60 protein-coding genes and 1 tRNA gene (1 of these 61 cut by a window edge) are annotated in these 54296 nt (G+C 56.5%); 25 read left to right on the plus strand and 36 right to left on the minus strand.

Annotation, left to right across the window (positions count from 1 at the left end):
- Positions 1 to 9 precede the first annotated feature (9 nt).
- The 6 genes from LU196_RS05620 (at position 10) to LU196_RS05645 (ending at position 6148) form a co-directional block, all read left to right on the plus strand.
- The gene (locus tag LU196_RS05620; RefSeq protein ID WP_232759670.1) at positions 10 to 1515 is read left to right on the plus strand and encodes a sugar ABC transporter ATP-binding protein; all 1506 of its coding nucleotides are present in this window, start codon (positions 10 to 12) and stop codon (positions 1513 to 1515) included.
- 10 nt (positions 1516 to 1525) lie between these two features.
- Positions 1526 to 2509 (plus strand): ABC transporter permease subunit, encoded by a 984-nt coding sequence (locus LU196_RS05625; protein WP_232759671.1) that lies wholly within the window; start codon positions 1526 to 1528, stop codon positions 2507 to 2509.
- Positions 2510 to 2593: 84 nt separating this feature from the next.
- On the plus strand, positions 2594 to 3532 hold the full coding sequence (locus tag LU196_RS05630; RefSeq protein ID WP_232759672.1) for an ABC transporter substrate-binding protein: 939 nt from the start codon (positions 2594 to 2596) through the stop codon (positions 3530 to 3532).
- Between the two features lie 45 nt (positions 3533 to 3577).
- Positions 3578 to 4261 (plus strand): D-lyxose/D-mannose family sugar isomerase, encoded by a 684-nt coding sequence (locus LU196_RS05635; protein WP_232759673.1) that lies wholly within the window; start codon positions 3578 to 3580, stop codon positions 4259 to 4261.
- A gap of 11 nt (positions 4262 to 4272) precedes the next feature.
- A complete protein-coding gene (locus LU196_RS05640) occupies positions 4273 to 5133 on the plus strand; it encodes a ketose 1,6-bisphosphate aldolase (protein ID WP_232759674.1) in 861 nt (286 codons plus the stop codon).
- A 1-nt stretch (position 5134) separates the two neighbouring features.
- Complete coding sequence (locus LU196_RS05645) at positions 5135 to 6148, plus strand: carbohydrate kinase family protein (RefSeq protein WP_232759675.1); 1014 nt, start codon at positions 5135 to 5137, stop codon at positions 6146 to 6148.
- Here the strand turns inward: LU196_RS05645 and LU196_RS05650 are convergent.
- Positions 6124 to 6870, minus strand: a complete 747-nt coding sequence (locus LU196_RS05650) for a response regulator (protein ID WP_232759676.1) — start codon at positions 6868 to 6870, stop codon at positions 6124 to 6126. The two genes, LU196_RS05645 and LU196_RS05650, sit on opposite strands and share 25 nt — an antisense overlap.
- Positions 6871 to 7333: 463 nt before the next feature.
- Here LU196_RS05650 and LU196_RS05655 point away from each other — a divergent pair, with 463 nt between their 5' ends.
- Positions 7334 to 8632 (plus strand): NCS2 family permease, encoded by a 1299-nt coding sequence (locus tag LU196_RS05655; RefSeq protein ID WP_232759677.1) that lies wholly within the window; start codon positions 7334 to 7336, stop codon positions 8630 to 8632.
- 106 nt (positions 8633 to 8738) lie between these two features.
- On the opposite strand, the gene LU196_RS05660 is transcribed toward LU196_RS05655, so the two are convergent.
- Positions 8739 to 10193, minus strand: a complete 1455-nt coding sequence (locus LU196_RS05660) for an AMP nucleosidase (RefSeq protein WP_232759678.1) — start codon at positions 10191 to 10193, stop codon at positions 8739 to 8741.
- Between the two features lie 286 nt (positions 10194 to 10479).
- Between LU196_RS05660 and LU196_RS05665 the strand changes: the two genes are divergently transcribed.
- Positions 10480 to 11892, plus strand: coding sequence for an EmmdR/YeeO family multidrug/toxin efflux MATE transporter (locus LU196_RS05665; protein ID WP_232759679.1), 1413 nt, complete (start codon positions 10480 to 10482; stop codon positions 11890 to 11892).
- Between the two features lie 105 nt (positions 11893 to 11997).
- The gene (locus LU196_RS05670) at positions 11998 to 12144 is read left to right on the plus strand and encodes a hypothetical protein (protein WP_232759680.1); all 147 of its coding nucleotides are present in this window, start codon (positions 11998 to 12000) and stop codon (positions 12142 to 12144) included.
- A 103-nt stretch (positions 12145 to 12247) separates the two neighbouring features.
- On the opposite strand, the gene LU196_RS05675 is transcribed toward LU196_RS05670, so the two are convergent.
- From LU196_RS05675 to LU196_RS05705, 7 genes are all read right to left on the minus strand, one after another.
- Positions 12248 to 14362, minus strand: coding sequence for a PQQ-binding-like beta-propeller repeat protein (locus tag LU196_RS05675; protein WP_232759681.1), 2115 nt, complete (start codon positions 14360 to 14362; stop codon positions 12248 to 12250).
- A gap of 42 nt (positions 14363 to 14404) precedes the next feature.
- Positions 14405 to 15277 carry a dienelactone hydrolase family protein gene (locus LU196_RS05680; protein ID WP_232759682.1) on the minus strand — a complete coding sequence of 291 codons (873 nt, stop codon included), beginning with the start codon at positions 15275 to 15277 and terminating at the stop codon, positions 14405 to 14407.
- A 23-nt stretch (positions 15278 to 15300) separates the two neighbouring features.
- Positions 15301 to 15879 (minus strand): 2OG-Fe(II) oxygenase, encoded by a 579-nt coding sequence (locus tag LU196_RS05685; protein WP_232759683.1) that lies wholly within the window; start codon positions 15877 to 15879, stop codon positions 15301 to 15303.
- 99 nt (positions 15880 to 15978) lie between these two features.
- Positions 15979 to 16380, minus strand: a complete 402-nt coding sequence (locus LU196_RS05690; protein ID WP_232759684.1) for a hypothetical protein — start codon at positions 16378 to 16380, stop codon at positions 15979 to 15981.
- A gap of 250 nt (positions 16381 to 16630) precedes the next feature.
- Positions 16631 to 17473, minus strand: coding sequence for a hypothetical protein (locus LU196_RS05695; RefSeq protein ID WP_232759685.1), 843 nt, complete (start codon positions 17471 to 17473; stop codon positions 16631 to 16633).
- Positions 17474 to 17501: 28 nt separating this feature from the next.
- Entirely contained in the window at positions 17502 to 19697 is a 2196-nt protein-coding gene (locus tag LU196_RS05700; RefSeq protein WP_232759686.1) for a peptidase domain-containing ABC transporter, read from the minus strand.
- Positions 19694 to 20971, minus strand: coding sequence for an HlyD family efflux transporter periplasmic adaptor subunit (locus LU196_RS05705; protein ID WP_232759687.1), 1278 nt, complete (start codon positions 20969 to 20971; stop codon positions 19694 to 19696). The genes LU196_RS05700 and LU196_RS05705 overlap by 4 nt, the downstream gene beginning before the upstream one ends.
- A 472-nt stretch (positions 20972 to 21443) precedes the next feature.
- Between LU196_RS05705 and LU196_RS05710 the strand changes: the two genes are divergently transcribed.
- Positions 21444 to 22433, plus strand: coding sequence for a hypothetical protein (locus LU196_RS05710; RefSeq protein WP_232759688.1), 990 nt, complete (start codon positions 21444 to 21446; stop codon positions 22431 to 22433).
- 249 nt (positions 22434 to 22682) lie between these two features.
- Here LU196_RS05710 and LU196_RS05715 read toward each other — a convergent pair.
- From LU196_RS05715 to LU196_RS05725, 3 genes are all read right to left on the minus strand, one after another.
- A tRNA-Asn gene (locus LU196_RS05715) sits at positions 22683 to 22758 on the minus strand.
- Between the two features lie 103 nt (positions 22759 to 22861).
- Positions 22862 to 23638: a DgsA anti-repressor MtfA gene (mtfA, locus tag LU196_RS05720; RefSeq protein WP_232759689.1), complete on the minus strand. Its 777-nt coding sequence runs from the start codon at positions 23636 to 23638 to the stop codon at positions 22862 to 22864.
- 162 nt (positions 23639 to 23800) lie between these two features.
- A complete protein-coding gene (locus LU196_RS05725; protein WP_232759690.1) occupies positions 23801 to 24481 on the minus strand; it encodes a hypothetical protein in 681 nt (226 codons plus the stop codon).
- A 584-nt stretch (positions 24482 to 25065) separates the two neighbouring features.
- Here LU196_RS05725 and LU196_RS05730 point away from each other — a divergent pair.
- The 8 genes from LU196_RS05730 to dgcQ all read left to right on the plus strand — a co-directional run bounded on the left by LU196_RS05730 (position 25066) and on the right by dgcQ (position 30544).
- Positions 25066 to 25770, plus strand: a complete 705-nt coding sequence (locus LU196_RS05730; RefSeq protein WP_232759691.1) for a phosphohydrolase — start codon at positions 25066 to 25068, stop codon at positions 25768 to 25770.
- A 71-nt stretch (positions 25771 to 25841) separates the two neighbouring features.
- Complete coding sequence (locus LU196_RS05735; protein WP_232759692.1) at positions 25842 to 26093, plus strand: DUF6364 family protein; 252 nt, start codon at positions 25842 to 25844, stop codon at positions 26091 to 26093.
- A 333-nt stretch (positions 26094 to 26426) separates the two neighbouring features.
- Positions 26427 to 26903 (plus strand): very short patch repair endonuclease, encoded by a 477-nt coding sequence (locus LU196_RS05740; RefSeq protein ID WP_232759693.1) that lies wholly within the window; start codon positions 26427 to 26429, stop codon positions 26901 to 26903.
- 71 nt (positions 26904 to 26974) lie between these two features.
- A complete protein-coding gene (locus LU196_RS05745) occupies positions 26975 to 27250 on the plus strand; it encodes a hypothetical protein (RefSeq protein WP_232759694.1) in 276 nt (91 codons plus the stop codon).
- A gap of 11 nt (positions 27251 to 27261) precedes the next feature.
- Positions 27262 to 28164: a DUF808 domain-containing protein gene (locus LU196_RS05750; RefSeq protein WP_232759695.1), complete on the plus strand. Its 903-nt coding sequence runs from the start codon at positions 27262 to 27264 to the stop codon at positions 28162 to 28164.
- A gap of 47 nt (positions 28165 to 28211) precedes the next feature.
- Positions 28212 to 28343 (plus strand): hypothetical protein, encoded by a 132-nt coding sequence (locus LU196_RS20345; RefSeq protein ID WP_255697823.1) that lies wholly within the window; start codon positions 28212 to 28214, stop codon positions 28341 to 28343.
- A gap of 176 nt (positions 28344 to 28519) precedes the next feature.
- Entirely contained in the window at positions 28520 to 28699 is a 180-nt protein-coding gene (locus LU196_RS05755; protein ID WP_232759696.1) for a YodC family protein, read from the plus strand.
- A 192-nt stretch (positions 28700 to 28891) separates the two neighbouring features.
- On the plus strand, positions 28892 to 30544 hold the full coding sequence (gene dgcQ / locus LU196_RS05760) for a cellulose biosynthesis regulator diguanylate cyclase DgcQ (RefSeq protein WP_232759697.1): 1653 nt from the start codon (positions 28892 to 28894) through the stop codon (positions 30542 to 30544).
- Here dgcQ and LU196_RS05765 read toward each other — a convergent pair.
- The 3 genes from LU196_RS05765 to LU196_RS05775 form a co-directional block, all read right to left on the minus strand.
- A complete protein-coding gene (locus tag LU196_RS05765) occupies positions 30541 to 31761 on the minus strand; it encodes a glycosyl transferase (RefSeq protein ID WP_232759698.1) in 1221 nt (406 codons plus the stop codon). The two genes, dgcQ and LU196_RS05765, sit on opposite strands and share 4 nt — an antisense overlap.
- Positions 31762 to 31788: 27 nt before the next feature.
- A complete protein-coding gene (locus LU196_RS05770; protein ID WP_232759699.1) occupies positions 31789 to 32577 on the minus strand; it encodes a mannosyl-3-phosphoglycerate phosphatase-related protein in 789 nt (262 codons plus the stop codon).
- A gap of 353 nt (positions 32578 to 32930) precedes the next feature.
- Entirely contained in the window at positions 32931 to 33158 is a 228-nt protein-coding gene (locus LU196_RS05775; protein WP_232759700.1) for a DUF2525 domain-containing protein, read from the minus strand.
- Positions 33159 to 33456: 298 nt separating this feature from the next.
- Here LU196_RS05775 and LU196_RS05780 point away from each other — a divergent pair, with 298 nt between their 5' ends.
- Both LU196_RS05780 and dsrB read left to right on the plus strand, forming a co-directional pair.
- Positions 33457 to 33615, plus strand: a complete 159-nt coding sequence (locus LU196_RS05780) for a YqaE/Pmp3 family membrane protein (RefSeq protein ID WP_232759701.1) — start codon at positions 33457 to 33459, stop codon at positions 33613 to 33615.
- A 67-nt stretch (positions 33616 to 33682) separates the two neighbouring features.
- A complete protein-coding gene (gene dsrB, locus LU196_RS05785; RefSeq protein WP_232759702.1) occupies positions 33683 to 33877 on the plus strand; it encodes a protein DsrB in 195 nt (64 codons plus the stop codon).
- 58 nt (positions 33878 to 33935) lie between these two features.
- Here dsrB and LU196_RS05790 read toward each other — a convergent pair whose 3' ends face one another.
- The 15 genes from LU196_RS05790 to fliF form a co-directional block, all read right to left on the minus strand.
- The gene (locus LU196_RS05790; RefSeq protein WP_232759703.1) at positions 33936 to 35636 is read right to left on the minus strand and encodes a methyl-accepting chemotaxis protein; all 1701 of its coding nucleotides are present in this window, start codon (positions 35634 to 35636) and stop codon (positions 33936 to 33938) included.
- Between the two features lie 185 nt (positions 35637 to 35821).
- The gene (gene rcsA, locus LU196_RS05795; protein ID WP_232759704.1) at positions 35822 to 36457 is read right to left on the minus strand and encodes a transcriptional regulator RcsA; all 636 of its coding nucleotides are present in this window, start codon (positions 36455 to 36457) and stop codon (positions 35822 to 35824) included.
- A gap of 632 nt (positions 36458 to 37089) precedes the next feature.
- Complete coding sequence (fliR, locus tag LU196_RS05800; protein WP_232759705.1) at positions 37090 to 37878, minus strand: flagellar biosynthetic protein FliR; 789 nt, start codon at positions 37876 to 37878, stop codon at positions 37090 to 37092.
- Positions 37878 to 38147 (minus strand): flagellar biosynthesis protein FliQ, encoded by a 270-nt coding sequence (gene fliQ / locus LU196_RS05805; RefSeq protein ID WP_232759706.1) that lies wholly within the window; start codon positions 38145 to 38147, stop codon positions 37878 to 37880. The genes fliR and fliQ overlap by 1 nt, the downstream gene beginning before the upstream one ends.
- A 33-nt stretch (positions 38148 to 38180) precedes the next feature.
- Positions 38181 to 38912, minus strand: coding sequence for a flagellar type III secretion system pore protein FliP (gene fliP, locus LU196_RS05810; protein WP_232759766.1), 732 nt, complete (start codon positions 38910 to 38912; stop codon positions 38181 to 38183).
- Positions 38912 to 39307, minus strand: coding sequence for a flagellar biosynthetic protein FliO (fliO, locus tag LU196_RS05815; RefSeq protein WP_232759707.1), 396 nt, complete (start codon positions 39305 to 39307; stop codon positions 38912 to 38914). Before fliO ends, fliP begins: the two co-directional genes overlap by 1 nt.
- Positions 39308 to 39309: 2 nt before the next feature.
- Complete coding sequence (gene fliN, locus LU196_RS05820; protein ID WP_232759708.1) at positions 39310 to 39717, minus strand: flagellar motor switch protein FliN; 408 nt, start codon at positions 39715 to 39717, stop codon at positions 39310 to 39312.
- Positions 39710 to 40717 carry a flagellar motor switch protein FliM gene (gene fliM, locus LU196_RS05825; protein WP_232759709.1) on the minus strand — a complete coding sequence of 336 codons (1008 nt, stop codon included), beginning with the start codon at positions 40715 to 40717 and terminating at the stop codon, positions 39710 to 39712. The genes fliN and fliM overlap by 8 nt, the downstream gene beginning before the upstream one ends.
- A 4-nt stretch (positions 40718 to 40721) precedes the next feature.
- On the minus strand, positions 40722 to 41207 hold the full coding sequence (gene fliL / locus LU196_RS05830) for a flagellar basal body-associated protein FliL (RefSeq protein WP_232759710.1): 486 nt from the start codon (positions 41205 to 41207) through the stop codon (positions 40722 to 40724).
- 129 nt (positions 41208 to 41336) lie between these two features.
- The gene (locus LU196_RS05835; RefSeq protein ID WP_232759711.1) at positions 41337 to 42641 is read right to left on the minus strand and encodes a flagellar hook-length control protein FliK; all 1305 of its coding nucleotides are present in this window, start codon (positions 42639 to 42641) and stop codon (positions 41337 to 41339) included.
- Positions 42638 to 43081, minus strand: coding sequence for a flagellar export protein FliJ (fliJ, locus tag LU196_RS05840; RefSeq protein WP_232759712.1), 444 nt, complete (start codon positions 43079 to 43081; stop codon positions 42638 to 42640). Before fliJ ends, LU196_RS05835 begins: the two co-directional genes overlap by 4 nt.
- 25 nt (positions 43082 to 43106) lie before the next feature.
- Positions 43107 to 44468 carry a flagellar protein export ATPase FliI gene (fliI, locus tag LU196_RS05845; protein WP_232759713.1) on the minus strand — a complete coding sequence of 454 codons (1362 nt, stop codon included), beginning with the start codon at positions 44466 to 44468 and terminating at the stop codon, positions 43107 to 43109.
- Entirely contained in the window at positions 44468 to 45175 is a 708-nt protein-coding gene (gene fliH, locus LU196_RS05850) for a flagellar assembly protein FliH (RefSeq protein ID WP_232759714.1), read from the minus strand. The genes fliI and fliH overlap by 1 nt, the downstream gene beginning before the upstream one ends.
- The gene (gene fliG / locus LU196_RS05855; RefSeq protein ID WP_232759715.1) at positions 45168 to 46160 is read right to left on the minus strand and encodes a flagellar motor switch protein FliG; all 993 of its coding nucleotides are present in this window, start codon (positions 46158 to 46160) and stop codon (positions 45168 to 45170) included. Before fliG ends, fliH begins: the two co-directional genes overlap by 8 nt.
- Positions 46157 to 47869, minus strand: coding sequence for a flagellar basal-body MS-ring/collar protein FliF (gene fliF / locus LU196_RS05860; RefSeq protein ID WP_232759716.1), 1713 nt, complete (start codon positions 47867 to 47869; stop codon positions 46157 to 46159). Before fliF ends, fliG begins: the two co-directional genes overlap by 4 nt.
- A gap of 356 nt (positions 47870 to 48225) precedes the next feature.
- Between fliF and fliE the strand changes: the two genes are divergently transcribed.
- Positions 48226 to 48537: a flagellar hook-basal body complex protein FliE gene (fliE, locus tag LU196_RS05865; RefSeq protein WP_232759717.1), complete on the plus strand. Its 312-nt coding sequence runs from the start codon at positions 48226 to 48228 to the stop codon at positions 48535 to 48537.
- A gap of 597 nt (positions 48538 to 49134) precedes the next feature.
- Positions 49135 to 49272, plus strand: coding sequence for a hypothetical protein (locus tag LU196_RS05870; RefSeq protein ID WP_232759718.1), 138 nt, complete (start codon positions 49135 to 49137; stop codon positions 49270 to 49272).
- Positions 49273 to 49542: 270 nt separating this feature from the next.
- Here the strand turns inward: LU196_RS05870 and LU196_RS05875 are convergent, their stop codons facing one another.
- From LU196_RS05875 to LU196_RS05890, 4 genes are all read right to left on the minus strand, one after another.
- A complete protein-coding gene (locus LU196_RS05875) occupies positions 49543 to 49719 on the minus strand; it encodes a hypothetical protein (RefSeq protein WP_232759719.1) in 177 nt (58 codons plus the stop codon).
- A 291-nt stretch (positions 49720 to 50010) separates the two neighbouring features.
- Positions 50011 to 50184, minus strand: coding sequence for a hypothetical protein (locus LU196_RS05880; protein WP_232759720.1), 174 nt, complete (start codon positions 50182 to 50184; stop codon positions 50011 to 50013).
- Between the two features lie 93 nt (positions 50185 to 50277).
- Complete coding sequence (locus LU196_RS05885) at positions 50278 to 50457, minus strand: hypothetical protein (RefSeq protein ID WP_232759721.1); 180 nt, start codon at positions 50455 to 50457, stop codon at positions 50278 to 50280.
- A gap of 158 nt (positions 50458 to 50615) precedes the next feature.
- Positions 50616 to 50822 carry a hypothetical protein gene (locus tag LU196_RS05890; RefSeq protein ID WP_232759722.1) on the minus strand — a complete coding sequence of 69 codons (207 nt, stop codon included), beginning with the start codon at positions 50820 to 50822 and terminating at the stop codon, positions 50616 to 50618.
- A gap of 501 nt (positions 50823 to 51323) precedes the next feature.
- Here LU196_RS05890 and LU196_RS05895 point away from each other — a divergent pair.
- Positions 51324 to 51587 (plus strand): biofilm development regulator YmgB/AriR family protein, encoded by a 264-nt coding sequence (locus tag LU196_RS05895; RefSeq protein ID WP_232759723.1) that lies wholly within the window; start codon positions 51324 to 51326, stop codon positions 51585 to 51587.
- Positions 51588 to 51810: 223 nt separating this feature from the next.
- Positions 51811 to 52005: a hypothetical protein gene (locus LU196_RS05900; protein WP_232759724.1), complete on the plus strand. Its 195-nt coding sequence runs from the start codon at positions 51811 to 51813 to the stop codon at positions 52003 to 52005.
- A 15-nt stretch (positions 52006 to 52020) separates the two neighbouring features.
- Here LU196_RS05900 and LU196_RS05905 read toward each other — a convergent pair whose 3' ends face one another.
- Positions 52021 to 53232, minus strand: a complete 1212-nt coding sequence (locus LU196_RS05905) for a diguanylate phosphodiesterase (protein WP_232759725.1) — start codon at positions 53230 to 53232, stop codon at positions 52021 to 52023.
- 245 nt (positions 53233 to 53477) lie between these two features.
- Between LU196_RS05905 and LU196_RS05910 the strand changes: the two genes are divergently transcribed.
- The gene (locus LU196_RS05910; RefSeq protein WP_232759726.1) at positions 53478 to 53732 is read left to right on the plus strand and encodes a hypothetical protein; all 255 of its coding nucleotides are present in this window, start codon (positions 53478 to 53480) and stop codon (positions 53730 to 53732) included.
- 11 nt (positions 53733 to 53743) lie between these two features.
- Here LU196_RS05910 and LU196_RS05915 read toward each other — a convergent pair whose 3' ends face one another.
- Positions 53744 to 54296, minus strand: the 3' portion of a protein-coding gene (locus tag LU196_RS05915) for a helix-turn-helix domain-containing protein (RefSeq protein ID WP_232759727.1). The gene runs 125 nt beyond the window's last position; only the last 553 of its 678 coding nucleotides appear in the window; its start codon lies beyond the right edge, outside the window; the stop codon is at positions 53744 to 53746.

The following is a 54296-nucleotide window of genomic DNA, read 5'->3' on the forward strand; positions in this document are numbered from 1 at the left end:
AGTTTGGCGATGACGGCAACACCAATCTTAGAAATGCGCGACATCACCCGACGCTTCGGCAGCTTCTATGCGCTTAAAGGCGTGGATCTGTCGGTCTGGCCGGGCGAGGTGCACGCGCTGATGGGCGAAAACGGGGCCGGTAAAAGCACGCTGATGAAGATTCTTGCCGGTGCTTACACCGCCAGCAGCGGCGAGATTTTCATCGACGGGCAGCGTTACACCCTTAAAGGACCGAAAGAGGCGCTGGCGGCGGGGATAACGCTGATTTATCAAGAGATTAATCTGGCACCGAATCTTACGGTGGCGGAAAACATTTTCCTTGGCAGTGAGATCTCGCGCGGCGGCTTGGTGAAGCGGCGGCAAATGGTGGAGGAAGCGCAGCAGGTCATCAGCCGCCTCGGCGCGCAGTTCAGCGCGACCGATCTCGTGAGCAAACTCAGTATTGCCGAGCAGCAGCAGGTAGAAATCGCCCGCGCGCTGCACCGCAACAGCCGCATTTTAGTCATGGATGAGCCCACGGCGGCGCTCTCCAGCCGTGAAACCGAACAGCTATTTGCGCTGATCAAGCGCCTGCGCAGCGAAGGCATGGCGATTATCTATATCAGTCACCGCATGGCGGAAGTGTATGAACTCTCCGATCGGGTGAGCGTCCTGCGCGATGGCCAGTATGTAGGCAGCCTGACGCGTGAACAGCTCAACGCCAGTGAACTGGTGCGCATGATGGTGGGGCGGCCGCTGAGCGATCTGTTTAACAAAGATCGCACCCTGAGCGTTGGCGAGGTGCGCCTCGCGGTCAATCACTTGTGCGATAACCGCAAAGTGTTTCCCAGCAGCCTGACGGTGCGCGCCGGTGAAATTGTCGGACTGGCCGGACTGGTAGGTGCTGGGCGCAGCGAACTGGCGCAGCTGATCTTTGGCGTGCATCCGCCCAAAGGCGGCGACATCTGGATCGACGGCGAAAAGGTGCAGATCGGCTCGCCGCGTGAAGCGATTGCGCTGGGCATCGGCTTTCTCACGGAAAACCGCAAAGAGCAGGGGCTGTTTCTGGAGATGGCGACGCAGGAGAACATCGTGATGGCAACGGTGGAGCGTGACGCCCGCTACGGCCTGATGAACCGGCGTAAAGCCCAAACCCTGGCCCAGCAGTCCATTCAGGCGCTCAATATTCGCGTCCCCCATGCCCAAGTGCGGGCGGGCGGGCTCTCCGGCGGCAATCAGCAAAAATTGCTGATTTCGCGCTGGGTGGCGATTGCCCCGCGCATCCTGATTCTGGATGAGCCGACGCGCGGCGTGGACGTCGGCGCGAAAAGCGAGATTTACCGCATGATGAACCAGATGGCGCAGCAGGGCGTCGCGATTTTGATGATTTCCAGTGAGCTGCCTGAAGTCGTCGGCATGAGCGATCGCGTGTATGTGATGCGTGAAGGTACCGTGGCAGGCGAGCTGACCGGTGATGAAGTGACCCAGGAAAATATCATGACACTGGCCACCGGCGCGCAGCCGGTTCAGGCCTGAGGAGAGCGCAATGACCAGTGAAACCGCACGCGTGAAAAGTCCGACGCTTAAGCGTGCCCTGATGGGCGATATGCTGCAAACGGTAGGCATCCTGCCGATTTTGATTCTGATTGTGGCGGTGTTTGGCTTTGTGGCACCCAACTTCTTTACCGAAGGCAACCTGTTGAACATCACGCGCCAGGCGTCCATCAATATTGTGCTGGCGGCAGGCATGACCTTTGTGATTTTAACCGGCGGTATCGACCTTTCTGTGGGATCAATGCTGGGCACCACGGCGGTGGTCGCGATGGTGGTGTCGCTCGATCCGGCGTTTGCCGGCCTGACCATTCCGGCGGCGCTGGGCGCGGGCCTGATCATGGGCGTCTTCAACGGCATTCTGGTGGCGTGGGCGGGACTGCCGCCGTTTATTGTGACGCTGGGCACCTATACCGCGCTGCGCGGCGCGGCCTACCTGCTGGCCAACGGCACCACGGTGATCAACTCCGACATCAATTTTGAGTGGATAGGCAATGGCTATCTCGGTCCGGTACCCTGGCTTATCGTGATTGCCTTTGCGGTGATCGCCATTTGCTGGTTCATCTTACGCCGCACCACGCTGGGCCTGCACATCTATGCGGTGGGGGGCAACGTGCAGGCGGCCCGCTTGACCGGCATTAAAGTGGGCGCGGTGCTGCTGTTTGTCTACGCCATGAGCGGATTGCTGTCCGGCTTGGGGGGATTGATGAGCGCCTCGCGCCTCTATAGCGCCAACGGCAACCTCGGCGTCGGCTATGAACTGGATGCCATCGCGGCGGTGATCCTCGGTGGCACCAGCTTTGTGGGCGGTATTGGCACCATCACCGGCACCCTGGTGGGCGCGCTGATTATCGCCACGCTTAATAACGGCATGACGCTGATGGGCGTCTCTTACTTCTGGCAGTTGGTTATCAAGGGCGCGGTGATCATTATCGCCGTGCTGATCGACAAATACCGTACCCGGCACCACGTCGGCTAAGGGCAGCCGCCCACCGACGCATCCACACGGACGCTGGCTTGAGAGGCGTCCTTATAAAGCAAAAAAAGCAGGAGAACATCGACTATGCGTTTTAATCCGATTATTACCGGACTGCTGGCTGCCACGCTGCTAAGTGCGCCTCTCGTGCAGGCCAAAGAGTTAAAGTCCATCGGCGTGACCGTGGGCGACCTTGCCAACCCGTTCTTTGTGCAGATCACCAAAGGGGCGGAGATGAAAGCGCGCCAGCTGGCGGGCGATAAAGTCAATGTGACGCTGGTGTCCAGCGGCTACGACCTCGGCCAGCAGGTGGCGCAAATCGATAACTTTATTGCGGCCAAAGTGGACATGATCATCCTCAACGCCGCCGATTCAAAAGGCATTGCGCCTGCGGTGAAACGCGCGCGCGATGCCGGCATCGTGGTGGTGGCGGTGGACGTGGCAGCCGAAGGGGCCAACGCCACCATCACCTCCGATAACACCCAGGCGGGCGCCATGGCGTGTAAGTACATCGCCGATCGCCTGAAAGACAAAGGCAATGTGGTGATCATCAACGGACCGCCGGTGTCTGCCGTACAGAACCGTGTGGAAGGCTGCATGACCGAGCTGAAATCACATCCGGATCTGAAGCTGCTCTCCTCCAACCAGAACGCCAAAGGCAGTCGTGAAGGCGGCCTGGAAGTGATGACCGGCCTGCTGTCGGCGCATCCGAAGATCGATGCGGTGTTTGCCATCAACGATCCGACCGCGATCGGTGCCGATCTGGCGGCGAAGCAGGCGCAGCGTAGCGAATTCTTTATTGTCGGCGTGGATGGATCGCCAGACGGTGAAGAGGCGCTGAAACGCAAAGGCTCGCTGTTTGTGGCGACCCCGGCGCAGGATCCCCAGGTCATGGCCGCGAAAGCAGTGGAAATTGGCTATGACATTTTGCAGGGCAAGCCAGCTCCGGATAAACCGGTGCTGATTCCGGTCACGCTGATCGATCGTAATAATGTGGGTAGCTACAAAGGCTGGACCGTGAAATAAGCTGGGCGGGCGGCACCGCGCCGCCCCCATCATCAAGGGGCTGTTATGCAACGATCCGAAGTGAATGCCATTCTGCAGCGCACCCGCGAATTTTTTACCCGTCAGGATGTGCACTTGCCCGCCTGGGCGGATTACGGTGTGAGCCAGTGGCGCGCGCTGGACCTCGCCGCCGCCGACGAGCTGCTGACGCTGCATCTGGGCTGGGACGTAACCAGCTTTGGCGCCAGCAACTTCAACCACATTGGTTTAACGCTCTTCACGCTGCGCAACGGCTCGCGCGGCGGCCATCCCTGGCATAAACCCTATGCAGAAAAGATCATGCACGTGCGCGACGGTCAGCTCACGCCGATGCACTACCACCCGCAGAAAATGGAAGACATTATCAATCGCGGCGGCGGAAATCTGATTATTGAGCTTTACAACCGCGAGGGCGACGCGCTGGGCGACACGCCGGTGCAGGTCTCGCTGGACGGTTTTCGCCAGACGCACGCGGCCGGTTCGCAGCTGCGGCTGGCGCCGGGCGAGAGCGTCACGCTGCCTGCGGGGATCTGGCACAGCTTCTGGGGCGAAGAGGGCTTTGGCGATGTGCTGGTGGGCGAGGTCTCACTGCCCAACGACGACGAGCACGACAATGTGTTTCTCACCCCGTTACCGCGTTTCAACCAGATTGAAGAAGATGAGCAGCCGCGCTGGCTGCTGTGTAACGACTACCCCCACTGGCTGGCCTGAAGGAGTTTACCGTGGCACTGATTTCACTTGCTCAGGGTTTGCAACATGCGCAACAGCACGGCTACGCGCTCGGTGCATTCAACGTACTGGACACCCACTTTCTGCGCGCCTTGTTCAGTGCCGCAGAGCAGCAGCGATCGCCGTTCATTATCAATATTGCGGAAGTGCATTTTAAATATGTCAGCCTGCCGCATTTGGTGGCGGCGATCCGCACCGAAGCGGCGTTGCACGACCTCCCGGTGGTGCTGAATCTCGACCACGGCCTGCACTTTGAAGCGGTGATGCAGGCCATTCGCCTCGGCTTTACCTCGGTAATGTTCGATGGCTCTGCGTTAAGCTACGAAGAGAACGTGCGCCAGACGCGTGAGGTGGTGAAACTGTGCCACGCCGTAGGCGTCTCGGTGGAAGCTGAGCTGGGTGCCGTCGGCGGCGATGAGGGCGGCGCGCTGTTTGGTGAGGCCGACAGCAGCAAGTTCACCGATCCCGATCGCGCGGCGGCGTTTGTTGAGGCCACCGGCATCGATTGTCTGGCAGTGGCGATTGGTAACGCGCACGGCAAGTATAAAGGCGAGCCCAAACTCGACTTTGAACGGCTGGCGGCGATCCGCACGGCGGCCGGTATCCCGCTGGTGCTGCACGGCGGCTCGGGCATCAGCGACGCGGATTTCCAGCGCGCCATTGGTCTGGGTATCCATAAAATCAATTTCTATACCGGCATGTCGCAGGCGGCGCTGGATGCCGTTGAAGCGCAGATCGCGCAGCGCGAGGCGCGCTACGACGGCTTTGCGGAGCTGCTGATGTCGGTGGAGCAGGCCATTACCGGCGTGGTGGCGCAGCAAATGCAGATCTTTGGCAGTGCGGGAAAAGCCTGAGATGACGGCGCGCAGCGGCATTCTGGCCGCGGGGACGCTGCTGGTGGACTATGTGCAGCGCATTAGCCACTGGCCCGCGCAGGGCTGGCTGGCGGAAATCCAGCACAGCGACAAAGGCAGCGGGGGGGCCGCGCCAAACGTGCTGCTGACGCTGGCGCGGATGGAAACTGGGTTACCGCTGGCGTGCGCCGGCTGCGTGGGTGACGACGGCGATGGCGATTATCTGTTGCAGCTGCTGGACGCACATCAAGTGGATCGCCGCTTCGTGCAGCGCCGCGCCGACGCGATCACCGGCATGACGCAGGTGATGACCACGCCGGATGGCCAGCGCACCTTTTTCCACGCGCGCGGCGCGAATACGCAGTTAGGTGTGGCGCACTTCAGCGAGGTCAACACCGATCACCGCATTTTTCACTTGGGCTATCTGCTGCTGTTGGACAGCCTGGATCGCGCGGATGCCGAGTACGGCACGCGCAGTGCGCGCCTGCTGGCGCAGATGCAGCAGCGCGGCTATCTCACCTCGCTGGATTTGGTGTCCCGCGCCGGGGAGTATCGTGCGCAGGTGCTGCCCGCGCTGCGCTGGCTCGATTTTTTAGTGATTAACGAACTGGAAGCGCAGTCGCTAACCGGTATCACACTGCGCACCGAACACGGCGTGTCCCCGCCCGCCGCGTTTGCCGCCGCCGCCGAGGCGTTGCTGGCGCAGGGCATCCGGCAGCGGGTGGTGATCCACGCGCCGGAGGGGGCGTGGGGCAGCGAAGGCCCGCGAACAGGCCAGTGGCAACCCGCGTGGCGACTCGCCTCAGAGGACATTGTGGGCAGCGTGGGGGCGGGAGACGCGTTTTGCGCAGGCATGCTCTACGCCAGCCACGAAGGCTGGGCGCTCGCGGATTCACTCAAATTGGCGCACACCTGCGCCTGCTTTAATCTGCGCGCCGCCAATGCGTTAGACGGGGCGCGGACGCTGGCGGAGATGCAGCGTTGGATGGATCAGGCGATCTGCGACGCACGCTGATCGACGGCAGGACGCATCACGTCGGCCGAAAACACATAACCCAGGCCGCGAATGGTGCGGATCAAACTGGGCTGGTGCGGGTTAGCTTCAATTTTGCGGCGCAGGCGCATGATCAGCACGTCAATGGTGCGATCGAAGACGTCGAGGCTTTCGCTGTGCGTCAGCTCCAGCAGCTGATCGCGGGTTAACACCTTACGCGCGTGACCCACCAGCGCGCGCAGCAGCGTATATTCGCCTTGCGTCAGCGGCACGCTCTCACGCTGCGGATTGAACAACTGGCAGCGGCTGTCGTCCAGCTGCCAGCCGTTAAACATCCAGCCGCTGGCGTGTTCCACCGCCGGCTGTGCCAAACGTCCGCAGCGGCGCAGTGCGGCGCGGGCGCGCGCCACCACGACGCGCGGGTTAAACGGTTTGGCGATGTAGTCATCCGCGCCCATCTCCAGCCCGACGACCATATCGGCTTCCGATCCCATGCCGGTGAGCATAATCACCAACAGATCGGGACGCTGACGCTGCATCTGCTGCAACACCAGCAGGCCATTGGTATCCGGCAGCATCATATCCAGCATCACCAGCGAGATCTCCGGGTGTTGTGCCAGCAGCGACAGCGCTTCGCGGCCCTGATGGCAGCTATAAACCGTAAAAACGTGTTCATTCAGCACGTCGTGCAGCAGTTCACACACAGCACGATCGTCATCTACCACTAATATCGCGGGCTTCATTGGGCTGCCTCTCGGGGTCATACAGGGGTAAAAGCAGTGTAACCTGCTGATTTTGGCCTGCTGTATTCGCCGATAAAAACGTGAGCCATATCGCCTGCAAGTGTGCGAAAGCGTGCGTTACCGCAATTTTTTTAGGGGCGGTAGCGGCCAACAGGAAAACGATTGCGCGTCAGTGGTGCAATGCACCATAATCGCGCCTCGTTCTGGTTCGGAATTATCTGAGCATTGGCTGCTTTTTTGACGTAAACGTTTGCGTTTGCGGGTGGCACAGCAATTGCTCAGTGGACAGGGGAAAGCGGAAGGCAGCAAGCCTTGCGTCCGACTCGCTCGCTTTCACAACGACAATTATGCTCCGGTTTCATGAGGTTGCCGCGTAGGCAGTGCCGCTGAGGCCAGGAGAATAAAGCTTAACCACATTGGCAAGAGAGAACGCGCCTTCGGCCGTCTCCGCTTATGAGAGATGATGATGTTAGAAAAACTCTTCAAACTGAAAGCGCATAACACCACCGTGCGTACCGAGGTCATTGCCGGTATTACCACGTTCCTGGCAATGGCCTACATCCTGTTTGTTAACCCCAGTATTCTTGGGGCAACCGGCATGGATAAAGGCGCGGTGTTCGTGGCGACCTGCCTGGCGGCGGCGATTGGCTGCGTTCTGATGGGGCTGATTGCCAACTACCCGATCGCACTGGCACCTGGCATGGGGCTCAATGCGTTTTTCACCTATACCGTGGTGCTGCACATGGGCTACACCTGGCAGATTGCGCTGGGTGCGGTGTTTCTGTCGGCGGTGATCTTCTTTGCCCTGTCGATTTTTAAAATTCGCGAGTGGATTATCGCCAGTATCCCGCTGCCGCTGCGCGCGGGCATCGGGGCCGGTATTGGTCTGTTCCTTGCCATCATTGCGCTTGAAGGCGCGGGCATTGTGGTGGATAACCCGGCCACGCTGGTGGGCTTAGGCGATCTCACCAAGCCGGGGCCGCTGCTGGCGCTGCTGGGCTTTTTCATTATTGTGGTGCTGGAAGCGCGCCGCGTCACCGGGGCGGTATTGATCGGGATTTTGGTGGTGACCTTTATTTCCATGGGCATCGGCCTTACGCCGTTTGGCGGCGTGTTTTCCGCACCGCCGTCTATCGCGCCAACCTTTATGCAGCTTGATATCGCGGGCGCCTTTAACGTGGGTTTGGTGAGCGTCATCTTCGCTTTCCTGTTTGTGGACGTGTTTGATAACACCGGCACGCTGCTGGGTGTCACCAAGCGCGCTGGACTGGCGGATGAGCAGGGCAATGTACCCAAAATGGGGCGCGCCCTGATTGCGGACAGCGCCGCGGCGCTGTTCGGCTCGCTGCTGGGCACCTCAACCACCACCAGCTACGTGGAGTCGGCGGCGGGCGTGAGCGCAGGCGGACGCACCGGATTGACTGCGATGGTGGTGGCGGTGCTGTTCCTGCTGAGCCTGTTTTTCTCGCCGCTGGCGGGTAGCGTGCCGGTCTTCGCCACTGCGCCTGCGCTGCTGTTTGTGGCGGTGCTGATGACTTCAGGCTTGGCGGATATCGACTGGAAAGATATCACCACGGCGGCGCCCGTGACCGTGACGGCGCTGACCATGCCGCTGACGTACTCCATCGCTAACGGGATTGCGTTTGGTTTTATTACCTGGACGGTGGTGAAGCTGCTGAGCGGGCGCACGCGCGAAATCAACGCGGCACTGATCATTCTGTCGATTCTGTTTGTGATTAAGCTGGGCTGGCTGAGCGCCTAAGTGGAATAACGGAAGCCCGTTCGGGCTTCCGTTCTGGTTTTTCTCGCTTTCTTTCCTATGACGGCGCGCGGTTTGCCCTCGCTTCCGCACACGTGATGTAATGCAACTAGCGGAACGGCGGTTCGTTGAACGTGCGCAGCTTACGCGAGTGCAGTTTGTCGCCTTCCGCCCGCAACAGCTCCACCGCGCAGATACCGATTTGCAGGTGCTCCGAAATCGCGCCTTCATAAAAGCGATTGGCCTGGCCGGGGAGTTTGATCTCGCCGTGCAGCGGTTTGTCTGACACGCACAGCAGCGTGCCGTACGGGACGCGGAAGCGATAGCCCTGTGCCGCAATCGTGGCGCTCTCCATATCCACGGCCACCGCGCGGCTGAGGTTGAAACGCAGTGCCGAAGCGGAATAACGCAGCTCCCAGTTGCGATCGTCGGTGGTGACCACCGTACCGGTGCGCAACCGCTGCTTCACTTCTTCGCCCGGCATATTGCTCACCGCCTTGGTGGCGTCGTACAGCGCGCGCTGCACTTCCGCGATGCTCGGAATCGGAATATCGGGTGGCAGCACGCTGTCGAGCACATGGTCATCGCGTAAGTAGGCGTGGGCCAGAACGTAGTCGCCAATGCGCTGGCTTTCGCGTAAGCCGCCGCAGTGGCCGATCATGAGCCAGGCGTGCGGGCGGATCACCGCCAGGTGGTCGCAAATGGTCTTGGCGTTAGACGGGCCCACGCCAATGTTCACTAACGTGATGCCGCGATGGTTAGGCGAGGTCAAATGCCAGGCCGGCATCTGATGCTTTTTCCACGCCAGATCCGACATCATCGCTTCCGGGTCGCGGGTGTCGGCGGTGATCACCACATCTCCCGCGCAGGCCAGGCTATCGTAAGGCGTCGTGGGATCCTGCACCTGCTCAATGGCCCAGCGCACAAACTCATCAACGTAACGCGTGTAGTTGGTAAACAGCACAAACGGCTGGAAATGCTCCACCGCGGTGCCGGTGTAGTGACGCAGGCGCGCCAGCGAGAAGTCGGTGCGCAGCGCATCGAAATGGGAGAGCGGAAAAGAGGCGTTGGCGTGAAATAAGCCATCGGCGGTTTCATCGCCAATCTGCGACAGCTCGGTGGTGGGGAAGTGGCGCGCAATGCTGGCGCTCATGGAGCGGTCCAGGGACAGATCCGAACCATCGATCACGTACGGAAAGGGGATCTCCTGCTGCGACGGCCCCACCGTAATTTCCACGGCGTACTCTTTCTCCAGCATCTGCAGCTGCTCGGCCAGATAATGACGCAGCAGCGCCGGACGCGTGATGGTGGTGCTGTAGCTGCCGGTGTGGGTAAAGCGGCCCCAGGCGCGGGTACGATTCTGCTGCGGGCCTTCGCCCTGCCAGCTGATGCGCAGCTCGGGATAGACAAACAGCCCTTGCTGGCGGGCAGCTTCATCGGGCAGCGTGCCCTGTTCGGTGAAATCGCGAATGGCGTTACGCAGCGCGTTAACGGCATCGTCGTAGAGGCGCTCTAGCTGATCCAGCGCCTGCTGGCTGCTTAATCCGTTCCGTTGTGTGTGCATACGTTCTCCTGAAATAACGGGGACAGTTGTGCCTGAGCATAGCGGATAAATCCTGCAGTACGGTGAAGAATCTGTGGTGATCCGCGCACGCGCCGGGCGGCAGGGCATCGCGAGCCGCCGAGGGTGGGCGGTTGACGCTGCGGCATGAGCAAAAAAGTTTGTAATAATCGTTGAATAGCGCGGGGAAAGACTTTGCATAATGCTTAGCACGCTATCATCATTATGACTCCTCTCTCTTTTTCCCAACAAATTTGGTACTCCCTTGCAAAATCCTGGCGTAGCAGTGATGCGGGCGGTCAGAAACACGGCGTGGTATCCGAAACGTCGCGCTTATCGCACGCTTTTTTGGCGTGAAATCACGCCGCTGGCGGTGCCCATTTTCATCGAAAACCTCTGCGTGATGCTGATGGGCGTACTGAGCACCTTTTTGGTGAGCTGGCTGGGCAAAGAGGCCATGGCGGGCGTGGGTCTCGCAGACAGCTTTAACATGGTGGTGATCTCGTTTTTTGCCGCTATTGACCTCGGCACCACGGTGGTGGTGGCGTTCAGCCTGGCAAAACGCAACGGCAAGCGTGCACGCGCGGCCACGCGACAGTCGCTGGGGCTGATGACCGTGCTGGCCTTTGTGCTGGTGATTGCCATCGAGTTCTGGGGACATCGCATTATCGATGTGATTGCAGGCAGCGCGGAGCCGGAAGTCAAACAGCTGGCGCTGAGCTATCTGCAAACCTCGGCGTGGAGCTATCCGGCGGCGGCGATTGCCCTGATTGGCAGCGGCGCGCTGCGCGGTGCGGGCAATACCAAGATCCCCATGCTGATCAACGGCGGTATGAACATTCTTAATATCATCATCAGCAGCATCCTGATTTACGGGGCGATGGGCTGGGAGGGCATGGGCTTTGTCGGGGCGGGATTGGGGCTGACCATTTCACGCTACATCGGCGCGGCAGCGGCGCTGTACGTGCTCTATCGCGGTATCACCCCCGCGTTAAAAATTACCCTGGCAAGCTATTTCCGCCGCTGGGATCGCGCCATTTTACTGGAAGTGCTGGGTATCGGCGTGCCCGCCAGTATCGAGTCGGTGCTGTTTAACGGTGGCAAGCTCTTGACGCAGATCTTTGTGGCGGGCATGGGCACCAATGAAATTGCCGGCAACTTTATTGCTTTTTCCATTGCCACGCTGATCAACCTGCCGGGCAATGCGCTGGGCTCCGCCTCGACGATTATCACCGGTAAACGGTTGGGGAGAAATCAGGTGATGCAGGCCGAGCGCCAGATCAAGCATGTGTTCTGGCTGGCGATGATCGGCCTGTGCACGCTGGCGTTGATTACCGTGCCGCTCGCCGGCACCCTGGCGCAATTTTACACCCGCGATCCGCAGGTTATTGCGGTGACAAAACACCTGATCTGGTTGAACGCGGCGTTCATGCCGATTTGGACCGCGTCGTGGGTGCTGCCTGCGGGCCTGAAAGGCGCGCGCGATGCGCGCTACACCATGTACGTGTCGATGTTCAGCATGTGGGGCGCGCGCGTGGTGGCCGGGTATGTCTTGGGGATTGTGCTCGGCATGGGCGTGGTGGGCGTGTGGCTCGGCATGTTCCTCGACTGGAGCGTGCGGGGTGCGTGCTTCTGGTGGCGTTTAACCAGTGGAAAATGGCTGAATAATTATCGACGTATGCTGGAGAAAAGCAGGGCGTAGCGGCGGTTATGCGCATTGCGCATATTGATGCAACAACAGATCGTTTGGGCCCGAGTACGGCGTGAGGTTTACTGTCAGGGTAAATCTCACGTGGAGAGCCTGATAATGAAAACGCGCTGGCAGCACTGGTTCCGTCGCCTGTTTAGCCACGGGCCAGAGGAAAAGGGCTATCAGATGGATTTACTGATCCCGGTGAGCCAACTTTATGGTATTGAATTTCATCCGTCGCTGTCCCGCTATCATGAGCGATGAACGTCTGCACTTACTGATGCGCTACAGCTACTGGAATGAGCTGTGCGCGCGCGGCCGCACCCGCCACGCGGCGGGTGCATTGTTTTGACTCTGCTTGACGGCGCTACTCCGCAAAGGACAGTTGAAACACGAGATGAACGGACGGCGCACCGCTGCCGCTGTGCGCCACCGTAATGGACCGGTTATCAACCCACCACAGATCCCCCGCTTCGGGCGCTACCGCCTCATCCCCGCAGATCATTCTTGCGTCAGCCGCGCTGGCAAGAATCAAGTGATAGCTGTCCTGATACGCCGCAGACGGGGCATGTTGCGTGTGCGCGGGAGAAGGGAAAATGACCAAGGCGGCCGCGCTGAGGCGCTTGCCCTCTTGTTGGGCAAACGCCGTGAGCCAGCGCATACAGTGCGGGTACTGCGCGGCAAAGTGCGCTAACGACGGCTGATGTATTGGCGTGCTCGCGGCCTCGGCCAGCAGCGCGCTGACCTCAACATCGCGGCGGATCTGCTCAAAACTCAGCCAGCGTTGCGTCTCTTTTATTGCCTCAACGGACGAAAGCGCAGGAACGGGGGCGTCGGTACGGGGCGCAGCCTGCTCGCCTTCCCGCAGCCGATCGAACGCATAAAGATGATTCATATAGGTTGAGACATAAAGACCGCGACCATCGTCAGACAGGGCAACGGCATTGGTGACGGCATCCGGCAATTGCAGAATGCCTTTGATCTCCAGCGTGTCGACGTCAATCTCAATCACCCGACCGCCGTTGGTGGCAACCACCACGCGATCCTCTACCGCGCAGGGCGATGCGTAAACGCGCGCGCCCAGGTTGATTCGCTTGAGCAGTGTCATACGATCGACATCGATGATGTAGAGATGCCTGTCGCCGGAGCCGCAAAAGAGTTTGTTGCCGACAAACAGCGGCGTGGTGTAACAAATTTCACCGGTGGGCCATTCACCGCGCTTTTCGCCGGTGGCGACATCCAGCAGATAAATGGACTTATCAAACGACGCAAAGGCGGTCAGGCGGCGGGTGCTGTCGATGGCCGGCGCATATTTCACCGAGCGACGGGTCGGGAAGCGCCAGGCGATCTCGCCGGTTTGAGCCCGCAGAGCCAGCATTTCATGGTCGGCGCTGCCCCAAATGACCAAATCACCCTCGGGCCAGTAAGCGGCGGATCCGTGCTGCAAGCCGCGCACCTGGTGTTCCCACACTTTCTCGCCGTGATCCAGATTGTAAGCGGCCAGGCTGCCCTGCGCCCAAGGTCGCGCATACTCAATACCCACGCACACCAGATTATGTTGCGGCACAATCAGCGGCGACGATCCGACCCATTCGCCGTCGGGATGCGCCCAAATTTCCTGCCCGGTATCGGCATCCAGGCAGTAAAGCGTACCGTTATAGGCACCAAAATAGATCCGTCCCTGATGATAAGCGGGGCTGGACCAGATGCCCTTGCGCGATCCTGCCGCGCCCGTGGCCTCGAACTCCCAGAGCACGCCGCCGGTCTCCGTGGAGAAGGCCTGCATCTTGGCGGCATCGCAGCCGCGATACAGGCGATCGCCCACCAGCAGCGGTGCTGATTTGGGCACCACATGATAAGCAATGCCGCCCGGCGTCGCGGTGCGCCACCGTTCGCGCCAGGCTTGGGTAGGCGCAGGCGATCGCGTGTCCGCAGGCAGATCGAAATCGGCGAGGGTGAACAGCGTGTTAACGGTGATGCCGCGCCTTTCGCGCCAGTGCATCCCGCGCTCCGACTGAAAATCAATCACCACAAACAGCTCTCGCACCTCGTGGCCCGCCATGGAGAGCACGGCGCAGGCTTTCTCAGCGCTGGTGCCGGAATTCAGCGTGTCATCCACCAGCAACACCGGCAGATCCCGGAGCTCGCCTTCCACCGCGCGCGCCAGGCCGGAGGTTTTACGCGCCTTGCGGATAATCACGCCGTTAACGGCACCGCGCTGCGGCGGCGCGCTTAACATGAGTGCAGTCAGCAGCGGAATCGCGCCGGTTTCCATGCCCGCGAGTTGAAAAGGGGGGTGGTCAGCGTAGCGCTGCCAGAAGGCGGTGGCGATCGCCGTTAACGCGTGCGCATCCATAAACACGCGGCGCAGATCGAATAGCCAGTTGTAACGGCCACCCCGTTTGTTGATCAAGGGCGCGCCCTCATCGCCAAAATGAAGTCCGTTACGGGCGATGAGCTGCTGCATGTCGCTCAGGGTCATGGTGGGTTGTCCTGTCAGCTAGTGAGCATGGGCATGAGGAAATCAGGGCGCGACATGAAGGAATTGCGCCACCGGCGGGCCCCAGATTGCCGTCCCGCCTTTGCCGAAGAAAAGGTGATGGCCGTCGCGGCTAAACGCCGCAGGCGCGAGCCACTCCGCGCGGCCACCGGCTTGGGTAAACGCGCGATACATGGCCTGGGCGAGCGGCGGATCGAAATAGCTGTCGTTTTGCGCGTAGATCCATAGCGCGGGCGTACGGGCGCTGTGGCCATAGCGCGCGGCGGCCGCCACTAACCGTTCCGGGTGGCAGTTATTGCCTGGCTGGCTGTGGTAATGGCCGCCCCGACCGCCGGCCATATTGATAAACGCGGCGACGTGAGGGTGCGGCAGGCTGTCATAGGCAATCGCGCCCCAGCCGCCCGCCGATTGCCCGACGATAACCATGCCGTTGGGATTCAACGCGGGGTTGGCGGCCAGAAAATCCACGATGACGTTGATCTGCCGGGCCGTTTCTAGTCCGGCTTGGTAAAAGTCCGCCGTGCTGCATTGCGTATAGCCTTCGCTCCACGAACCGCCCGTGGCGCCGTAGCCCAGACGGATCACCAAGGCTACCGCATAGTGTCGGTCCAGGAACCAGCGTACGGCTTCGCTGTGGCAGCCAGCCAGCGTCAGGCCAGGGCGATCGGCGTCCGAGGGCGGTGAGCCATGATTGATCACCACGACTCTGGGCTGTGCCGGCGAGGCCGGAAAGCAGAGATGCCCCTGCAGCTGTGCACTGCCGCCTGCCGGATCGGCAATGGGAATATGCAGTGGCGCGTCGCGGATGTCCGGTTCCGCAGCAAAGCGCACTGCGGCGGTGGAAACGGTCGCGTCGAGCAGAAGCAGGGCGAGCAGAAAAAGGCGCAATAAAGGCATGGGTGGCACCTCGCTTTCAACGGTCAAGGCTGCTGGCGCAATGGGCGCAGGTGAAAACATAAGGTCATGCACAGCGTTGGGCAAAGGCGTCCCGGCGGGCGCGAGGCGCGCAAAAGGGCGCCGTCAAACATCAGCAGACGGCCGGGACGCGGGCGCACCGAGACGCACTCCCGCGCCGGATCGTAGAACACCATTTCACCTGCCCAATCATCCCGCCACTCCGGGTTGAGATAGATCACCACTATCTTTTCACGATCGGACGGCTTCGCGTAGCGGTGCGGCAAGCCTTCCATGCCATAGGTGTGGCCATTAATATACGCACGCACCAGCCCGTACCCCGGTGCCAGCTCCTCTTTGATCGTGGCGTAGAGATCGGCGATCGGTTGCAGCCCCGGCGCGGCATACAGCACCTCGTCATAGGTGGCTTTGTCTTTGGCATGCGCGCGACCGGACAGATGGATATGCCACGCCGGATACGTCTCACCCAGCAGTCCCGGATAGAGGCCATACTGCCATCCCTGCTGATTCACCACGTGCGCATAGAGCGGTGCGACGTCAACAAACTGATTGATGATTTTTATTGATGCATTGTCACAAGACATGCTCCCCTCCTTTGGGTTAAGGCGATGCCGCACCGAATAACAGAGCGGCATGGCGATAATCGGGCGCGAATACATGCGCAGCGTTAACGCGCCGCAGGGCTATTTATGAGGGCTTGCGGCCTGTTTTTTATAATCCAGCGAAAAGAACAGCAGTCCGGCGATATACAGCGCATCAATGGGAATGCGTAAATAACGCGGATCGAGGCCGGGATGGCGTCGGGCATAAAAGGTGAATGCGATGGTCGCGATAAATAAAACCAGCAAGCCGACTTTCATTATTGTGCGCCAATGGGGACGGGTGAGCCGCTCGGTAAAATAGCGTTGCCCTGCCAGAAAAAGCAGACCGAAAAACAGCATTAAATCGTACGAGGTGCCAAAATCCACCGGCGGTAAGAGGTGCAAATAAGAGAGACCGTCGGCCAACAGACGAATAAACAGCAACGCAAAAATACACAGTACAAGCAGGCTGACTTTTTTCTTCTGCGGGAGCTTGAGATGCATCATAACCTCCAAAGCGAAATAATCCGGTTGCGAAGGCGTTAATGTCGGCGGAAAAATCACCCACGCGCTTAACGCGGCTGTCACAGAGGAAGGTTGATTGACGCGTGCGCGCGTCAATCAACCTTTTGGTACGCACATTGACCCCCGATCGATGCGGAGCCTGCGGTATTAGCGCAAGGCCTGTTCGCTTTCGATCAGCGTTGCCTTAACGGACACGTCAGCAACGTGGGCAACGGCGACCGTGAGCAGGTCACGACTGCGGCACTGCGTTTGAGAACGTTTTTTCTATGCTTTGGACAATGTCCTCAAGCGCGGCGCGGGCGTTGGCGGTCGTGGCCTCATTAATCGCTTTTTCCGCATTATCGAGCGCCTGCGCGCCAAGCATCATGCCCGATGGAATGTTGCCCTCATCGAAGGCCGCAGCGGCCAAGCCCATGCCCGCAGCCGCCATCACACCGTGAATGCCGGCATTTTCAAGATCCTGGAAGCCCTGTGATAAATCCGGGGAGGCACTGGCGCCCTGTTGCGCCTGATCGGCCACCGATTGGGCATTGCTTGAGATAGTGGCTTCGGCTGACTGATAATCACCCGCATGGACATCACTGGCGACCTGACTGGCTACCGCGCCATCGGGATCGGAGGCGGCAACATCATTGCCGGTTTCGTTATCGCCAATACCATCAAAGTTGCCTGAGTCACCATATTCACCGGTATCGACATCGCCGCCCAGACCGCCATCGCTGCCGACATCATTGCCATCACTGCTTTCATCGGTATCGCCTTCGTCGTCGCCACTATCACCGCCGTCGCCGCCATCACCGTCACCGTCACCGCCGTCGCCACCGTCACTACCGTCTCCGTCGCCACCGTCACCGCCATCACCGTCGCTTTCCGACAGCACGTGCACGCTGGACTGGGCCGTCGCCGTCTTCGCGGATTGATGCAGCGCGGCGTGATGGGTGCGGGCTTTGGCTTCGTGCACTTTTTTGTGGGCGTGCGCATGGTGAATGGACGTCTCCACCGGCTCGGCGCCAAGGGATTTTCTTGCGCCTCCCGCTACCAGATCTATCTCAACGATATCTAACGTTCGCATAGCTTATTCCTTACTGTTTAGAGAACGATTAAGCGGGGACACCGCAGGCTTCGCCTGTTCCCGCATCTTCTGGCCCATTTTGCGGCACTGCCGTTACGCGCGGCTGGGCCATGCCGCGGGTAAGTTCAATCACGCGGTCGGCCTGCGCAATGGTTTCAGGACGATGTGCGATCAGAATGCGGGTAATATTGAGCGCGGCAATGGCGCGGTTTACCTGCTTTTCCAAATTAACGTCGAGATGGCTGGTGGCCTCATCCATCACTAAAATCTGCGGGCGCTTATACAGGGCGCGGGCGAGAAACAGGCGCTGACGCTGGCCCCCTGACAGCACCGAGCCCATATCGCCCACCAGACTGTGGTAGCCCATTGGCATGGCGATAATGTCGTTGTGCACGCCAGCAAGGCGCGCCGCATCTTCAATGGCCTGCGGCGTGGCCCGATCGTCGAAAAAGGTGATGTTGTCGGCGATGGATCCGCTGAAAAGGTGATCGTCTTGCATCACGCTGGCGGTCATGGCGCGGTATTTCGCTTTGCCCAAGCGGCGGAGATCCATCTCGCCCACGCGTACGATGCCTTGCTGCGGGTCAAGCAGCCCGAGCAGCAGACGCACTAACGTGCTTTTTCCGCACCCGGACGCGCCGACAATGGCTACGCACTCGCCGGGCTGAATGACAAATGAGCAGTTTTTCAGCACCCACGGTTCTCCTTCGCCATAGCGGAACGCCACGTTCTCAAACGCGATGCCCGGCGCGGGATCGGGCCCAACGTGACCGGCGTGGGTATGCGATTCCGGCGGGGTCAACACGATATCCGCCAGGCGCTCGGTTTGCAGCCGCAGCATACGCAGCTCAATGCCGTAATCGATAAGACTGGCGACGCGGCTGCTGAACTGGTCGCTGTAGGCCACAAAGGCCGTCAGCATGCCCACCGTCATCTGTCCCTTTAACCCCAGCCAGGCGCCCAACCAGAGCACGCCGATGCGCTGGGCGCCCGACGTGAGGTTTTGCAGAGCAGTAAACAGCATATCGAGCCGCTGTACCGCCACCGAGGTATTCAACGCGTTCGCCGTGACGTTTAAATAGCGCGACGTTTGTCCGGACTCTTGGTTGTAGAGACGTATGGTTTGGATGCCTCTCACCAGTTCGAGAAAGCGACTGTGCTGCTGGGCGCGCGTGGTGATCTGGCTGAGGTTGGATTCACGATAAATACGAAAATAGAGATAGCGCAGCAGGCCATAAATCAGCATCGCCACCAAGGTGATGGCCGCCAGTAGCGGGTTATAGACAAACAGCGCCACGGCGGTGAGGGTCGCCATCATGCCGTCGAGGATCACCTCAACGAAACGGGTGGTGAGGGTTTGCTGAATGGTTTCGATGGCGCCAAAACGTGACACCACATCGCCGAGGTGACGCGCGTGAAAGTACGATTGCGGCAGCCGCAGCAGATGCTGAAAAACGTTGCCGGTCCAACCGAGATTAAAGTGCGTGCTGAGGCGGATCACCGACCAACTGCGCAGGGCAGAGACGGTGGTTTCGAGCAGTAACAGCAGCAAAAAGCTCAGGCCAAGGAACGTCAGCAGGTCATAGTCGCCATCGGTGAGCACCTGGTCGACAATCATCTGCATAAAGAGCGGGGCCAGCAGGGCAAACAGCTCCAGCACCAGCGCCATACTGAAAATCACTGCAAGGCCTTTGCCGAGGCCGCGTACCGCGCCCGCCAGCGCCCGCAGCGACACCGGCGGATCGGCCCGGCGGCGTCGGAAGGTTGGCCCACGTGAAAATTCAATCGCCACGCCGGTGAAGTGGCTGGCTAGCGCGTCGAGGCTGATGCGACGCATCCCCACCGCCGGATCGTGGATCACCGCCGCGCGCCGGGACACGCGCGCCAGCACCACAAAGTGGTCGAGGTCCCAGTGCAGCACGCACGGTGTCGCAAGCTGCCCCAGCTCGTCCATGTCGAGACGCACCGCGCGGCACTGTAGCCCCAGCCCGTGGGCAGCTTCAATCAGCTGTCTGGCGGTCATGCCTTTGAGCGACAGGGAGAAACGGCGCCGTAGTGCGGCAAGATCAATATGGTAGCCGTGATAGCAGGCAATCATCGCCAGGCATGCCAGGCCGCATTCAGCGGCACCCGCCTGCAAGATTTCGGGCAGGCGATGGCGTCGCCAAAAAGAGAGCGCCTCCATGCGGCTTGGCCGTTCGGCGTTGGGATCGTGTTGATTCATGATGTTTTGGCCCAGTAACCCATGCTTAGCAGCGGTTCAAAAATCCACTCAATCATGCGACGGCGCTCCAGTAACATATCGGCATCCAGCGCCATACCGGGTTTGAGGGATTCGGTGCGCGCGTCGGTATGAATGGTTTGCGCGTTTAGGGCGATTTGTACCCGGTAATAGGGATCGGGAGAGGCGGGTTGGGGCTGTGCGCCGCCCAGCAGCTGCGTCACTTCATTCGGCGACAGCGCGCTGCGGGAGACCGTGAGAACGGTGCCTTTCTGTAGGCCAAATTTCTGATAGGGAAACGCCTGATAATGCAGCACAACGCCGACGCCGGGGTGGACAAAGCCAATCGCCTGGCTGGGCACCAGCACCTGCGCCTCCAGCGTGGTGCCGTCCGGCACGATGGACAGCAGCGGCTGGCCCACCGCCACGGTGTCACCCACTTTTGCCAGCAGGGAAGAGACCATGCCAGCGGCGGGCGGATAGAGTACGCTGTCACGCGTCGCCTCATTTTGCGCCAGCGTTTGTTGAATCTGCGCCAGCTGACGCTGTAGCTCGTTGAGCTTGGCCGAGGTGGTGAGCGGCAGCTGCGCCAGCTGATCGTTTAGCGCGCTGAGCTGCTGGCGCGTGACGTAACGCTGCTGCACCAGCGATTTGTACTGACTTTGATCGCTCCAGACCTGCGACTGCTCTTGCTCGAACTGCAGGGTTGACACGTAGCCTTTAGCCAACAGCGGACGCCATTTAAGCACCAGCTCTTGCGCCATGGCGATCTGGTGGGATTCAATCTCAAGCTGCGCATTGAGCTGATCTATCTGGCCGCGCAGCATCGCTTGTTGCAACTGGTTATCTTGCGTCTGCTGCGACTCCAGGGACTGCGTATCCTTGATATCCTGCACCAGGCTGGCCGCTTCACGTTGCAGTTGCACGGTGACGCTGGCTGAGGTAGCACCTAAGGAACGGCTGGTATGCTCACCGGAAATCAGGATCAGCGGCGTGGCTTTGCGCACGTGTCCGCCTTCGCTGACAGAAACGTTTTCCACCACGCCTGCGGAGCTCGCGCTGACGGTGATCAGGCCCGCTTTGGGCACCAATATGCCAGTGACGTGCACACGTCGGGTGTAGTGGCCGGTAAACAGCCAGATCACAATGGCGACCGCGATGCTGACGGCGATAGCGGCCCAGATTTGATCGGAAATCGGTGTGGCGAGCTGCACGCTACCCAGCCATTCCCGAGAAGGTGCATCAAGTACTTGTTTACGAAAGAGTGGCTGTTCCATTTCCTCGGCCTTTATTCAAGCAATATGCGAGTCGGGCGAAATGAAGAAAAAGGAAAAAACGCACGGGCGGGGAGCCCATTTCTCCTCTGCATCCATTAACTGTGAAAACAGGTAATAAAGAAAACAGGTAGTCAATAACAAGCGTGCTTAACCATAATTTCTTTTTTAATGTCTGCGAAGAGTAAAAGGTGTTTCCGAGTGTTTGTTTTTGAATGCGTGCATGTCGAATGATTGCGTCATTCATTTATGACAATATGATTCCGTGAGACTGGAGCGAATAATGCTAGCCCCGTTATTTCATTAGACAGGGCATCTATTGCACAGGGTGAGGAAAGGGCGCGTTGGCGCGGCTGAAGGCGATTGCCGTATTTCTGTGGCGTATTACGCATCGCGAAATATTCGCTGCCTGGCGCGAGCGGAGCAGAGGTTTATCCTGTGATATGCCTCTATCCGGTAACCAAATGGAGGGAGTATGCCTAAAACAAAAGTATTGTTCGCTTATTGTCTGGAACTTGATCGCTGCTTATCCATTGATGAAGCGCGGACCGAGTATTTTTCCCGAAAGCCGGAACAAAGAAAACGATTCACTTTTTCCTGTAGCGATCGAAACTGTAATGTCACGATCAGCGGTGTTAACTATCACGTTAAAGCGGAGGATGGTGAAAAATTTAAAGCGGCCCATTTCCGCTCGCCCCAGCCTCATGCGTTCGGATGTGAATGGATTGCGTTCAACGAGGATGCGGATCAGGAGAGGCGACCCAGTGAATCCGAGGCTGATTTTACCGAAAGAAAAGCCCGGCAAAAGCTGACGGACGCGATCAACTGTTTTGACCCCACCCTTAATGATCCCCACGAAAAGCCTGCAGATGCTGAACATCTTGTTGTTCCAACGCGGGTAAAAACGCCCGTTGAAGCGGATGAAACGGGCGATGCAGCTGCAGAGCCACGCTGGAGCCGCTATACGCGAACCAATCAACTGCAGCGGCTGATCGATACGTGGCAGGAAGCGAGAAAAACGCTGCCGCAGGATGAATTTAAGGCGTTGAGATTGAAGATCATTCATCACGGTCAGGTCTACCTACATCAATATGTCAGGCACATTCAGCGAGGATTACTTCACCCTCATGCGGGCGTTATTTATGGCGGCGCGACCTTAGTGCATCGGTACGGGCGGGGTTTTCTGATGAATTTCTTTGATAAACATGAGGAAAAACCTGTTCGCTTATACGTGAGTAAAGATCTCATGGCGCAAGGCCGGTTTGGTCATTATATCGATGACATTCTGGCCACAGAAAACGTCAGGTATTTCCGTGTGTTTTTGCTAAATCCTGGGGTGCTTGAAAGAGAGACCAGCACGGGACAAGCCGTTATCAACCTTGAAATATCAACGCTGCGTCAATTGGCAATTTACTATGAGTTGGACGCCAGCCGGAAAGAGAATGAAGCCTCAACCGACGCGTGAGTGGAGGAATAGGAAGCAGGTGACGCGTGGGTAAATAAAAACACGCGGCGAAAAGCTGGAAAGTAAGCCGCTTTGGCGGAGGTGTAGAGTGACTGCTGAGTAGCCGTGATAACGCAAACAGCGCCAGGCGCACTCAGGCCTGCTTTTTACGACAAGGGCGAGACGAGACAAAAAAAGAATCAGTGAGCGTTTACGCGAATGGGTCAAATACAGGGATGTCAGGATTCACGGAAGGGGTGAACACAAGATTGGCTCCTCTGACTGGACTCGAACCAGTGACATACGGATTAACAGTCCGCCGTTCTACCGACTGAACTACAGAGGAATCGTGTGAACGAGGCGCATATTAAGGGCAGCCTATTGTGCTGTCAACACTAAAAAACACGCACTTATTCAATTGGCTAGCAATTCGTCAATGCGCGAGTGAATTAGGCTGATTCCGGCGATAACGCCGCCAAACGCGCCAGAGGGTGCTGACGGTAAAAACGTTGCAGATGGTGATACATCGCGGGAAAGCGATCGGCAATTAAATCGGGCGCGCTGAAAAAATATTCAGACAGTACGGCAAAGCATTCGGCAGGATCGCTGGCGGCATAGGGATCAATGGTGGCGGCTTGCTCACCGACCAGCGCCACCTCGGCGTCGATATCGTCCATGGCCTGCAACAGATCCTTTTCCCACTGGGCCACGTCGCGCAGGGCGAGGGCAGGAACGCCGCTGGTATAACCGCTGCCGCGCGCGTCCAGCTTATGCGCCACTTCATGGATCACCAGGTTAAAACCTGAGAGGTCAAACGAATCTTCCAGGTCAACGGCGTTCAATACCACCGGCCCTTGCGTCCAGCTTTGGCCGGCGTGCAGTGTCGCAGCGTGGTGCACCAGTCCGCTGTCGTCTTGCCAGCGATCTTCAACGTGAAAAGGTTCAGGATAAATTAACACTTCATGAAAGCCGTCCAGCCACGCCAGCCCGAGTTCGCGCACCGGCAGGCAAAACAGCAGCGCAAGGCGCGCGGTCTGTAATTCACCCATTCGCAGGCCCGCCAGCGGGGTGATTTTTTTAAGCAGCAGAAAGCGCTGCGCGAGGCGGGCAAGTGCGTGTTGTTCGTCGCGGGTGAGCAGAGAGAAAATCGGCTGCGCCAGCGCCTGTTGCCAGGGCAGCGCAATCACAGCGGCATCGTTCTGCCCGTTCCACGGCCATTTGAACATGCATGACTCACTTTGCGAAGAGAAGGGAGAGTGTGATGCGGCACGCTGCGGCATCAAGCCGCCTATTCAAACAGTTGCTTAAAGCCGTGTCTGTGATAGTTCTAGCAAAGTGGCGAACGCACCAGGTCAAACAGGCGGTCAACGAGACCGCCAATTCGCACGTTAACTGAGACGTTCAACTTGTTTGAACGCGATGACCCACACCCACGGGTTGACCTCCCAGCTGGTGGCACCGTACTGCTTCTGCCATGCTTTGCGATAGGCTTCTTTGGGGGATTCAGCATTCATGTTCATGGTGAAAAAATTATTCAGGAAGTGCGAATCGGTCTGCACGCCTTCGGCAATGATATCTTCTTCGCTGATGTCCTGAATCTTTTCTGCCCGTACTGCGGTGATCTCAAGATCGATACGACTCGCCCAGCGCGGCATATGAATCGCGGTTTGCCAACCAAACTGGTCGGCATCCTGTACGTTCTCTTCGAGCTGGCCCAATTCATTACTGTCGGCGCGGTACTGGCAGAAGCTGGGATTGCGGAACGGCAGCGGGTCGCGTTCATAGTCCGCGAGCTGTGCCTCTGGCACCAGCGGACCGCGCCAGGTTTCGCGGACCCACAAGCGGTCGCCGGGCTGGCCAAACGGGCAGTGTGAGCTGACGTCTGCCATTGACATCAATCGGCGACCATGCTGATGGTTAGCCGTAACGTCAAACGCATGAACGCCCTCGTGATGATCCTGGCCTGGACCAAATGATTGCGTTTTCATAATGCGTCGGGTTTGGGTCTGCTGACCAATCAGCAGGGCGCGTACCCGCTGTTCAGAAAAAAGAATCGGCCGTTCTTTCATTGTGTACCTCATGTTTTATCGCTGGCCCGGAGGTCTCACCGAGACATCCGCATTCTTAAATATAGAAATCAGCATAATGAGTTTGAATCAATTTGCTTAATAATTTCTCGCTGCAGTATCTGACTCTTTTCAGGGATTCCGGACATTAAAATGGCGTTGATAGCAGCAGGGCAATTCACTGCCGCGCCGGGGTCATCAAAGCCGGAAATTTTCCCTATACAGTACGTTATCACGGGCGCAATGGGAATCTTTTCAGATTTTACCCCAGGTATTTCTTAGCGAACACCGGTAGAGTGGCTTTCCTGTTCACCCGATAATTGTGCCAATAGCGAGGTGGTTTCAGGTTTGAATTGATTACTGATGTTTAAGGGATGGCGCTAAAGTAAACGTCTGTGAAGAGGGGCGAAAACCCTCAAAATATCATGGATTAGCGGTGAAACGCCGCGGCTTGGGGGGCCTTTTTGCAGGCGGTGGTGCGATGGGTGCGGAGAAAATGTCAAAAAAGTGTCATGGCCTGACCGTTATGATGCGTTTGCACGGCCCAGAACAGGCACGGCAATATAAGGCTCAACAAGGAGAGCACGATGTCACTGACCCGCTGGCAGCAACGTTATGAACACTGGCTGCAACTGAACTGGCTGCACGACGATAAAGCCCATGATATCGCGCATCTGCGCCGCGTCTGGATGACCGCGCAGCGTATTATGCAAGACAGCCAGGCCGATCCTTACGTGGTGCTCGCCGCCTGTTATTTTCACGATATTGTGAACCTGCCGAAAAATCATCCCGAACGCCATCTTGCCTCAACGTATGCAGCAGAAGAGACGCGCCGTATCCTGGAGCAGGATTTCCCCGACTTTCCCGCCGACTTAATTGATGCTGTAGCGCATGCCGTACGCGCGCATAGCTTCAGCGCGCGCATTGCTCCGCGCACGCTGGAAGCCAAAATTGTGCAGGACGCCGACCGGTTGGAATCACTCGGCGCGATTGGCCTGGCCCGGGTGTTTTACACTGCGGGTGCGCTGGGACGACCGCTGTTTGACAGTGAAGATCCGCTGGGCAGGACGCGCGAGCTGGATGAAGTCAAATGGACGCTCGATCACTTTCAAACCAAACTTTTGCGTTTGCCTGAGACCATGCAAACCGAGAGGGGACGGGCGCTGGCGGAGCATAACGCCAATTTCCTGGTGCACTACATGGCAAAATTGTGCGCAGAATTACAGGGCGATCTCACGTCATTGGAAGCCTCTGTGTTAAGCGATTTCAGTCCCCTACAGCCGGAATATTAAATTTTTATGACAGTCTGTTAACTTTCTGCCGCTTCCGTTACGTTGTTGGAAATAAAAAAGGGAGTATCAAAATGACTGAGACCGTTAACTTGACCATCAAGATCGACCCGGCGCTGAAAGAACAGATCAAACAGTTGGCTGCTGAGCATCAAATTTCCATGAGTCAGGAGATAGTGAATCGTCTGCAAGCCAGCCTGGACAGGGGTGAGCAGCCGGACGTTGATAGTCTGCACACTGAAGAAACCGTGACGGATCAGCTTACGGCATCTGAACTCAAGCAGATTCGCCTGCTGCTGAAGAAAAACCGCAAGAAAAAATCATAACGAAAAACCCATCCTATGTGATGGGTTTTTTTTGCCCTGAATGCGCCTGCCCAGCGGCCAACGCTGCCAGGCTAGCTGCGCCACGCCCTTGCCCATTCCTGTTACTGTCCATTGCCCCGACGTGACGCCGCTGAGGCGCGTTAACTTTTATTGCCGCGCCTGGCTTATCGCTCACGCATCCGGCGCGCTCATCCTCTGTTGCGGCCGTACTGCTGGAGGGAGCGACGCGCTATCGCATCGCCTGTTGTTAAGCCTGTAAGCCCTGGCCGAAGAAACTTTCGCTTTTGCCTTAAACCGCTAAAGTTGTAGAAGCCTTGTTTAACAGGAGACGCCATGGCTGACGTCCATTCCCAGGAGACTCGCAGCAAAAACATGCGCGCTATCCGTACGCAGGATACGGCGATTGAGCTGCGCGTTGCCGCCATACTCAAAGATCGCGGGTTTACCTACCGTGTGCAGGATAAAACCCTACCGGGCCGTCCGGATTTCGTGCTGCCGCAGGAAAAAGCCATTATTTTTGTTCACGGCTGCTTCTGGCATCGCCATCATTGCTATTTGTTTAAGATGCCTGCCACGCGAACAGAGTTTTGGCGCGGTAAAATCAACAGCAACGTCGAGCGCGACCGGCGTTATGTGCAGCAGCTGCAGCAGAGCCACTGGAAAGTATTGATTGTCTGGGAGTGTGCGCTGCGCGGTAAGCTGCAGCTGTCTGAGAACGCCTTGATCGAGCGTCTGGAAGAGTGGCTACTGGCCAGCGAATCCAGCGGGGAGATAGATCATCAAGGGCTGCACCCCTGGCGTGAAACCTAAGGCGAAAAAGTTGCTTTCGCGCGGCAAAATCGCTTAGATCACCCCCTTTTATCTGGGACGCGGAATTTACCATGAGCAGTATCAAACTGACGGTCAAGCGCCTGTATCAATTACACAATGAGCGCATGGTGAACACGCGGGCTACCGCGCGTATCTATCTCGGCGACCGTTTGGTTGCCACAGAAGAGATTACCGGCATGACGGAAAGTCCGGTGAGCAAGTACGTGCACGCCGGAGAACTGGCGGGACAGACACCGCGCGTTGAGTGGGATTGTATCGGCATTGCTGACATGGCCGTTACGGTGGTAGAACGCTGTCCCTGTTGTCAGGATCACCAACCGGAATAAGGAAAATCATTTTGGCAGGCACCAGCTTACTCACGCTTTTGGACGATATCGCCACGCTGCTCGACGATATCTCGGTAATGGGGAAAGTCGCGGCAAAGAAGACCGCGGGCGTATTGGGGGACGATCTCTCGCTGAATGCCCAGCAGGTCACGGGCGTGAAAGCCAACCGGGAGCTGCCGGTGGTGTGGGGCGTGGCAAAGGGGTCGTTTCTTAATAAACTGATCCTGGTCCCACTTGCGCTGGTGATCTCCGCGTTTGCGCCGTGGCTCATCACCCCGCTGCTGATGATCGGCGGGGCGTATCTTTGCTATGAAGGCGTAGAGAAAGTGCTGCACAGTTTGCAACACGACAAAGCGGAAAAAAGCCCGGAAGCGCGACAGCAGCGCCTCGACAAATTGGCACAGCAAGATCCACGCGAATACGAGAAAGATAAAGTCAAAGGCGCGGTCCGCACCGATTTTATCCTGTCAGCAGAAATCGTGGCTATCACCTTGGGGATTGTGTCAGACGCGCCGCTGTTGAATCAGGTATTGATTCTGGCGGGCATCGCCATTTTGGTGACCATCGGCGTGTATGGCATTGTGGCGATGATCGTGAAAATTGATGACGTGGGCTACTGGCTGCGCGAAAAATCCTCCACGCTGGCGCAGGCAGTGGGCGGTGCCCTGCTGGCGCTGGCGCCTTGGCTGATGAAAATACTCACCGTAGTGGGCACGCTTGCCATGTTCCTGGTGGGGGGCGGCATTGTGGTACACGGCATTGCGCCGCTGCATCACGCCATTGACGCGTACAGTGAGGGGTTCACGGGTATGGTGGCTTCGCTGCTCAGCAACGGGGCCAACTTGGTGCTGGGCTTCATCATTGGGTCGATTGTGCTGCTGGGGGTAAATCTGATTGCGAAGCTCCGCAGCTAACAGGTATAAAGCGCGGGTAAAATTAATCACAGGTCAGGAGAACGACGATGAACGACGATATGTTCGAATTTGATATCGATGCACAGCTGGAGCAGGCTGAAGCCAAAGCGGCAGAGAAAGCGAATGAAGTCCCGACGGATCTCAGCGACGAAGCGGACTGCGAAGGCTGCAAAATCTAAACTCTCCGAAGCACTGTTCAAAGCCGGTAAGAAATCTTATCGGCTTTTTTTATAAACAACATTTTTCACTCCCTATTCCGAATTCGTCACACTAATAACATTATCCTATAGGCAATTACGCCACAGAGCTGCTATACCTGAATACGTTTAATCAACGGTAAAAGGGAGAGTGCGGTATGAATTTTGCGATAAGCGACGAAGTTCAGCACAACGAGGGCGGTCCCGTTATGGTGGTGACCGGCTATGCCAGCGGAATGGTGGAGTGTCGTTGGTACGATGGCTTTAGCGTGCGTCGAGAGGCGTTCCGCAGCGATGAGCTGACGCATGCGTCAGCGGAGAGCCCGCTCGCCAACTGATGACGGAACGGGGCAGCAAGCGCGCCCCGTTTTTTATTTATGCCGCGCCGGTTTGACTGGCGCGCTGTTTTTCCTGCCCACCTCTGCCGCTTTCTTTGATGCCGTATCGGCTATCCTGACGCAGACGCTGTACGACCGCTTCCGCGCTAGATACACTGTTTCCACTGTTTTGTCATCGGAGTTCGTTGGCTGATGCCTATTTCTCCTCTGTCAGCGATTCGGGCGAATCCCTTTTTGCGCGTGCATCTCTGTTTTCTGGCGGTATTTATTTTCTCCGCCTGTATTACGGCGTATGAAGCGCGGGAACTCAAAAACAACTACGAAGCGCGGCAGGCGGCGCAGCTGGCGGAGGTGCAAAAAAATCTCGACAGTGCGTTCCAGGAAAGCCTGGATGAACTGGTGTATTACGAAAAAATGCTCACTTACGCGCTGCATCATCCGCTTGACCACAACCGCACCCGCGAGATTTTTGCCCGCTTTGATACGCTGCGCCAGCAGCCAACCTGGCAGCTGCAACTCACCACGCTGCGCAGCGTGCCGCTCAACGGCGTGAGTGATGACTGGCTTACGCGCGATCCCTTGCTGGTGCGCAGCGAGGCGCGCCTGCATCAGGAGCTCAGCGCCGCGCTGGAATTTAGCTATATCCTGCAATTTTCCGATCCTAATCAGGCGTTTCACTCGCGCTTTTGGTACCTGTCCCGCGCGGGTTTTTACATCAGTTCACGTCCGCCGGACTCGCCGCAGACCCTGGAAAAAAGCTATGCCACCATGGTTCAGCGTGACTATTTTCGTACCCAAGCGCCGGATAATCCGCACCATGCGCGGCAGCGCTGGACCACGGCCTATCAAGGCGAATTTAATGAAGGGCTGATGATCACCGTCAGCACACCTATCGTGAGCGATGACTATTGGTTTGGCGTGCTGTCTATGGATTTTACCCAGCAGCGTATCCGCCAGCTGTTGGCCAACGCGCGCATGCAGTTGCTGCCGGGCAGATTAGTGATGGTGGATCGATCCCTGCACGAAATTGCACGGCTGGAGAGCGAAGATGCGCACGCGCTTAGCCCACAACAGCGGACGTGGCTCCTGCAGCAGGTCGCGCGTCAGCCGTCCGGAATAATGCATCTTGGCAGCCAGTTTATCAGTTGGAAAAAACTGGCCCACGTCGATGCCTATCTCATCAACGTGCAGAGCCTGAAGCAGGCGTTATCAGAGGAGTCCGGGCGCGTGCTGCTGTTCCTGTTCGCCATGTGGCTACTGTTTACGCTGCTGCTGTGGGTGGCCCATCGGGTGATTATTCGGGCGGTCGCACGTATGGATGCGCTCTCCAGCCGACTGCGCTGGCGCGCCAATTACGATGGCTTAACGCAGCTGTTAAACCGCAACGCCTTTTTTGATCGCTTTGTGATGTTGGCCAAACAGCACCAACAGCAGCAGCGGCCGCTGTCGGTGATTCAACTGGATATTGATCACTTCAAACGGGTCAACGACACCTGGGGACATCATGCGGGCGATCAGGCACTGGTGCAGGTGGCGGGGGTGCTGAAGCATACGGTTCGCGACCACGATGTTGCAGGACGTATCGGCGGCGAGGAGTTTTGCCTTGTGCTGCCGGATACCCCGCTGAAAGAGGCAGAAGCCGTGGCCGAGCGTATTCGAGCGCGGCTGGCGGCAAAAACGCTGCTGGTGAATGCCAGCACCACGTTTACCGTTACGCTGTCGGCGGGGGTCAGTAGCAGCGAAGAGCAGGGCGAATATCACCCTGAACGTTTGCAGGCGGCAGCCGATCGCCGCCTGTATCTGGCCAAAAATCGTGGCCGCAATTGCGTGTGCGCGCAGGGCTAAACGTCGCCCTGATTGTCCTCCTCTACCGCTTTATAGATGCGCTGCAAAATGTCGGGGAAGGCAGACTGAACGCGGCTCCAGCTTGGAATAAACGGTTTCTCGTTAGGGCGTTCAATAAACGCCTGGCCTGCGTCGAGAATGGCTTGGGTAAACATTTCCACGGCCGCTTCTTCAACGTGCTGATCGAATTTCAGCCCGTTCATTGCCGCTTCGTGGTTGTAGGTTTCCATGATATCCAGCGCGTTGCGGTAGTAGGTGGCTTTCAATACGCGGAATGAATCGCTGGTCAACGGTACGCCCATGGTGGCCAGCTTGCGCAAGAGTGACTGGACGATGTCGTTGCTCATGCGTTTCAGCCCGCCAGTGCCATCTTCTTCGGCCAGCGGCTGGTGTTTATGATCGTAGTTGTCAGCGATCTCCACCTGACAGGTTTGGCGCGTGGTGTAGTTGCGGTAGATCTCCGAGAGCACGCCAATTTCCAGGCCCCAGTCGCCGGGAATTTTAATGCCGTTGAGCACGTGCGTACGCATGGCAAATTCGCCCGACAGCGGGTAGCGGAAGCTGGTGAGGTAATCGAGGTATTCGGAGTGACCGTAGACTTTTTGCAGCGAGCGCAGCAGCGGCCCAACTAACAGGCGGCCTACGCGGCCATTGAGTTTGCCGTCGGCGACGCGCGCATAAAACCCTTTGCAAAATTCATATTGGAAAGCCGGGTTGGCCAGCGGGTAGAGCAGGCGCGCCAGCATGCCGCGCTCGTAGGTCACAATGTCGCAATCGTGCAGCGCCACGCACTGCGTGCGATCCGACGCCAGCGTATAGCCGGTGCAGAACCAGACATTACGGCCTTTCCCCGGCTGGCTGGGTGACAAACCCTCTTTGTCCAGTTCCGCGTCAATGGCTTTGAGGCGCGGACCGTCGTTCCACAGAATGCGGTGCCGCTGCGGCAGACGCGAGAAGAAGTCGCGCGCAAACAGAAACTGATCGCGATCGGCGCGGTCGAGCCCGATGACGATCTCATCCAGATAGGGTACCTTCGCCAGTTCGTTCACGATGTTGTCCAGCGCCGGACCTTCCAGCTCCGAGAACAGCGACGGTAAAATCAGGCCCATTTTGCGTCGGCGGGCAAAGCGTACCATCTCCTTTTCCAGCGACTCAACGCTGCGGTGGGTGAGATTATGAAAGTTGGTAATCACGCCGTTTTGGTAAAAATCACTCATCGTCTCATCCTTAATAAAAGGGGGGGATTACGCCAGGAAGTGGTCGAGCCCTTCACGCCAGCCCTCAGGGCCGGTGTGCGTCGTGCGGTAAACGCGGTCAGTGTCGCTGCGCTGCAGCGCGACCGGGGTTTTACTGAAACCTTTAATGACGACGGCATAATCGACCACTTCCAGCATGGGAATATCGTTCGGGCCATCGCCCAACCCGATAGTGGTACGCGTTAAGCCTTCGTTTTTAGCCAGATGGTGAAGCACCTGTGCCAGCGCCACGCCCTTGCCGCAGCCCGCAGGCATAACGTGCCAAAAGCGTCCACCCTGCGTGAGCGACAGTTGATGTGCGGCCAGCGCCGTGCGGAACGCCTCTAACTTGTCGGCATCATCGCGCCACAGCAGCACCTCGGAGGCTTCGCGCATGCGGCTCTTACGGGCATCAGCCAGCGTCAGGCCGGTGAAGTTAGCCACATCAGCGTCGCTGAAATCACAAAAGCTATCAAAACAGAATTGCGCTTTTAGGGGGCGCAACGTGGCGCAAAGCGCTTGGTAGGCCTCGCCCGGTTCGTCGCGGACGGTGTAATCTTCGCCTGTGGAGACGCGCGCGCCGTTTTCAGCGATAAAGGGGGCGCCAGAAATCCTCAACGCTTTCTGCAAGGGAATCATCTCGGCGGCGGTTTTACTTGAGCAGAGCACCACGGGAATGTGCTGCTGCTGCAAGCGAGTAAGCCATTCGCGGGCGGCCTCCCAGTTGTAATCATGGTGATCCAGCAGAGAGCCATCCAGATCGGTTACCACTAACAGCGATGAATCAAACGCAGGCATCGCAACACTCCTCGGGCCAGTGACGTCGGTAAAGTAGCGAGTAATCAGTATAATAGCGTTATGCCAATCGCACTTTGCTGCTCGGCGGCGGCAACGATTTCCAGGAGTAATCTTAAAAAACGCGTTTGAATCGCGTTGGGCGCAGGCAAAATCGGCCGGGGAGGAAACAAAAGGTATGGCGATCAACAGGCTATAAAAAGTACGTCTGTCAGACGCTTATTTAGCGGTGCTCTCAGGGCTTGTGTTATGCGCGCTTAAGCGTAATCTGAGCGCTGTGTTAAGAGTTCCCTGGTGTAACGAACCTACTGAATCATTTGGCCCGGCTTATGCTGGGCCTTTTTTTGAAATCGATTTCATCGGTTGGCCTCGATACTGGTGAAATCGCGAATGTCCAGTTCGAACGCCTCCGCCAGCTCGCGATAAGTCGTAAAGGAACGTTCACCGACGCTGACCCACTGCGCCTGCTCGCCCTCCATATAGGTTTGTATCTCACCCGAGGTTGTTTTACTGATTGCCTCCAGCAGCGCCTCCACGTCGAGGGTTGCTTCACGCGGCGCATCTCGCTGTTCACCCGTTGTCATTGCCCCTCTCCTCAAAAGCCAGCGACAGTATTGAGTATAGTCGCGCGTTAGGCAGGGAACAGGCAAAAAAAAGCCCGCGCTGCGCGGGCAAAATCCTTGTTACTTCTTGGTTGACTGCGCCTTTGGGGTGGGCAGTGGAAGAGAGTGTAAAACGCGGTTGCGTCAGGCGTCTCGCAGCAAAACGTTAAGAGAGTGAAAAGCTTGCCCTTGACACATCTTTACCGGGTGCACCTGCGCGGGCGAAGCGCATCGTCTATGCTTACTGCTGACCAATTAAGAACACTATCAGGGAGTTAACATGGATCTTTTTCGCATTATCATTGCTATTTTACTGCCGCCGCTGGGTGTGTTTCTGCAGGTAGGATTTGGCGGTGCGTTTTGGCTCAATATTCTGCTCACGCTGTGTGGTTATATTCCGGGCATCGTTCACGCCGTGTGGGTTATCGCCCGCCGTTGATCGCGATCGGGTTCTGCGCGTTATCTTTCGGTACACTGTATGCACGATGAAAGCGGGAGTAAAACGCATGCAGGTAAACGATCGGGTATCAGTAAAGACCGACGGTGGACCCCGTCGCGTGGGGACGGTGCTGGCGGTGGAAGCCTTTAATGAGGGCACCATGTATCTGGTGGCACTGGAGGATTATCCGCTGGGGATCTGGTTTTTCAACGAGAATGATCATACAGAAGGGGTGTTTGTCACCCCTTATCAAGGCCCCTAGCCGCGCAACACGGCGTGTTGGCTTCCGCATGGAGGGAAGTCAACACGTTGCGGCCTAATCAGAACGTTTCCCAGTTGTCACTACCGGATGCTGCCAGCGCAGGGCGGGGCGTAACAGCCGGCGTCTTCAGCGCGGGAGCGACGGCGACCGCGCGCTCGGCAGCGCGCTCATTTAAACGGAACACCGCCACCGCCTGCGTCAGTTTACCCGCTTGATCCTCCAACGACGCGGCGGCAGAGGAGGCTTCTTCCACCAGTGAGGCGTTCTGCTGCGTCACATTGTCCATTTCGGTCACGGCTAAACTCACCTGCTGGATGCCACGACTCTGCTCATCCGATGCCGCCGCAATCTCGGACATGATGTCGGTCACGCGGCGAACCGCTTCCACAATTTCGCCCATGGTGCTGCCCGCTTCACTGACCTGATGCGATCCGTTGGCGATCAGGCCGACCGATTCAGCAATCAGCGTTTCAATTTCTTTTGCCGCTTGGGCGCTGCGCTGCGCCAGATTACGCACCTCACTGGCGACCACAGCGAACCCGCGGCCTTGCTCACCGGCGCGCGCCGCTTCCACGGCGGCATTCAGCGCCAGAATGTTAGTTTGGAAAGCTATACTGTTGATCACGTTAGTGATCTCAGCGATTTTCTTCGAGCTGCCGGAAATATTATTCATGGTCTTCACCACGCCGCTCACCAAATCACCGCCGTTACGTGCTTTGCCAGAGGCATCAGCAGCCAACTGACTGGCGTGGTGCGCGTTCTCGGCATTTTGCTTCACGGTGGCAGTGAGCTGTTCCATGCTGGCCGCCGTTTGCTCAAGGGCGGAGGCTTGCTGTTCGGTGCGCGACGAGAGGTCGGTATTTCCTGCCGAGATTTCGCTGGAGCCCTGATAAATAGCCACGGCGCCTTCACGCACCGTGCCCACCGTGCGCACCAGCGAAGCCTGCATCAATTGCAGGTTGTGCAGCAGGCTACCAATTTCGCCGCGGCCACAGGCTTGCTCAGGCGCGGTTAAATCCCCTTGCGCAATACGTTCGATGCGCTCGACAGAGTGACGCAGCGGGGTGATAACAATCCGACGTAAGAAGATAAAGGTCAGCAGCACCAGCAACACGGCGCTGGCGAAGGCGACGCCCATGGCGATAAAGCCCAGGTGTGACTGACGCGCGGCCTGGGCATTAATGGCGTTGGCGCGGTCGGTGCGAATTTTGATCGCTTTTAACAAGATCTCGTTATAGGCATCGTCCAGCTTGCGCGTGACGTCCGTTTCCTGCGCGATAATGCTTTCAAAGCTGCCTTGCTTAGCCGATTCAATCATCGGCTTGAGGCCTTTCTCAACGTAGTCGTTGAAGCGGGTGGTCAGCGGGCCGTCCAGTGCAATACCCTCAGGGGTTTTGTCCGGGCGGTTCATGTAAAAGTTAAACCCTTCCCGCGCCTGGTTAATACGCTGCTGGGTTCGCGCTAAGTCGGCCCGATAGCTGTCCATTTCCCCGATACGGGCCGCCGCACCCGACTGAATAACATTCAGACGCGCTGTGCGCAGGTGGTTCGAGCTATTCGACAGCCCCATGCGAATTTGAATTTCATTCGTTGCATCGTTGAGTGATTGGTTACCCAGCACAAGAAAATAACTGGCGAGGCCAATGCACAGTGCGAAAAGCAGCAGAATGCCACCAAAAATAATGCTGAAAAGAGGCATCAGGCGAAGGTTTTGCCAGATGCTGAGCTTTTGCTGCCCATCAATAGATGCTGTTTTCATATCCTTGCTCTCGTTTTTAGGTAGGGGGTGCTGAAAACAAGCATCGGCATCGCCCGAGAAAGGATTAGGCAGGGAAGTGGGATCCAGGTCGCAAAATAGACAAAAACGCCAGACCCGGTTAGACCCCGGTCTGGCGACATTGGAACGGCGCGTGCGTAAGAAAGCGAAAATTCAGTCCGCTACGGCTAGCGTATGTTTACATAAATTCCGGAAGTGACATTATCCGTCAAGCGAACAACATGATATATCACTTGCTTATTATGCGTTTTAATTTTGCGCTTAATATTACCTTTGTGTGACGAAACGGTTTTGGCTTTAATTTGCATTTTGTCTGAAATTTGAATGGTGTCATGGCCTGACATCCACATTTTCAGCATATTAGATTCCGTCTGGCTTAATGTCAGTGGATGAATATCCATCCCGGCAGAAATACGCGGGGATGCATTAAGTTTCTTTTGCAGGTAGGTTCCCAGCAGCGAATCTAATGTCGATGTTTTTATCGATTTTGACGTAATAATCAAGTTCTTACGAACGTAGAGGTATTCCTCAAAATGGATATTCGAGATAGCCATAAAGATAAAGAATAAGGTATCAGGGTGCTGTGTGATAATGGCGCGAATACGATCGCTTGAATCAGCTTCATGAATGAAGCATTCCTCGTTAATAAAAACCACTCCTGGCTTAAGTTGTTCGCATTTTTGTTGAAGTTGGTCAATGTCAGCGACGGGAGTAATATTTTTCTTTTTGACTCCCTTAGCAGACATATAATCCGATAGTCCCAGGCGTGTGTAATTACATGAATCCAAAATAATCGTTGGCATTATAGCGACCCTCACCAATTTGTTATCCGTTTAAATCAACGATGAATACGCGTTTGCGGTACGAGAGAATTTTACAAAGACACTTTTTTTATTTTGCTCGGCAGACTGGCGTAATGCAGCCGTGCGCCAAAATGAGTCTTCCCTGAACCCCTCTGCGAAGTTTTTTTTATGTGTTGCGTCCACGTCACTTAGCCCCTGCGATAGTGGGAATCGCCTGGAATTTGCTTTAAGTATGTACATCGCTCTGTTTTTGAGAGCCCTGTCACTATCGCGCATGTCACAGACAAATCTGATAGGACAATTCTTAAAAACATTTAGAACGCGAAAGTGTGACGTTTCAGCGAGTGTTGACAATGCCGGAAAAAAGGGATTTAGACAAGAAAAATCGCGTTTAAATTTTTTTTGTTTAAAAACAGCCTTTTGAGCATTTTATCAACCAATCCCTTCTGCCATGCGGCTTAGGAATCGTCTGACTAAAATACTCCAGGCGCGGTTTAATAAGAATGATTTTTACTCTGAGTGCGCATTTATCAGAAAAACCTCAGTTGATTTCTGACAAATATGGTTTGAAAAATGCACAGAATGTTTTTGATTATTTAACTATCGTATTAGCCGTTCGACAGTATTGTTAATCATCCTGCGCGAGAAAGTTCTGACACAAACTGCGCGAGTAAATCAAAGACTTCCCCGAAGAGATGTTCACAGAAGGGGGCGAGAAGGGGCATGACCATACCCAGGCTGAGTATCCCAACCGTTAAGGTGACCGGGAAACCAATGGCAAAGATCGACAGTTGAGATGCAACACGGTTTAACAAACCCAGGGCCATGTTTAGCGTGAGCAATAGAACTATTAACGGCAGCGCTAACATCATGCCATTAAGGAAAATTAATCCGCCTGATTTAACCAACGCCATAAAGGCATTTGCGTTAAGTGGTCGATCGCTAATCGGCAGCGTATGAAAACTGTCCACCAGCAACGAGATAAGCCACAGGTGTCCGTTGAACGTCAGGAACAGCAGCATGGCCAACATGTCGAGAAAACGTGCAAGCACCGGCATGTTCAGACGGCTGGCAGGATCAAAAAAGGTGGCGAAAGAGAGGCCCATTTGCAGGCCCACCACTTCACCGGCCATGCGCACTGCGGCAATCGCTAACTGCATGGTAAAGCCAATTCCCACCCCAATCAGCAATTGCTGCAGCAAGATCCAAAAGCCCGCCGGGGTAAACAAGGTGACTTCTACCGGTGGCAGCACCGGCAAAATGACCCAGGTAATCAGCAGAGCCAGACCCACTTTCACCCGTTTAGGGATCGCCTTTTCACTTAAAAGCGGGGCGGTGGCGAACAGGGCAAGCAGGCGGACCATTGGCCAAAAAAATTGCGCGACCCAATGGATCAGCTGGCTGCTGTCGAGGTTAATCATCAGCCGATGATATAGGGCAGGTTGGTAAACAGCGTGCGCATGTAATCCAGAATCAGATTCAGCATCCACGGACCCGCAATCACACCGGTTGCAGCAACGGCCAGCACTTTCGGGATAAACGCCAGCGTCTGTTCATTGACCTGGGTGGCCGCTTGCAGAATGCTAATAATCAGACCGCTAATCAGCGCCACCAGCAGCATCGGGGCTGCCAGCATCAGGGCGATGCGCATCGCGTCCTGACCAATCACCATCACGGATTCGGGTGTCATGCTGCACTCCAGTTAAATCAAAGAGAGAGGGTTTTAGGAGTAGAAACTTTGTGCCAGGGAGCCTACCAGCAGCTGCCAGCCGTCCACCAGAACGAACAACATCAGCTTAAAGGGCAGGGCGATTGTCGCGGGCGGCACCATCATCATGCCCAGTGCCATCAGCACGCTGGCCACCACCAAGTCGATAATCAAAAACGGAATGAAAACGGTAAAGCCGATCTGAAACGCGGTTTTCAATTCGCTGGTCACGTAAGCCGGCAATAAGATACGCATCGGTACGGCTTCCGGGCCTTCAATGGGCGCGGTATTGGCCAGGCGGGCGAACAGCGCCAAATCGGCTTCGCGCGTTTGACGCAGCATAAAGGCGCGCAGCGGCTGGGCCCCTTTATCTATTGCCACCTCCATGCTGATTTTATCCTGACTGAATGGCAGGTAGGCATCGGCGTAAATTTTGTCGAAGGTGGGGGCCATAATAAAGAAGGTCAAAAACAGCGCCATGCCAACCATCACTTGGTTGGGCGGTGCTGACGGCGTACCCATGGCGTTGCGCAACAGGCCAAACACGATAATGATGCGTGTAAAGCTGGTCATCATCAGCAGCACGGCCGGAATAAACGTCAGTGAGGTGATAAAGACCAGCGTTTGTACCGGCAGAGACCAGCTTTGGCCACCGTTAGCCAAAGGTTGGCTCACTAAACCGGGTAATTGCGCGTGGGCAACCGGTGCCAGCAGCAGCAGCGGCAGAAGAGCAAGCAGTCGACGCATCATTGTGGCTTTCCGGGACGTTTAACCAGATTCTGAAAAAGTTGACGAAAGTCTTGCGCTGGCGCGGAGGGCGCGGCCTGCGCGTCGGCGGGTAAGGGTGGGAGCGAATGCAGATGCGTAATCTGCTGTGCGGTCACGCCTAACACTAAACGCGCATCTTCGGTATCCACAATCACCACGCGCTCCTGGCGCCCAACCTGTACGCTGGCGCTGATCTTCAGCGCGTGCGTACTGACGGTTTTCGGCGCATAGCCCAGCCGCTTGGCCAGCCAGCCGCAGGCCAGGATAAGTAAAACAATCACGGCCAGCACGCTGGAAACTTGTCCGACGACCGAACCGGTGGAGACCACCGGTTGGCTGTGAACGGGCTGACTGGTGTGCGCGTTTTTCAACATAATTAACGGCTCAGGCGACGCATACGTTCTGATGGCGTAATGATATCGGTGATGCGCACGCCATACTTATCGTTGACCACCACGACTTCCCCTTGGGCAATCAGGTAGCCATTAATGAGAATGTCTAACGGCTCACCGGCCAGGCCATCCAACGCCACCACGGAACCCTGCGTTAACTTCAGCAGCTCCTTGATGGTCATTTTGGTGCGGCCCAGTTCCACGGTCAGCTTGACCGGGATGTCCATAATCAGATCGATATCCTGCATCGCACCGTTACCGCCTGGCGCGTCAAAGGATTTAAACACGTTTGCTGCGGGGTCCGGCGTAGGGGTTGCCGTCTGTTCGTTCATTGCCTCAGCCCACAGGTCGTCCGCGGAGATATCATCGGACGTGTTTTTGCTGTCACTCATTGGGCTGTTCCTCGTTCAGCGAATTCAAAATCGGGTTGATCAGATGTTCAACGCGCAGTGCATATTGACCATTCAGCGTGCCGTATTGGCTCGTCAGAACCGGTACGCCATCGACGTGCGCAATAATGCGGTCCGGTTTCTCAATAGGCAGAACGTCACCGGGATTCAGTTGCAAAATGCGCGACAGACGCAGCGATGTTTCGGCAAAGTGGGCAATAAGCTCCAACTCTGAATGCTGCACCTGCTTCACCAGATTGTCGCGCCAGTGGGTATCTTCCCGACGCGAGTTCTCCAGCGGGGGATTGACCAGCAGCTCGCGCAGCGGCTCAATCATGGAAAACGGAATACAAATGTTAAATTCGCCCACCAGGTTGCCAATCTCCACCTGGAACGGGGTGTTCACCACAATATCGTTCGGGGAGGTGGTAATGTTGGTGAACTTTACCTGCATTTCAGAACGTACATACTCGACTTCAAGCGGGTAAATCGCTTTCCACGCTTCGCTGTAGCCTTCCAGCGCCAGCTTCAGCATGCGACGGATCACGCGCTGTTCAGTATGGGTAAACTCACGTCCTTCGACTTTGGTTGGAAAACGTCCATCGCCGCCAAACAGGTTATCCACCGCGATAAACACCAGGCTTGGCGAAAACACCACCAGCGCAGTCCCGCGCAGCGGTTTCAGGTGAATCAAGTTCAGGTTGGTTGGCACCGGCAAGTTGCGGGCAAACTCATGGTATGGCTGAATCTTGATGGCACCCACGCTGATATCCGGACTACGGCGCAGCAGGTTGAACAGAGCCATACGGAAATGACGGGCAAAACGCTCGTTAATGATCTCCAGCGCCTGCAAGCGCTCACGCACCACGCGGCGTTGCGTATTGGGATCATAGGGGCGGATGTCGCCATCGGCCCCTTTGGAACTGTTCTCTACTTCCGCGCTGTCACTGTCGCCGTTGAGCAGCGCGTCAATTTCAGCTTGGGAGAGAATGCTATCGCCCATTAAATCACCTCAAAATGAAGGCGGTAAACAGCACGTCACTGACTACCTGAGGAGGTTGACCTTTCACCAGCGGCGGCGCCAGCACCTGTTTGATCTGATCGACCAGGGCTTGCTTACCTTGCTCTGTGGCTAAGGCGGTACTACTCTGGCGCGAGAGCAGCATCAGCAGACGGCTGCGCACCTCGGGCAGGTAATCATTCATGCGACGACGATTGTCCTCATCCGGCAGACGCAGGGTAAAGCCTACGTACAGCACACGATCGGGATCGTTGTCCGCATTGACCAGGTTAACCGTAAACGTATCCAATGCAAAAAAGATGGGGGCGGCAGGTGGCTCGACTTTCGCCGCTTCCGGCTTGTCGCCCTCATGTTTATTCATCATTCGCCAGACTACATAGCCTGCCACGCTGCAAGCGGCCAGCGTTACAATGAGTAACACCGGAATCAATATTGAACGTTTGCGGCCTTTTGCTTTCGCGTTATCAGACATCTTGCAGTTACTTCCTGTGAATTATGGCCAAGCCTCTCGACTCGACTGGACAGATTATCCCGCGTCTTAAGTCAAACAATGGGGTGAAAAGACGCGGGTTTTACGCTTACCTTCAGCGTTTAGCCGCTGTCAGGCAAAGATATCAACAGCGCCATTGCCTGCCGCGCGTGCCTGCAGGGCGGCCGGAACGGCAATCGGCGTTATCTCGTTTTCACTGTCCTGGGCGAGCGTGAAGCTGCCGTGCTGGCCATCGCGGCGACCCTCCTGCTGGCCCGAATGCGTCTGGCTCTGTGCAAAGGCATCGCTGCTGACGTTGCTCTGTCCCAGGTTGATACCGCTTTCCGCCAGCGCAGTACGCAGCTGAGGAAGCGCTGCTTCCAGCGCCGCGCGTACCTGGCTGTGGCTGGAAGCCATGGTTAATTGTGCCTGATCCTTTTCCAGCGTCAGGTTGATCTGGATGGCGCCCAAATCAGCGGGATGCAAACGCAGCTCGGCGGTTTGCTGCCCGTTACGGCTAAACATCACGATCTGCTGGCCCAGGGCCTGCTGCCACTCGTGACTCCCGAGTTGGGCATTCAGCATCGGCGTTGACGGCGTCATGCTGCTCGATGTCGCACCGGTGACCAGCGGTGCCGCGGCGCTGCTCATCGGCATCGCGGTGGGTTGGATCACGGATTCAACACCGCCACTGGCGTCACGCGTGTCCGCTTTACTCACGCTGCTCAGGACCTGTTTAAAGCTGGCATCCAGCGTCAAGGCCGCGCCGTTCGTTGATGCGGCAGGCGCGGCGTTAGACGCGCTGCCGGTGGCGCTTGCCACCGCCTGGCTGAGCGCGCTTTGTGCGGCAGCTGGCTTGTTCGACGCGGTTGAGGCATCGGCCTGTGTCTCTTCTTTATCGCTCTGCTGCAGCGTATGGCTCAGCAGGCTCTCCAACAGCGCGGCGCGTTTGCCATTGCCGCCCGCGGCGGTGACGTCAGCGTCAGCGATTTGCTCGGTGAGCGCTGACTGGGCGGTTTGCGGTGTCGTCGGTGGCGTTGGGGCAACCGGCAGCATGGCAAACAGCGCCTGCATATTCTGTAAGTCGCTGGCAGTTAACGAAGTTACTGCGCTGTTGTCCTTATCATCGGCTAATTTCACCCCGGCTTTAGGGTTTTCCGGCTGTAAAAGTGCGTTTAAGGTGTCAGGCTTTTCCAGCGCCTGCAGCAGGACGTTCAGCGCGGCTTTTTTATCCGACTTTGCGTCAGCGTGTGCTTTTAGATCAACCGGTTGTGCAGTATCGCCTTGCTGTTGAACCAATGTCAGCAGACGGTTGCCCAACTCGGTCATAAATCCTTGTGAGAGGGGCGTCTCTGCGCTGGCGCCCTCGGCCGCCGCCGCAGCGTTGACGTTTCCCTTGATCGATGCTTGCGCATTCACATTTGGCAGCGTAATCATTCGCCTTTCCTCATCGCGGCCCGTTGGGCAAATTCATCCATCCGTTTCTGATCGAGACGGTTTTCTTGTTGTAATGCGGTTTCTTCCGCGCGGGTAATCAATGTTTGATACGCATTGAGCCGCTTGTGTTTCTCTCGCCAGCTGACCAGTGCCTGCTCAAGGCGTTGATTCCACTGCTGTAGCTGCTGGCGATGCTGGTCAATGGCTTTTTCCAGCGTCTGGATAAATTGGTGATAGTTGGTCCAGCGGTTGCTGGCAATACCGCCTGACATATCCTGATTGAGCTTATTTCGATACTCATCCTGGTAATCAAGCAGCATCGAAAGCTGGTCGTCGGCCTGTTTGACGCCGCGGCGCATATCGCCCAAGTGGATCACTGCCTGTTCTAAATCTTGCTCCGCCAGATCGCGCAGCGTGTCGATAGCCTTCGCTGTTTTCATCGCTCAACCTCACATCACGTCAGCGTTAACCGAACATTGCCTGGAGATGGAGACAGGCGTCATCGTAGTCGCTGCGTTCAAAAATACCCTGTTGCAAAAACGCTTCCATTTCAGGATAGAGCTTGATGGCTCTATCTAGCATGGGATCGCTGCCTGCGGCATAGGCGCCGACGCTCACCAGATCGCGGTTACGTTGGAAGCTGGAGAGGAGTTGTTTAAATTGCCGCACGCGTGCGTAATGTGTTTCATCGATTAACGATGTCATTGCACGGCTAATTGAGGCTTCAATGTCAATGGCCGGATAATGTCCCGCTTCGGCCAGGCGACGTGACAGGACAATATGGCCGTCAAGAATGGCGCGCGCCGAGTCGGCAATCGGGTCCTGCTGGTCATCACCCTCGGTGAGCACGGTATAAAATGCCGTGATCGATCCGCCGCCGTGCGTACCGTTTCCGGCACGTTCCACCAGCGCAGGCAGTTTCGCAAACACCGACGGTGGATAGCCTTTGGTGGCGGGCGGCTCGCCAATCGCCAGCGCAATTTCACGCTGCGCCATCGCATAACGGGTGAGGGAATCCATAATCAGCAGCACATGCTGACCGCGATCGCGAAAATCTTCAGCGATGCGCGTGGCGTAAGCGGCACCCTGCATACGCAGCAGCGGCGAGACGTCCGCCGGCGCGGCAATCACCACCGAACGCGCGCGGCCTTCGGCACCGAGGATGTTTTCAATAAACTCTTTAACTTCACGGCCACGTTCACCAATCAGGCCTACTACAATCACGTCGGCTTTGGTGTAACGTGCCATCATGCCCAGCAGGACAGACTTGCCGACGCCGGATCCAGCAAACAAGCCCATGCGCTGACCGCGGCCCACCGTCAGCAGCGCATTGATGGCGCGCACGCCGGTGTCCAGCACATCGTGAATCGGCGTGCGCTGCAGCGGGTTAAACGGTGCGGTGATCAGCGGTGCGCGATAACCGGTTTCCGGTGCAGGCAGGCCGTCCAGGGGCTTGCCGCTGCCGTCCAGCACGCGGCCCAGCAGTTCAGGACCCAGCAGCATCTGTTTGCCACTTTGCGCACTCTCACCGTTGAAACGGGCGTAAACGCGTGCGCCGGGCAGAATACCGTCGACTTCTTCCAGCGGCATCATCAGCAGTTTTTGGCCGTTGAAGCCCACCACTTCACTTTCCACTTCCGAAATGGTTTGGCCGTCGTTGCGTTCAATAATGCAGGTTGCGCCCAGCGGCAGTTGTAAGCCGGTCGCTTCCAGCACCAGGCCGGTGGCGCGCGTTAAGCGGCCGTAGCGACGGACGGTTTGTACCTGCGTAATGCGCTGTTCAAACGCATCCAGCGCACCCAGCCAACGAGAAAGACGCGAGGTCATTACAGTGTCCCCGGTGCGGCAAGGCGACACAGCTCTTGCCAGCGCGTTGCGACGCTGGCGTCCAAATCGCCATCTTCAGCGCTGAGTTTGCACCCGCCAGGGTGCAGCGTGCTATCAGCCAGCAGGCGCCAGCCGTGCAGATCCAGCGTGGGGCCCAGCGTCTGCTCAATACGCTGCAGATCGTCCGGGTGCACGCGCAGCTGCGGCTTACCGCTGAACATGGGCTCTTGCTGAATTAACTGCTGAATCTGACGCAGCAGGGCGGTGCCATCCACCTGCGTCGCCTGACCAATCACGGTGCGCGCGGCCTCCAGCGCCAGCTGCATCAGGCGCGATGCAATGACGCTGTCCAGCGCCTCTAGCGTATGGTGAAACTCCGTGACCAGCTGCTGCATGCGCGCCTGTAAGGGCGCCTGCTGCTGCTGCGCATCGGCCAACCCCTGCTGGAAACCCGCGTCGTAGCCAGCCTGCTGCGATTCCGCGAAGCCTTTCTGATAGCCTTCGTTATAGCCCTGCGTCTGCGCATCTTTGCGCATCTGCTGCTGCAGCCGTTCAAGCTGCTGCTGTTGTTCTTCTTCGGCGCTGAGTTCCAGCGGTTCTGCTGGCGCGTCGTAGTGAATTTCCGGCTGCGGCTCGGGTTTGAACAGACTGCCTAAATCGTCAGGCTGCCAGCGCTGCCACGCACGGGCGGAAAAGGCATCAGACATAGGTTTCCTCGCCACCACCAATTACCATCTCGCCGGACTCGGCCAGACGGCGTACCACCAACAGAATCGCTTTCTGTTCGTTCTCCACCGCAGACATGCGCACCGGACCACGGTTGGCCAAATCGTCGCGCAGAATATCGGCGGCGCGTGCTGACATGTTCTTGAGGAATTTCTCGCGCAGCGGCTGCTCGGCACCCTTCAGGGCGATCAGCAACTGCTCCGACTCCACTTCCTGCAGCAGGCGCTGGATGCTGCGGTCGTCCACTTCCACCAGGTTTTCGAACAGGAACATCTCGTCGATGATCTTCTGGGCCAGCTCGCCGTCGAAGTCGCGTACCGCCTCGATAACGGCCTCTTCCTGCTGGGTTTTCATCAGGTTGATAATTTCGGCTGCCGTTCTTACGCCGCCCATCTTCGCACGCTTGAGGTTGGTCCCATCCAGCAGGCTGTTCAGCACTTCGGTCAGCTCGGCCAGTGCGGCAGGCTGCACGCCGCCGAAGGTAGCAATACGCAGCATAACGTCGTGACGCAGGCGCTCGTCGAACAGCGCCAGAATATCCGCCGCTTGGCCACGTTTGAGGTGAACCAGAATGGTGGCAATGATCTGCGGGTGCTCGTCGCGAATCAGATCGGCGGCGGCCTGCGGCTCCATAAAGTTCAGCGTTTCCATACCGCTGGTGGTTTCGCGGGTTTCGAGGATGTCTTCCAGCAGGCTGGAAGCGCGCTCCTCGCCCAGCGCTTTGGTCAGCACCGAACGCAGGTAATCGTTGGAGTTGAGGCTCAGCGCGGCAAACTGTTCGGCATCCGCTTCGAACTCACGCAGCACTTCAGTCAGCTGCTTATGTGACACCTGCTTCATGCTGGCCATCGCGGCGCTGAGATGCTGCACTTCACGCTGGTTCAGGTGCTTGAACACTTCCGCAGCGCGTTCTTCGCCGATGGTCATCATCAGGATGGCGCTTTTTTCAGTACCGGTCAGACTCATAGTTCGTTACTCATCCATTCACGGATAACCAGCGCCACGACGCGCGGATCGTTCTCAGACATGTCTCGGATGCGCTGGCTCATCACCTCGGCGCTCATACGGTTATTGGACTTCCGCTCCTGGTCCATCTCATCTTTGCTGAGTTGAACGCTGTACGCTTCCTGCTCTTGTTTGCTGTTGACGCGGGCGGCTTGGGCTTCTGCGGCAGCCTGCTCCTGGGCACGCTTACGCTGCAGCTGCGGGCGCACCATTTTGCGATACAGAATGAAGGCCACCAGCGCAACCAACAGCCAGCGTCCGGCGCTCATCAGCTGGTCAAAGAACGACTGTTGCTGCCAGAAGGGCAGGTCACCCGTTGCAGGCTCGGTGATGTTAAACGGCGAGTTGACCACGTTGATGCTGTCACCGCGCGTCTGTGAATACCCCATCGCTTCACGGGTTAAATCTTCAATCTGTTTGATCTGCTGATCGTTCAGCGCGACCGCTTTGCCTTTGCCGTCATCGTGATAATTCACCACAACCGCCACGGACAGACGCTGCACTTCGCCCACGTTAAGCTTGGTGTGACGAATGGTGCGATCCAGTTCGTAATTCACCGTGTCATTGTGCGTGGAATTCGTCGGGCCGCTGTTTTGTGAGGCCGTGCTGGTGCTGGTTCCGGTGTTCTGCGCGTTGTTGGCTTGACCATTGGCACCGTTTTGCTGCTGTGGATTCGTCACCGGCGCGGTGTTGGCTGGCGCAGGCTGATTCGACAGGGCACCCGGTACGCCGCCCGGATAGGCGCTGCCGTTCTGCTCGCTGGAGTTGGTTTGGCGCGAACGAATGGCGGTGCTGTTCGGGTTGGCGTTTGGCTGATATTTCTCGTCAGTTTGCTCGCTGCGATCGAAGTTGATCTGGGCGGTAACCTGCGCGTGAACGTTACCTTGACCCAAAATCGGGTTAAGGATGGCTTCAATGCGCTGCTGGTAGCGCGATTCCACATCCGCGGCGTACTTCAGCTGAGTATCACTGAGATCGCGACCTTCGCTGTCGTTACGCGTCAGCAGGCGACCGGCCTGATCGACCACGGTCACATTGCCCGGCGGCAAACCCGCTACGCTGCTGGATACCATGTGCTGGATAGCCTGAATCTGGCCTTCATCCAGCGCGCGACCTGGCTGCAGCGTCAGCGTGACAGACGCTGACGGCGCTTTCTGCTCGCGCACGAACAGGGTAGGTTTTGGCATCGCGAGATGAACGCGTGCCGCTTTCACCGGGCCCAGGGTCTCGATGGTGCGCGACAGCTCACCTTCGAGCGCACGCTGATAGTTGATCTGCTCGCTAAATTGACTGATGCCAAATTTCTCTTTGTCCATCAGTTCAAAGCCAACTGAGCCGCCTTTCGGCAGACCCTGCTGCGCCAGACGCAAGCGCAGCTCATGCACTTTGTCTGCCGGCACCATCAGGGCGCCACCGCTTTCCGCAAACTTGTACGGGATATTCATCTGCGTCAGCTGCGTGACGATCGCGCCACCGTCCTCATCGGACAGGTTGTTATAAAGGACGCGGTAGTCGGGCGTCTTCGCCCATAGCACCAATGCAAAAACTACCGCGATAGCGGCGGCAGCGGCGACGATTAAGGGAATTCGCGGATTGGCGCGCAGGCGTGCGAAAAGGTCATTGAAGCCCTTCTTGTTTGTATCCTGTGTAGCGGCTGCACTCGCATTCATGACCGATTCCTGCCTGACAATATTGACCGGGTGAGTTGTGGTGACAAAACGGGCTCCCTGACTTCCCCTAAGTGCTTCATGCGTTGTTGGTTTTTACGTTCGTTCATCTCTGTCACTTATCTGGATAAGCTTCCTGAGAGGGGCGAACCGACCGCAGTAACGCAGCGTGAACGCTTTCGGGAAACAAATGAAAATGAAAATTCCAATTCAATGGCACGCATTATTTGATGATTTGACTTATTTCGATGGGTGGATAAGCCGGGGTTTTTACGTTCATTTAGCGCCTTTGTCCTATTGACAGTGTGATAACTTTTCGAGCGTCAAAAACTAATCCCATCACCAATGAGGTACAAAGCATGTCAATTCAGGCCATTGAGGGTGTATTGCAGCAGCTGCAGCTCACGTCACTGCAGGCCAGCGGTAAGCAAGCGGATGCAGGTAATCACGTCGATTTCGGCACCACGATGAAAGCGGCGCTGGATAAGATCAGTGAAACCCAAACCACCGCGCGCAGCCAGGCGCAGGCGTTTGAAATGGGTAAACCCGGCGTGCAGCTCAATGACGTGATGATTGATCTGCAAAAGTCGTCTATTTCCATGCAGATGGGCATTCAGGTGCGCAATAAGCTGGCCTCAGCCTATAGCGAAATCATGAATATGCAGGTGTAGTTCGCCAGACGACGCAGGGAAGGGCCGGATACTTCGCACCGCTGTGCTGTTGCCCGCCGCTTATGCGGACGCGTGATGGTGTGCTGAGCTGTAAGGCCCATCGACCTCCTGCTCGGTCCCTCCGCCACATGCTGCGCAGCGGAGTGCCTCCCTATGCTGCAACATAGTTGGGATTCGCTTTGCGCATTCGCGTTTCGCCCGCGGCTTGGCGTGAGAGTGCTTGTGCAAGGCAGCACGCTGCGCGCAGGGGTTATGCTGTCGCGTTGCGCGGTTTATCTATCACGTCTGGACATAGGTGAACGGCGATCCCCTTCAGGCAGCCGTGCCACCTGTCGCCTATTTCTCTATTCCTTCCCGCCCGTTTCAGCCTATCCGCCTTACTGTTGATGGGCGAGTCAGCGTGGTTAAAGAAAGGTGCGCGTATCGACGCATGCCGTGAGCAGCGTCGCCATCCATTGCATCAGGAAACCGCATCAGGAATATAAATTACATAAGCCGTTCTTTATGTTTCAAAGTGTGATTTTGACTTGCTTTTTACCGGTAACATCTTATTTTCAGAGGGTGGCACTTAAACACGCACTATGAAGAGGGATATTTATGGCAAAGCATCATGTTTTAAAGGTATTTGAAATATCAGCTATTATTCTGTTCGCGCTGGTACTGGCTTATCTGGCAGTGACCGGGATCCTTTCCTCGACCGGCGTCGATCACGCCTGGCCTTACCCCAGCAAGTAATGGCGCAAGGCACCAGGGAAATCCAGCAGTACGATGAATAAATAAAATAAATGATAGGATTCACACGACAAACAGCGCCTGCCTTTGCGCTTCATCTCTTCCCGCGGCAGCGAGAGAGGGTCTTTATCCCCTTTCCATCATGGATTTAGCCGCCTCGGAATACCACTCACCGGGCTTTTGCTTTGTCGCCAATCAGTGCCGGCACGGTTCTGCGCTGGCTTGAAGCTGATGCGGATAAACCGCATTTCGTTAATGGCGACCATCAGCCGATTAGCGTTTAAAGCCTCTTTTGACCGGCTCAGGTGCCACATGTTGTTGAGTAAAGTGCGCCATAATTGCATCGGCAAGGGGGCCGACGATCCGCTCGCCCTGTCGATACACCGCCACCGGCTTACCGTGGGCGACCTCAATATCGTACTCAACACCGTTATAAATATGCTTTTGCATCACCCTCTCCGTAATAGTTGGAACAAACGCGCGACGAATGTGACGCTAATCATAAACCTGGCGTGCTTATTAAGTAAGGTTCGTTAACGCCCTGCCGGATGCGCCTGCGTGAAATTTGGCGCGAAAAAAAGCCCCGGCGACGGGGCAGAGGTAAACCGCGCCAATCTGAGTCGGCTTACGGGGTGGGGTCAGTAAGCGTAGACCAAGTCCTCTGCCGAAAAGGTTACGTGTACCACTGCGGTGACAAATTGATAAAAACAAAAAAGCCGCCGGATAAAGGCGGCTGTGATGTCAGGGCCATGAGAGCCGGTCGCTGACAACTTTATAACCCTGTGCGGCAAAAGCCTGCGCGTCAAGGGGTTCATGATGTGTGGGTTTAAACCAACCTGTCACGGCATTATCTGACCAGAACCAGACTTCAGGTTGGTCATCGTCATGCTGCACCCAATAATATCCTTCTTGCATAGTCATCACCTCCGGTGACGACTATAGTCAATCTACGCTTCGCTTAACAACTTCTCTCTGCGATAAAAGCGAAGACTGGTAGCAGACGCGAAGTCAGTCCTCTGTTTCAGGCGGTTCCAGCTTCTCGCTGAGGAGCTCAAAACCGGCAGATTTGAAGCGCGGCAGTGAGAGTGGGATAGGTTCCATGGGGCGGTAAAATCCGCGCCCAGCATCCCAAAACCATACTTCCGGCTCAGTTGTTCTGCTGCCGACCCAGTAAAAACCCGTTTCCATCAGTGCTCTCCAGAAATGAATGAAGGCACGCCTTCTCTGATTTCCGCAAATAATGTAATAGTTACATCCATTGATCAATATTAATACCGCTGCGCTTATCGCACACACGTGTAGTTGAGGCACCTTTATAAAGGCACCTCAACACGAGGTTATTCAGTTCATTTTGATTGGTCGCGATACGGATCTTTTTTATCGTCCTCGCTGTCGTCTCGGGTGCGTGGGATCTCACCACGCGGGTCCGCGTTATCCACCACCGGGTGATCATCCTCCTCATAGGGATTATTGGCGTGAGGGGCGGCTTCAGGTAATCCCTTGTGAACGTCACCTTCTTTATTACGATCTTTATTAGAGTGTTGATTGTGCATTTCGCTCTCCATCAAGATGCTGGCCTGCAATCCGCTCGCTGAAAGCAGGTCGGGGCGTGGGCGTTGGCTGAACGCGTTGTGTCACTTTACACGCAGAGTGGGCAAGTTGTACAGTTGCTCAAAGCTGTACAACTTTGAGCCGTCTGTATAGACCGCTTTTCCTGCCTGCCACGTTTCATCCATTATAGAAAATATCTGCAATTGAATAACATTCTTTTCGTATAAATCTTATGATCAAATCATTGTTTTTAGGGTTTATTATTCATGTGACCATCGTTCGAGAGGTCTGGCTGAACGCGATGAATCTTGTCAGACCACACGAATTGATCATCATGAAGTTGTACAAGTTGTAATTTTTTGTATAACTTGACCCTCAGTGGCGCTAAGTCACACGTAACGATAGGTGCTTTGCACCGCCTCTGAAGGTGCAGTGGATTTCCACCTTCAGAGGCTTTTTTTTGAGCGATGTCTGCTCTGATCGCTGCAACCCATGAGGCTCATATGGAAACGTCACAATTATTCACCACGCATTTCGAGAATAACCCCAATATTCATGCTAACAGTGTCGGGAATAGTGCAGAAAAAGAAGTCATCGCGGGAATTTATAAGCGGTTATCTGCGATAAAGATGCGCGTGAGTCAGAAAGACATCATTTTGGTTTTATTGGAAAATTTAGAGACCGAACGCGATTTCCAAAAACAGGATATATATCGTAAAGCACTGGAAATTGTAATACACCGTCCGGGTGATGAAACAGAAGCGTAAGTGCGTGCTATTCTGAATATAGTTCATATCCTGCAGCTTAGCGCGCTTTGCGTATTGTCACTTCCTCTTTGATGGATGGCGTCACGCGCAAAAACGCTTTTCTCGCAGATACAGCTGCTACCGTTGATGTTTGAACTGGCAGTAGAGTCTGCCATTCAGCACTAGCGCTGCCGCGGGTAACTTATGGCACAGGCGTGCCCGATCCTTTTTACGAAGTGTGCATATGAATGACGGTTACTATTGGGTGAAGGACGGCGAGCGGCATCCCGAAGTGTGGCTCTACCGTAAACAGTTTGGCTGGTTTCGTCCCTGCAGTTCGATACCAATGACGCAGCGCACCTTTGAGATGATGCGCTATAAAATCCTGAGCCCTCAACTTACGGCTCCGTCCGCAGGGAAGCACGTTGCTCAGGAGTAGTGGATGGCGGTGCGATTATTTAATTTCGGGCCACGAGATGGCGGGGAAGCCGTTCATCATCGGTTTGGCAAACAGATATCCCTGAAACTGATTAACCCCGGCGGCTTCAAGCCACATCCACTCTTCGGCTTGCTCTACGCCTTCTGCGATCACCGCAATCTCGAGTGACGAACAGCACTTCAGGATAGCGTGCACAATCGCCTGCTTCGGGCCGCTTTTGTGTACGTCGCGGATAATTTCGCGGTCAATTTTGATTTTGTCAGGTTGAAAGCGAGAGAGCAGCGCAAGTCCGGCAAATCCGGCACCAAAGTCATCCAGCGCCAGGCTAATGCCGGCGGCCTTTAACTTACGTACCTGCAGCGTAAATTCATCCGCGCGTGAAATAATCTCGTCTTCCGTCACTTCAATAATAATTTGCTCGGGAATGAGGCCGCTTGCCTCAATTTCCGCCAGTAAGAACTCCACCGCGTTCGGCACCGTCACCAGTGACATGGGCAGGAGATTCACGGTAAGGCTGTGTTCGCCAATGCCGAGCGCCTTGGCATGGCGGAAGGCGTGACGTTTAGCCTGAATATCGGCGTGGTAAATCGCTTCGCCGCCAAACGCTGAGAAATAGTCCGCTGGCGATCCCCCATCCGGCGTGCGAATTAACGCTTCAAATGCGGTCACGCGCCGTGCAAAAGGATCCACGATGGGTTGAAAAGCGAAGCGACAATCCTGCAGCTTTTCATCGATATCTTGTAGCTGATTAGACAACGACTCGTCTGCGACAAATTCCCACGAGGTAGCAGGAGGAATTTCAAAGTAGTTTTCTTTCTCGCGCGCTTCAACAAACGTGCGTAAAAACTGCAGCGCACGGTCGTTATAGTTGAGCTGATAGCGTGAAGTTCCCTTATCCAGTACCGCTTGCAACACGCTCTCTTTATCGTGCTCACGCAGATCGAACAACTCCATGCCGACGTTGCCAAAGCGACGAGAAGGAGCATAGTCGTGCATAAGCTCCACCAAATTGTGATGGCGCGCATCATGACGGATGCGGTCATAAATCTTCTGCACCGCATCGCGCGGTCCTTCCAGGAGCTGGAAAAAGTGGATCCCGTCAAACAGTAAAATACCCGTGATCTCAGATAAATGATTTTTACTATTGGCTTTGTTCACCATATCGCTCAGCGTCTTAACGGGAACGTGATCGTGAAGATGGCTGCGATAAATGATGGTGGTCAACATAGGCTTTCCAGACATATCGTTATTTTATTGTGTAGATTAGCAGCCGAAGCGCGGTGCATGTCCATAACAATAGGTGATTTACCGACACTTTTCTTAAAATAATCATTTAACCGAAGCGTTAATTGGGCACGCAGTGTTTCGCCAAAGTAAACGTTTACCGGAAACCTCACTGTACGATTAATAAATTCGATTGAATGGATAAATAAAAGGCGTATGGTGATGCCCCGTTAACAAAGGGGGAAACAATGCTACGTCAATATCTTCATCTTGATGCCAACGATCGCCTGGAAAAGCACGGGGTTGCACACCACGACCCCGCAACGGTGATGTGCTGGCGTATACTCAGCGCGGGCGGGCAACCCAAAGGCACTGTGATGCTTTATGACAAGCTCAGCACCCGTCGGTCATGGCCCGCCGAATATCGCCTCACGCAGCGCGATGCTGGCGGCAAAGTGGTGGTTGATAAGCTTATGGAGACGTCACCGCTCGATGCGGCGTAACGCTCCGGCTTTCAGTCCCCCGCAGACGAGAAGGGCGAAGAGATGCCCCGCGAATAGCTGCGACGCATCTCGCGCAGGGTGCCAATGACGGCAATGTGATTGTCAACCGCCGTGTAGGACGGAAAATCGGCGTTGAGCGCGCGTAACGAGACAATCGCCTCGTCGCCCCGCTGTGAAACAACCTGATAAATGCGCACCTGTGGCAGGCCGTTGATGGTGGCGAGCACGACCTCGCCGGGGCGTGGCAGGGGCGCGGGGTCAAAGATCAGAATATCTCCCGGCCGCCACTCAGGCTGCATGGCGTCATCATCAAGCGCCACCGCGAGCGCCCGCTCGCTGAGGGAGAGATCGGTATAAAGAACGTGCGCGGCGCGCTGTGGGTGAGTGGTCGGCGTATACAGCCAGCTTGCCGCCTGTGTCAGCGCAATCAGCGGAACCGCCTGACCTTGACTAATGTTATGCGGCGGTGCGAACGGCTCGCCATCCCCGTCAATGATCCACGCTGGCGTACACTGCAAATGCTCAGCGAGCCGGAGCAAGTTATCTCCGCGCGGGACGGTCTCT

It is taken from the genome of Pantoea sp. Mb-10 (assembly GCF_021272205.1).
In the GTDB taxonomy this organism is placed as follows: Bacteria; Pseudomonadota; Gammaproteobacteria; order Enterobacterales; family Enterobacteriaceae; genus Pantoea.

What these genes read in the sequence shown, in the direction of transcription:
- LU196_RS05900 (WP_232759724.1), top strand. Translation starts at nt 51,811, where the DNA reads ATGAATGACGGTTACTATTGGGTGAAGGACGGCGAGCGGCATCCCGAA.
- LU196_RS05625 (WP_232759671.1), top strand. Translation starts at nt 1,526, where the DNA reads ATGACCAGTGAAACCGCACGCGTGAAAAGTCCGACGCTTAAGCGTGCC.
- LU196_RS05680 (WP_232759682.1), bottom strand. Translation starts at nt 15,277, where the DNA reads ATGCCTTTATTGCGCCTTTTTCTGCTCGCCCTGCTTCTGCTCGACGCG.
- fliN (WP_232759708.1), bottom strand. Translation starts at nt 39,717, where the DNA reads ATGAGTGACAGCAAAAACACGTCCGATGATATCTCCGCGGACGACCTG.
- fliL (WP_232759710.1), bottom strand. Translation starts at nt 41,207, where the DNA reads ATGTCTGATAACGCGAAAGCAAAAGGCCGCAAACGTTCAATATTGATT.
- LU196_RS05790 (WP_232759703.1), bottom strand. Translation starts at nt 35,636, where the DNA reads ATGAAAACAGCATCTATTGATGGGCAGCAAAAGCTCAGCATCTGGCAA.
- mtfA (WP_232759689.1), bottom strand. Translation starts at nt 23,638, where the DNA reads ATGTTCAAATGGCCGTGGAACGGGCAGAACGATGCCGCTGTGATTGCG.
- LU196_RS05660 (WP_232759678.1), bottom strand. Translation starts at nt 10,193, where the DNA reads ATGCACACACAACGGAACGGATTAAGCAGCCAGCAGGCGCTGGATCAG.
- fliM (WP_232759709.1), bottom strand. Translation starts at nt 40,717, where the DNA reads ATGGGCGATAGCATTCTCTCCCAAGCTGAAATTGACGCGCTGCTCAAC.
- fliE (WP_232759717.1), top strand. Translation starts at nt 48,226, where the DNA reads ATGTCAATTCAGGCCATTGAGGGTGTATTGCAGCAGCTGCAGCTCACG.
- LU196_RS05835 (WP_232759711.1), bottom strand. Translation starts at nt 42,641, where the DNA reads ATGATTACGCTGCCAAATGTGAATGCGCAAGCATCGATCAAGGGAAAC.
- fliF (WP_232759716.1), bottom strand. Translation starts at nt 47,869, where the DNA reads ATGAATGCGAGTGCAGCCGCTACACAGGATACAAACAAGAAGGGCTTC.
- LU196_RS05910 (WP_232759726.1), top strand. Translation starts at nt 53,478, where the DNA reads ATGCTACGTCAATATCTTCATCTTGATGCCAACGATCGCCTGGAAAAG.
- LU196_RS05630 (WP_232759672.1), top strand. Translation starts at nt 2,594, where the DNA reads ATGCGTTTTAATCCGATTATTACCGGACTGCTGGCTGCCACGCTGCTA.
- LU196_RS05755 (WP_232759696.1), top strand. Translation starts at nt 28,520, where the DNA reads ATGAATTTTGCGATAAGCGACGAAGTTCAGCACAACGAGGGCGGTCCC.
- LU196_RS05745 (WP_232759694.1), top strand. Translation starts at nt 26,975, where the DNA reads ATGAGCAGTATCAAACTGACGGTCAAGCGCCTGTATCAATTACACAAT.
- fliR (WP_232759705.1), bottom strand. Translation starts at nt 37,878, where the DNA reads ATGATTAACCTCGACAGCAGCCAGCTGATCCATTGGGTCGCGCAATTT.
- fliJ (WP_232759712.1), bottom strand. Translation starts at nt 43,081, where the DNA reads ATGAAAACAGCGAAGGCTATCGACACGCTGCGCGATCTGGCGGAGCAA.
- fliO (WP_232759707.1), bottom strand. Translation starts at nt 39,307, where the DNA reads ATGTTGAAAAACGCGCACACCAGTCAGCCCGTTCACAGCCAACCGGTG.
- LU196_RS05885 (WP_232759721.1), bottom strand. Translation starts at nt 50,457, where the DNA reads ATGGAAACGGGTTTTTACTGGGTCGGCAGCAGAACAACTGAGCCGGAA.
- LU196_RS05710 (WP_232759688.1), top strand. Translation starts at nt 21,444, where the DNA reads ATGCCTAAAACAAAAGTATTGTTCGCTTATTGTCTGGAACTTGATCGC.
- fliH (WP_232759714.1), bottom strand. Translation starts at nt 45,175, where the DNA reads ATGTCTGATGCCTTTTCCGCCCGTGCGTGGCAGCGCTGGCAGCCTGAC.
- fliG (WP_232759715.1), bottom strand. Translation starts at nt 46,160, where the DNA reads ATGAGTCTGACCGGTACTGAAAAAAGCGCCATCCTGATGATGACCATC.
- LU196_RS05730 (WP_232759691.1), top strand. Translation starts at nt 25,066, where the DNA reads ATGTCACTGACCCGCTGGCAGCAACGTTATGAACACTGGCTGCAACTG.
- LU196_RS05875 (WP_232759719.1), bottom strand. Translation starts at nt 49,719, where the DNA reads ATGCAAAAGCATATTTATAACGGTGTTGAGTACGATATTGAGGTCGCC.
- LU196_RS05685 (WP_232759683.1), bottom strand. Translation starts at nt 15,879, where the DNA reads ATGTCTTGTGACAATGCATCAATAAAAATCATCAATCAGTTTGTTGAC.
- LU196_RS05870 (WP_232759718.1), top strand. Translation starts at nt 49,135, where the DNA reads ATGGCAAAGCATCATGTTTTAAAGGTATTTGAAATATCAGCTATTATT.
- LU196_RS05700 (WP_232759686.1), bottom strand. Translation starts at nt 19,697, where the DNA reads ATGAATCAACACGATCCCAACGCCGAACGGCCAAGCCGCATGGAGGCG.
- LU196_RS05665 (WP_232759679.1), top strand. Translation starts at nt 10,480, where the DNA reads ATGCGGGCGGTCAGAAACACGGCGTGGTATCCGAAACGTCGCGCTTAT.
- LU196_RS05650 (WP_232759676.1), bottom strand. Translation starts at nt 6,870, where the DNA reads ATGAAGCCCGCGATATTAGTGGTAGATGACGATCGTGCTGTGTGTGAA.
- LU196_RS05770 (WP_232759699.1), bottom strand. Translation starts at nt 32,577, where the DNA reads ATGCCTGCGTTTGATTCATCGCTGTTAGTGGTAACCGATCTGGATGGC.
- LU196_RS05675 (WP_232759681.1), bottom strand. Translation starts at nt 14,362, where the DNA reads ATGACCCTGAGCGACATGCAGCAGCTCATCGCCCGTAACGGACTTCAT.
- LU196_RS05725 (WP_232759690.1), bottom strand. Translation starts at nt 24,481, where the DNA reads ATGAAAGAACGGCCGATTCTTTTTTCTGAACAGCGGGTACGCGCCCTG.
- rcsA (WP_232759704.1), bottom strand. Translation starts at nt 36,457, where the DNA reads ATGCCAACGATTATTTTGGATTCATGTAATTACACACGCCTGGGACTA.
- LU196_RS05645 (WP_232759675.1), top strand. Translation starts at nt 5,135, where the DNA reads ATGACGGCGCGCAGCGGCATTCTGGCCGCGGGGACGCTGCTGGTGGAC.
- LU196_RS05655 (WP_232759677.1), top strand. Translation starts at nt 7,334, where the DNA reads ATGATGTTAGAAAAACTCTTCAAACTGAAAGCGCATAACACCACCGTG.
- LU196_RS05670 (WP_232759680.1), top strand. Translation starts at nt 11,998, where the DNA reads ATGAAAACGCGCTGGCAGCACTGGTTCCGTCGCCTGTTTAGCCACGGG.
- LU196_RS05905 (WP_232759725.1), bottom strand. Translation starts at nt 53,232, where the DNA reads ATGTTGACCACCATCATTTATCGCAGCCATCTTCACGATCACGTTCCC.
- LU196_RS05690 (WP_232759684.1), bottom strand. Translation starts at nt 16,380, where the DNA reads ATGCATCTCAAGCTCCCGCAGAAGAAAAAAGTCAGCCTGCTTGTACTG.
- fliI (WP_232759713.1), bottom strand. Translation starts at nt 44,468, where the DNA reads ATGACCTCGCGTCTTTCTCGTTGGCTGGGTGCGCTGGATGCGTTTGAA.
- LU196_RS05880 (WP_232759720.1), bottom strand. Translation starts at nt 50,184, where the DNA reads ATGCAAGAAGGATATTATTGGGTGCAGCATGACGATGACCAACCTGAA.
- LU196_RS05890 (WP_232759722.1), bottom strand. Translation starts at nt 50,822, where the DNA reads ATGCACAATCAACACTCTAATAAAGATCGTAATAAAGAAGGTGACGTT.
- LU196_RS05765 (WP_232759698.1), bottom strand. Translation starts at nt 31,761, where the DNA reads ATGAGTGATTTTTACCAAAACGGCGTGATTACCAACTTTCATAATCTC.
- LU196_RS05775 (WP_232759700.1), bottom strand. Translation starts at nt 33,158, where the DNA reads ATGACAACGGGTGAACAGCGAGATGCGCCGCGTGAAGCAACCCTCGAC.
- fliQ (WP_232759706.1), bottom strand. Translation starts at nt 38,147, where the DNA reads ATGACACCCGAATCCGTGATGGTGATTGGTCAGGACGCGATGCGCATC.
- LU196_RS05705 (WP_232759687.1), bottom strand. Translation starts at nt 20,971, where the DNA reads ATGGAACAGCCACTCTTTCGTAAACAAGTACTTGATGCACCTTCTCGG.
- LU196_RS20345 (WP_255697823.1), top strand. Translation starts at nt 28,212, where the DNA reads ATGAACGACGATATGTTCGAATTTGATATCGATGCACAGCTGGAGCAG.
- dsrB (WP_232759702.1), top strand. Translation starts at nt 33,683, where the DNA reads ATGCAGGTAAACGATCGGGTATCAGTAAAGACCGACGGTGGACCCCGT.
- dgcQ (WP_232759697.1), top strand. Translation starts at nt 28,892, where the DNA reads ATGCCTATTTCTCCTCTGTCAGCGATTCGGGCGAATCCCTTTTTGCGC.
- LU196_RS05635 (WP_232759673.1), top strand. Translation starts at nt 3,578, where the DNA reads ATGCAACGATCCGAAGTGAATGCCATTCTGCAGCGCACCCGCGAATTT.
- fliP (WP_232759766.1), bottom strand. Translation starts at nt 38,912, where the DNA reads ATGCGTCGACTGCTTGCTCTTCTGCCGCTGCTGCTGCTGGCACCGGTT.
- LU196_RS05620 (WP_232759670.1), top strand. Translation starts at nt 10, where the DNA reads ATGACGGCAACACCAATCTTAGAAATGCGCGACATCACCCGACGCTTC.
- LU196_RS05735 (WP_232759692.1), top strand. Translation starts at nt 25,842, where the DNA reads ATGACTGAGACCGTTAACTTGACCATCAAGATCGACCCGGCGCTGAAA.
- LU196_RS05740 (WP_232759693.1), top strand. Translation starts at nt 26,427, where the DNA reads ATGGCTGACGTCCATTCCCAGGAGACTCGCAGCAAAAACATGCGCGCT.
- LU196_RS05895 (WP_232759723.1), top strand. Translation starts at nt 51,324, where the DNA reads ATGGAAACGTCACAATTATTCACCACGCATTTCGAGAATAACCCCAAT.
- LU196_RS05695 (WP_232759685.1), bottom strand. Translation starts at nt 17,473, where the DNA reads ATGCGAACGTTAGATATCGTTGAGATAGATCTGGTAGCGGGAGGCGCA.
- LU196_RS05780 (WP_232759701.1), top strand. Translation starts at nt 33,457, where the DNA reads ATGGATCTTTTTCGCATTATCATTGCTATTTTACTGCCGCCGCTGGGT.